General features: G+C 67.0%; 50 protein-coding genes and 1 tRNA gene. 26 read left to right on the top strand and 25 right to left on the bottom strand.

Annotation, left to right across the window (positions count from 1 at the left end):
- The first annotated feature begins 455 nt into the window (after positions 1–455).
- The 9 genes from BLP83_RS15505 to BLP83_RS15465 all read left to right on the top strand — a co-directional run bounded on the left by BLP83_RS15505 (position 456) and on the right by BLP83_RS15465 (position 10,000).
- Positions 456–1,178, top strand: coding sequence for an HAD family hydrolase (locus BLP83_RS15505; RefSeq protein WP_091244841.1), 723 nt, complete (start codon positions 456–458; stop codon positions 1,176–1,178).
- Between the two features lie 86 nt (positions 1,179–1,264).
- Entirely contained in the window at positions 1,265–2,020 is a 756-nt protein-coding gene (locus tag BLP83_RS15500) for a zinc-ribbon and DUF3426 domain-containing protein (RefSeq protein WP_091244838.1), read from the top strand.
- A gap of 209 nt (positions 2,021–2,229) precedes the next feature.
- Positions 2,230–3,246, top strand: a complete 1,017-nt coding sequence (locus BLP83_RS15495; protein WP_091244836.1) for a GGDEF domain-containing protein — start codon at positions 2,230–2,232, stop codon at positions 3,244–3,246.
- 348 nt (positions 3,247–3,594) lie between these two features.
- Entirely contained in the window at positions 3,595–5,136 is a 1,542-nt protein-coding gene (locus BLP83_RS15490; protein ID WP_091244833.1) for a 2-isopropylmalate synthase, read from the top strand.
- Between the two features lie 292 nt (positions 5,137–5,428).
- A complete protein-coding gene (leuC, locus tag BLP83_RS15485) occupies positions 5,429–6,844 on the top strand; it encodes a 3-isopropylmalate dehydratase large subunit (RefSeq protein WP_091244830.1) in 1,416 nt (471 codons plus the stop codon).
- On the top strand, positions 6,844–7,452 hold the full coding sequence (gene leuD / locus BLP83_RS15480) for a 3-isopropylmalate dehydratase small subunit (protein WP_091244828.1): 609 nt from the start codon (positions 6,844–6,846) through the stop codon (positions 7,450–7,452). Before leuC ends, leuD begins: the two co-directional genes overlap by 1 nt.
- The gene (gene leuB / locus BLP83_RS15475; RefSeq protein ID WP_091244825.1) at positions 7,442–8,530 is read left to right on the top strand and encodes a 3-isopropylmalate dehydrogenase; all 1,089 of its coding nucleotides are present in this window, start codon (positions 7,442–7,444) and stop codon (positions 8,528–8,530) included. The genes leuD and leuB overlap by 11 nt, the downstream gene beginning before the upstream one ends.
- 290 nt (positions 8,531–8,820) lie before the next feature.
- On the top strand, positions 8,821–9,417 hold the full coding sequence (locus tag BLP83_RS15470) for a DUF998 domain-containing protein (RefSeq protein WP_091244823.1): 597 nt from the start codon (positions 8,821–8,823) through the stop codon (positions 9,415–9,417).
- A 178-nt stretch (positions 9,418–9,595) separates the two neighbouring features.
- The gene (locus BLP83_RS15465; RefSeq protein WP_091244818.1) at positions 9,596–10,000 is read left to right on the top strand and encodes a hypothetical protein; all 405 of its coding nucleotides are present in this window, start codon (positions 9,596–9,598) and stop codon (positions 9,998–10,000) included.
- Between the two features lie 80 nt (positions 10,001–10,080).
- Here BLP83_RS15465 and BLP83_RS15460 read toward each other — a convergent pair whose 3' ends face one another.
- Both BLP83_RS15460 and BLP83_RS15455 read right to left on the bottom strand, forming a co-directional pair.
- A complete protein-coding gene (locus BLP83_RS15460) occupies positions 10,081–11,445 on the bottom strand; it encodes an AMP-binding protein (protein WP_091244815.1) in 1,365 nt (454 codons plus the stop codon).
- 317 nt (positions 11,446–11,762) lie between these two features.
- A complete protein-coding gene (locus tag BLP83_RS15455) occupies positions 11,763–13,025 on the bottom strand; it encodes a 6-phosphofructokinase (protein ID WP_091244812.1) in 1,263 nt (420 codons plus the stop codon).
- A 154-nt stretch (positions 13,026–13,179) separates the two neighbouring features.
- On the opposite strand from BLP83_RS15455, the gene BLP83_RS15450 reads away from it, so the two are divergent.
- From BLP83_RS15450 to mpl, 3 genes are all read left to right on the top strand, one after another.
- Complete coding sequence (locus tag BLP83_RS15450) at positions 13,180–13,761, top strand: adenylate kinase (RefSeq protein ID WP_091244810.1); 582 nt, start codon at positions 13,180–13,182, stop codon at positions 13,759–13,761.
- A 79-nt stretch (positions 13,762–13,840) separates the two neighbouring features.
- The gene (locus BLP83_RS15445; RefSeq protein ID WP_091244806.1) at positions 13,841–14,377 is read left to right on the top strand and encodes a hypothetical protein; all 537 of its coding nucleotides are present in this window, start codon (positions 13,841–13,843) and stop codon (positions 14,375–14,377) included.
- Positions 14,374–15,732: a UDP-N-acetylmuramate:L-alanyl-gamma-D-glutamyl-meso-diaminopimelate ligase gene (gene mpl, locus BLP83_RS15440; RefSeq protein WP_091244803.1), complete on the top strand. Its 1,359-nt coding sequence runs from the start codon at positions 14,374–14,376 to the stop codon at positions 15,730–15,732. The genes BLP83_RS15445 and mpl overlap by 4 nt, the downstream gene beginning before the upstream one ends.
- Before the next feature lie 42 nt (positions 15,733–15,774).
- Here the strand turns inward: mpl and BLP83_RS15435 are convergent, their stop codons facing one another.
- From BLP83_RS15435 to BLP83_RS15415, 5 genes are all read right to left on the bottom strand, one after another.
- Positions 15,775–16,881 (bottom strand): flavin monoamine oxidase family protein, encoded by a 1,107-nt coding sequence (locus BLP83_RS15435; RefSeq protein WP_091244800.1) that lies wholly within the window; start codon positions 16,879–16,881, stop codon positions 15,775–15,777.
- Positions 16,878–17,561: a cupin domain-containing protein gene (locus BLP83_RS15430; protein WP_091244974.1), complete on the bottom strand. Its 684-nt coding sequence runs from the start codon at positions 17,559–17,561 to the stop codon at positions 16,878–16,880. The genes BLP83_RS15435 and BLP83_RS15430 overlap by 4 nt, the downstream gene beginning before the upstream one ends.
- A gap of 156 nt (positions 17,562–17,717) precedes the next feature.
- The gene (locus BLP83_RS15425) at positions 17,718–18,407 is read right to left on the bottom strand and encodes an ABC transporter ATP-binding protein (RefSeq protein WP_091244796.1); all 690 of its coding nucleotides are present in this window, start codon (positions 18,405–18,407) and stop codon (positions 17,718–17,720) included.
- 5 nt (positions 18,408–18,412) lie between these two features.
- Positions 18,413–19,651, bottom strand: a complete 1,239-nt coding sequence (locus BLP83_RS15420) for an efflux RND transporter periplasmic adaptor subunit (RefSeq protein WP_091244792.1) — start codon at positions 19,649–19,651, stop codon at positions 18,413–18,415.
- A gap of 103 nt (positions 19,652–19,754) precedes the next feature.
- Positions 19,755–21,137, bottom strand: coding sequence for a leucyl aminopeptidase family protein (locus BLP83_RS15415; protein ID WP_091244789.1), 1,383 nt, complete (start codon positions 21,135–21,137; stop codon positions 19,755–19,757).
- A gap of 142 nt (positions 21,138–21,279) precedes the next feature.
- Between BLP83_RS15415 and BLP83_RS15410 the strand changes: the two genes are divergently transcribed.
- The 3 genes from BLP83_RS15410 (at position 21,280) to BLP83_RS15400 (ending at position 25,521) form a co-directional block, all read left to right on the top strand.
- Positions 21,280–23,196, top strand: coding sequence for an acyl CoA:acetate/3-ketoacid CoA transferase (locus tag BLP83_RS15410; RefSeq protein WP_091244785.1), 1,917 nt, complete (start codon positions 21,280–21,282; stop codon positions 23,194–23,196).
- A 57-nt stretch (positions 23,197–23,253) separates the two neighbouring features.
- A complete protein-coding gene (locus BLP83_RS15405; protein ID WP_091244781.1) occupies positions 23,254–24,345 on the top strand; it encodes a TraB/GumN family protein in 1,092 nt (363 codons plus the stop codon).
- Positions 24,346–24,432: 87 nt separating this feature from the next.
- Positions 24,433–25,521 carry a TraB/GumN family protein gene (locus BLP83_RS15400; RefSeq protein ID WP_091244775.1) on the top strand — a complete coding sequence of 363 codons (1,089 nt, stop codon included), beginning with the start codon at positions 24,433–24,435 and terminating at the stop codon, positions 25,519–25,521.
- A gap of 21 nt (positions 25,522–25,542) precedes the next feature.
- Here BLP83_RS15400 and BLP83_RS15395 read toward each other — a convergent pair whose 3' ends face one another.
- Positions 25,543–27,027, bottom strand: a complete 1,485-nt coding sequence (locus tag BLP83_RS15395; RefSeq protein WP_091244771.1) for an NADP-dependent isocitrate dehydrogenase — start codon at positions 27,025–27,027, stop codon at positions 25,543–25,545.
- Between the two features lie 30 nt (positions 27,028–27,057).
- Here BLP83_RS15395 and BLP83_RS15390 point away from each other — a divergent pair, with 30 nt between their 5' ends.
- Positions 27,058–27,432, top strand: coding sequence for a helix-turn-helix transcriptional regulator (locus BLP83_RS15390; protein WP_091244768.1), 375 nt, complete (start codon positions 27,058–27,060; stop codon positions 27,430–27,432).
- 68 nt (positions 27,433–27,500) lie between these two features.
- Here the strand turns inward: BLP83_RS15390 and typA are convergent, their stop codons facing one another.
- On the bottom strand, positions 27,501–29,345 hold the full coding sequence (gene typA / locus BLP83_RS15385; protein WP_091244764.1) for a translational GTPase TypA: 1,845 nt from the start codon (positions 29,343–29,345) through the stop codon (positions 27,501–27,503).
- Positions 29,346–29,622: 277 nt separating this feature from the next.
- Between typA and BLP83_RS15380 the strand changes: the two genes are divergently transcribed.
- Entirely contained in the window at positions 29,623–30,135 is a 513-nt protein-coding gene (locus BLP83_RS15380; protein ID WP_091244761.1) for a peptidylprolyl isomerase, read from the top strand.
- Between the two features lie 190 nt (positions 30,136–30,325).
- Here BLP83_RS15380 and BLP83_RS15375 read toward each other — a convergent pair.
- From BLP83_RS15375 to ruvC, 13 genes are all read right to left on the bottom strand, one after another.
- Positions 30,326–30,400 (bottom strand) — tRNA-Lys (locus tag BLP83_RS15375).
- Positions 30,401–30,545: 145 nt separating this feature from the next.
- Positions 30,546–31,220, bottom strand: a complete 675-nt coding sequence (gene queC / locus BLP83_RS15370) for a 7-cyano-7-deazaguanine synthase QueC (RefSeq protein ID WP_091244759.1) — start codon at positions 31,218–31,220, stop codon at positions 30,546–30,548.
- A gap of 199 nt (positions 31,221–31,419) precedes the next feature.
- Positions 31,420–32,157 (bottom strand): 7-carboxy-7-deazaguanine synthase QueE, encoded by a 738-nt coding sequence (queE, locus tag BLP83_RS15365; RefSeq protein ID WP_091244755.1) that lies wholly within the window; start codon positions 32,155–32,157, stop codon positions 31,420–31,422.
- Between the two features lie 102 nt (positions 32,158–32,259).
- On the bottom strand, positions 32,260–33,198 hold the full coding sequence (gene ybgF, locus BLP83_RS15360) for a tol-pal system protein YbgF (protein ID WP_091244753.1): 939 nt from the start codon (positions 33,196–33,198) through the stop codon (positions 32,260–32,262).
- Positions 33,198–33,707: a peptidoglycan-associated lipoprotein Pal gene (gene pal, locus BLP83_RS15355; RefSeq protein WP_091244751.1), complete on the bottom strand. Its 510-nt coding sequence runs from the start codon at positions 33,705–33,707 to the stop codon at positions 33,198–33,200. The genes ybgF and pal overlap by 1 nt, the downstream gene beginning before the upstream one ends.
- Positions 33,708–33,978: 271 nt before the next feature.
- Entirely contained in the window at positions 33,979–35,304 is a 1,326-nt protein-coding gene (gene tolB / locus BLP83_RS15350) for a Tol-Pal system beta propeller repeat protein TolB (RefSeq protein WP_091244749.1), read from the bottom strand.
- 148 nt (positions 35,305–35,452) lie between these two features.
- Entirely contained in the window at positions 35,453–36,397 is a 945-nt protein-coding gene (locus BLP83_RS15345; protein ID WP_091244746.1) for a cell envelope integrity TolA family protein, read from the bottom strand.
- A gap of 19 nt (positions 36,398–36,416) precedes the next feature.
- On the bottom strand, positions 36,417–36,836 hold the full coding sequence (gene tolR / locus BLP83_RS15340) for a protein TolR (RefSeq protein ID WP_091244744.1): 420 nt from the start codon (positions 36,834–36,836) through the stop codon (positions 36,417–36,419).
- 27 nt (positions 36,837–36,863) lie between these two features.
- A complete protein-coding gene (gene tolQ / locus BLP83_RS15335; RefSeq protein ID WP_176764227.1) occupies positions 36,864–37,550 on the bottom strand; it encodes a protein TolQ in 687 nt (228 codons plus the stop codon).
- Between the two features lie 23 nt (positions 37,551–37,573).
- Complete coding sequence (gene ybgC, locus BLP83_RS15330; protein WP_091244742.1) at positions 37,574–38,011, bottom strand: tol-pal system-associated acyl-CoA thioesterase; 438 nt, start codon at positions 38,009–38,011, stop codon at positions 37,574–37,576.
- Positions 38,011–39,039: a Holliday junction branch migration DNA helicase RuvB gene (ruvB, locus tag BLP83_RS15325; protein ID WP_091244740.1), complete on the bottom strand. Its 1,029-nt coding sequence runs from the start codon at positions 39,037–39,039 to the stop codon at positions 38,011–38,013. The genes ybgC and ruvB overlap by 1 nt, the downstream gene beginning before the upstream one ends.
- Positions 39,040–39,561: 522 nt before the next feature.
- Positions 39,562–40,164 carry a Holliday junction branch migration protein RuvA gene (gene ruvA, locus BLP83_RS15320; protein WP_091244737.1) on the bottom strand — a complete coding sequence of 201 codons (603 nt, stop codon included), beginning with the start codon at positions 40,162–40,164 and terminating at the stop codon, positions 39,562–39,564.
- Complete coding sequence (gene ruvC, locus BLP83_RS15315; protein ID WP_091244734.1) at positions 40,161–40,697, bottom strand: crossover junction endodeoxyribonuclease RuvC; 537 nt, start codon at positions 40,695–40,697, stop codon at positions 40,161–40,163. The genes ruvA and ruvC overlap by 4 nt, the downstream gene beginning before the upstream one ends.
- A 541-nt stretch (positions 40,698–41,238) precedes the next feature.
- On the opposite strand from ruvC, the gene BLP83_RS15310 reads away from it, so the two are divergent.
- Positions 41,239–42,237, top strand: coding sequence for an aldo/keto reductase (locus BLP83_RS15310; RefSeq protein ID WP_091244968.1), 999 nt, complete (start codon positions 41,239–41,241; stop codon positions 42,235–42,237).
- Positions 42,238–42,502: 265 nt separating this feature from the next.
- Here the strand turns inward: BLP83_RS15310 and BLP83_RS15305 are convergent, their stop codons facing one another.
- Positions 42,503–43,198 carry an HAD family hydrolase gene (locus BLP83_RS15305; RefSeq protein ID WP_091244732.1) on the bottom strand — a complete coding sequence of 232 codons (696 nt, stop codon included), beginning with the start codon at positions 43,196–43,198 and terminating at the stop codon, positions 42,503–42,505.
- Positions 43,199–43,489: 291 nt separating this feature from the next.
- On the bottom strand, positions 43,490–44,911 hold the full coding sequence (locus BLP83_RS15295; protein ID WP_091244726.1) for a Do family serine endopeptidase: 1,422 nt from the start codon (positions 44,909–44,911) through the stop codon (positions 43,490–43,492).
- A gap of 930 nt (positions 44,912–45,841) precedes the next feature.
- Between BLP83_RS15295 and BLP83_RS15290 the strand changes: the two genes are divergently transcribed.
- The 8 genes from BLP83_RS15290 to BLP83_RS15255 all read left to right on the top strand — a co-directional run bounded on the left by BLP83_RS15290 (position 45,842) and on the right by BLP83_RS15255 (position 56,054).
- Positions 45,842–47,989 (top strand): adenosylcobalamin-dependent ribonucleoside-diphosphate reductase, encoded by a 2,148-nt coding sequence (locus BLP83_RS15290; RefSeq protein WP_091244723.1) that lies wholly within the window; start codon positions 45,842–45,844, stop codon positions 47,987–47,989.
- Between the two features lie 562 nt (positions 47,990–48,551).
- The gene (locus BLP83_RS15285) at positions 48,552–49,190 is read left to right on the top strand and encodes a hypothetical protein (protein WP_091244720.1); all 639 of its coding nucleotides are present in this window, start codon (positions 48,552–48,554) and stop codon (positions 49,188–49,190) included.
- A gap of 436 nt (positions 49,191–49,626) precedes the next feature.
- The gene (locus BLP83_RS15280; RefSeq protein ID WP_091244719.1) at positions 49,627–50,391 is read left to right on the top strand and encodes a TSCPD domain-containing protein; all 765 of its coding nucleotides are present in this window, start codon (positions 49,627–49,629) and stop codon (positions 50,389–50,391) included.
- 20 nt (positions 50,392–50,411) lie between these two features.
- Positions 50,412–51,422 carry a hypothetical protein gene (locus BLP83_RS18415; protein ID WP_143006720.1) on the top strand — a complete coding sequence of 337 codons (1,011 nt, stop codon included), beginning with the start codon at positions 50,412–50,414 and terminating at the stop codon, positions 51,420–51,422.
- 165 nt (positions 51,423–51,587) lie between these two features.
- The gene (locus BLP83_RS15270) at positions 51,588–52,733 is read left to right on the top strand and encodes a TIR domain-containing protein (protein WP_143006719.1); all 1,146 of its coding nucleotides are present in this window, start codon (positions 51,588–51,590) and stop codon (positions 52,731–52,733) included.
- Between the two features lie 1,009 nt (positions 52,734–53,742).
- Positions 53,743–54,189 carry a Cap15 family cyclic dinucleotide receptor domain-containing protein gene (locus tag BLP83_RS15265; protein WP_143006718.1) on the top strand — a complete coding sequence of 149 codons (447 nt, stop codon included), beginning with the start codon at positions 53,743–53,745 and terminating at the stop codon, positions 54,187–54,189.
- 202 nt (positions 54,190–54,391) lie between these two features.
- Positions 54,392–54,832: a hypothetical protein gene (locus BLP83_RS15260; protein WP_143006717.1), complete on the top strand. Its 441-nt coding sequence runs from the start codon at positions 54,392–54,394 to the stop codon at positions 54,830–54,832.
- 685 nt (positions 54,833–55,517) lie between these two features.
- Positions 55,518–56,054 carry a hypothetical protein gene (locus BLP83_RS15255; RefSeq protein WP_143006716.1) on the top strand — a complete coding sequence of 179 codons (537 nt, stop codon included), beginning with the start codon at positions 55,518–55,520 and terminating at the stop codon, positions 56,052–56,054.
- A 594-nt stretch (positions 56,055–56,648) separates the two neighbouring features.
- Here the strand turns inward: BLP83_RS15255 and BLP83_RS15245 are convergent.
- Positions 56,649–56,966: integrase core domain-containing protein (locus tag BLP83_RS15245; RefSeq protein WP_143006715.1), on the bottom strand; the 318-nt coding region annotated here is incomplete at its 5' end.

The raw sequence follows: 56,966 nt of genomic DNA, 5'->3' as shown, positions 1-56,966 counted from the left end.
CTCTTGACTCCGGGCTTCCTGCCCTCCGCCCCTCCGGGGCCGCCTTCGGCGTTCGCGCCGCTCCTGCGGCGCAGTGGCCACGCAAAGAGAAGTAGGTCGGGCAGCCCGAAGGGCTGACCGAAAGCTCTTGCTCCTGGCTTCAAGCGATGGAGCGAAGAAACAAGCCTGGAGCGAGCGTTGAGCTCATCGTGGGCCAGGGCCCACCCTATGCGGCCCGGCAGTCCGCACGGCTCGCCAAATCCCTCGCAGGTCGATTGAGGCAGGCAAGAACCGAGTCGGAACGGTGATGCGGTTTGCCGGGCAGGGCTCTGCCCGGCCCTCACCCCAACCCCTCTCCCTCGGGAGAGGGGCTCACAGCGCGCACAAGCACTGGAGGCTTCGTTGAAAACTTCCTCGTCATTCGAGCGCTTGGATTTACAAGCTGCGAGCAGCGCGAACACCTACCGGGGGCTTCGTTGAAATCTTCCTCGTCATTCGAGCTTGTAGGCTTCGACGCCGACGACACGCTGTGGCACAGCGAGATCCACTTCCAACAGGCGCATGCCGAGTTCGAGCGCATCGTCGGCCAGTACGTCGATCTCGCCGATGCCGGCCTGCACCAGCGCATGCTCGACACCGAGCGGCGCAACATCAAGCTGTTCGGCTATGGCGCGAAGGGCATGTGTCTGTCGATGATCGAGACGGCCATCGCGTTGACGCAGGAGCGCGTCAGTGCGGCCGACATCCACCGCTTGCTGGACCTCGGCAAGGGCATTCTCAGCCACCCCGTCGAACTGCTACCGGACGTGCGCGACGCGGTCGAGGCGGCGGCGGAGGTGGCGCCGCTGGTGCTGATCACCAAGGGCGACCTGTTCCACCAGGAGGCCAAGATCCGCCAGTCCGGGCTGGCGGACCTGTTCCCGCGCATCGAGATCGTCTCCGAGAAGGACCCGCAGACCTATGCCCGCGTGCTCGCCGAATGCGAGGTGGCGCCCGTGCGCTTCGCCATGGTCGGCAACTCGCTGCGCTCGGACATCGAGCCGGTGCTTGCGCTCGGTGGCGCGGGCGTGCATGTGCCCTATGCCGTGACCTGGGCGCTGGAGGCCGAGCACGCCGTCGATCCTGCCCATCCGCGCCTGCGCAGCGTGCAGCGCACGGCTGATATCCCGGTCGCGTTGCGTGAGCTCGCTGCGCCCTGAGCCCAAGGCGCTCTTTTCGCGCTAGCCTCTGGCAGGCTTCCCGAATCCCGAATCCCGAATCCCGAATCCCGAATCCCGAATCCCCCATGTACACCCAATGTCCGCACTGCCTGACCGTGCACGCGCTCAACGCCGCGCAGATCGCGCTTGGCCGCGGTGAGCTGGTCTGCGGCGTCTGCGAGAAGCAGTTCAACGGGCTTGAGCGCCTGGCCGACACACCGGCGCAGGCGGCCGCCGGTTACGGTCGCGGCAGTCTGGCGCAGGCGCCGCGCGTGTTGCCGGAGGGCATGGTCGACCCACGCGAACGCTCGCCGGAAGGTGTATCCGCCAGTCCGCAGGCACCGCAGTTCGCATTGCGCCGACGGCGTGCGAAGAGCACGGCCAGCGCTCGCTGGTGGGCCGCGACCGCTCTGCTGGGCCTGCTGCTGACCGGCCAGATCGTGCTGGCCCAGCGCGCCGAGCTGGCGCAGGACCCGGTGTTGCGGCCCTGGCTCCAGCGGCTCTGCGTGGCGATTGGCTGCGATCTGCCTGCCTACGCGGAGCCGGCACGGATCAGCCTGTTGAGTCGCGATGTGAGCCCACATCCTTCGGTGCCGGATGCCCTGCTCATCAGCGCGAGCTTCCGCAACGACGCAGTGTGGCCTCAGGCTTGGCCGGTGCTTGAGATCAGCATGTCAGACCTCGATGGGCGTCTGGTCGCACTGCGTCGTTTCGCTGCTGTGGACTACCTTGGCCAAGCGCCCGAGCGCGATGTGCTCGCGCCCGGCGAATCCGTGCTGATCGAGCTGGAAGTGGTCGATCCTGGAAACCAGGCCATCGCTTTCGAGTTCAGCTTCCTGTAGCCGCCCGCGGGGCCCGGGCTTGTCCTGGGTGACGCGGCGTGGCACACATCGAGCGCAGCGCGTCAGCGCTTGTCGCGCCAGGCGCCGGCCGTTCCCGGATCGTCCCGCTTCGACCAAAGCCCATGACCTGCGGAGCAGGGGCGCGCCAAGTGCGACTGCTACACTCGGTGCGGCCCGTGATGGGCTTTGGACAGTGAGATGCCTCGCCGATGAATCCCCGCCCTCCGGAGACCGAGCTGCCTGCCATCGACGATGAGGCGGGACGCGAAGCCCGTCGGCTGTCGGCGGCCGAGCTCGCGCTGTTCGAGCGCGTAGGCGAGCGTCGAGTGGTCGCCGCTGGAGAGTTGATTTTCCGCCGCGGCGAACTTGGCCGCACCATGTTCGTGGTGGTCGAAGGCGAGGTCGCCCTTGAGTTCGGCGACGGCATGCGTGACAAGCGCATCGGCGCCAGCGAGTTCTTCGGCGAGCTCGCATTCTTCATCGGCAACCATGCCCGCCTGGCAAGCGCGGTCGCCCTCGGGCCCTGCCTGCTGGTGGCGGTGTCCAACGGTGACTTTGACGCCCTGCTCGAGCACGAGCCGGCCATGATCGCCCGTTTCATGCGCCGCAGCTTCGCCTACCTCGTGGCCAGCGAGCAGCAGCTCATCCTGAACCTCAAACGCCGCAACGAAGAACTCCTTCTGACCCTCGACTCGCTGCGCCAGACCCGCACGCGTCTCAACAACGCCGAGACGCTCGTGCAGACGGACGAGCTGACGGGCCTGCGCAATCGCCGCGGCCTCTACGCCCATCTGGACGATATCGAGCACCTGCCGCGGCCGGGCGCACTAGGCCTGCTGCTCGTGGATCTGGACAACTTCAAGACCATCAACGACAGCTTCGGGCACATCATCGGCGACCGCGTGCTCGAAGCCGTGGCCGGCCAGCTGCGCCGCATCGCCGGCGAGTCCGACGTGCCCGCGCGCCTGGGCGGCGACGAGTTCGCCCTGTTGGTGCGGGTTGAGCGCCCCGAAGAGGTCGAGCTGCGCGCCCGCACCCTGGTCGACAGCGTGCGCCTGCTGGCACTGCCGGAACCGCTGCATGCCACCACGCTGACGATCAGCGTCGGCGCCGTGGTCTGCGACCCCGATGCCGGCTGGTCGGTCTGGTACAGCCAAGCGGATCGTCTGCTGTACCGTGCCAAGGCCGAGGGCGGCGACGATTTCCGCTTCCAGGGCGCCGAATGAGGCGCTCAGCCGGTGCCGGGAGCTCGGCTTAGACCATCGCCGCATGCCCTTCGGGCCGGGCTTGACAATTTCGCCGCAGCGCATCAAGACTGCGGCCCATGCCCTCGAAGCCGAGCCCTAGCAGCCTGAACCACGACCGCCTCCCGGCGGCGTCGCTGCTTCTTATCGGCCTTCTTCTTCGACCGCACAGGTGCGGACTCGAACTCTAGGGCGCGTGTAGCAGGCTGAAACCCGAGAATCCGAGAACCCCGCACCGGGAAACCGAGGCGGGGTTTTTCTTTGCCTGCGGTTTGCCAAGCCCCTCGAACGACACCCGACCCTTCGAACTTGAAACCCGCTGGAGCCACCATGAGCCATCGCATCCGCATCTTCGACACCACCCTGCGCGACGGCGAACAGTCGCCAGGCGCCAGCATGGGCCCCGCGCAGAAGAAGGTGATGGCTCGCGCGCTCGCGGAGCTCGGCGTCGACATCATCGAGACCGGCTTCCCGGCGAGCTCGCAGGCCGACCGTGAGTCCGCCGACGCGATTGCGCGGGAGATCGGCCAGCACGTCACGCTGGCTACGCTCTCGCGCTGCGCCGAGGCCGACATCGAGGCCTGCGCGCGCGCCATGGAGAAGGCCCACAAGCCCCGCATCCATGTGTTCATCTCGACGAGCCCGCTGCACCGCAAGTTCAAGCTCGGCCTGAGCGAGCAGCAGGTGATCGATCGCGCCGAAAGCGCGGTGACCTATGCGCGGCGCTACTTCGACGACGTCGAGTTTTCCGCGGAGGACGCGATCCGCACCGAGTTCGAGGTGCTGGTCAAAGCCTTCGGTGCGGCCGCCCGCGCGGGAGCGACCACGCTCAACGTGCCCGACACCGTCGGCTACACCACGCCCGAGGAGATCCGCAGCCTTTTCGAACGCCTGCGCGCGGCGGTGCCCGGCGATCATCTGATCTGGAGCGCGCACTGCCACAACGACCTCGGCCTGGCCGTGGCCAACTCACTGGCGGCCATCGAGGGCGGCGCGCGCCAGGTCGAGTGCACCGTGAACGGGATCGGCGAACGCGCCGGCAACTGTGCAGTGGAAGAACTGGTGATGGCTCTGCGCGTACGCCAAGGCTTCTACAACGCCGATACCGGCATCCGCAGTGAACGACTGGTGCCGACCTCGCGCCTGCTGCAGCGCCTGACCGGGATGATGGTCCAGCGCAACAAGGCCATCGTCGGCGTCAACGCCTTTGCACACGAGGCCGGCATCCACCAGCACGGCATGCTCAAGAACCGCGAGACCTACGAAATCATGCGGCCCGAGGACGTGGGCTGGCCGAAGTCCGAACTGGTGCTGGGTCGCCACAGCGGCCGCGCGGCCCTGAGCGAGCGCCTGCGCGCGCTGGGCTTTGTATTCGAAGACGATGAGTTCGAGCACGTCTTCGCCAACTTCAAGGCGCTGACCGAAACCCAGCGCGTGGTCGGCGACCGTGACCTGGAGCAGCTGATTCTGGGCGCCACCGCCAGCGCCGGACAGGGCTATCGACTGGCTTCGATGCGCATCTCGGATGCCGGCGGACAGGCGCGCGCCGAGGTCGAACTGTCGGACCCTGAAGGCAACCATGTGGCCGAGAGTGCCGACAGCGACGGCCCGGTCGCGGCCCTGTTCGCGGCCATGGCTGCGGCGACCGGCATTGAGCTGAAGCTGGAGAGTTACCAGGTGCACAGCATCGGCATGGGCGCCCAGGCCCGCGGCGAGGCCAGCCTCTCGGTCAGCTACGAGGACGAGGAATACACCGGCGTCGGCGTCAGCCGCGACATCATCGAGGCCAGCGCACTGGCCTGGCTGGACGTCGCCAACCGTTTGCTGCGCAAGCGTGAGATCGCGCCTACCGCTGCGACGGCATCGGCTTGATCGAGGCTGAGCTTTTAGCCCCTCTCCCCTGGTGGGAGAGGGGTTGGGGAGAGGGGGCAATGCTCGCCGCAAGCTTCCTACCCCTATCCCCCAGCCCACCTTCGCTTCGCTCGGGCTCCGGACAGCGTCGGCTGCCACCGGCAGCCGACAAACGCTCTCCTCCGCTTCCCTCAAGGGGAGAGGGGAGCTGAGCTGGCTCCGATCGAGTAATCGCAGCGTGCTCTTTCGAATCCCGAATCCCGAATCCCGAATCCCGAATCCCGAATCCCCAACAACGAATCCCGGCCCTCCAATGCCCCGCACCCTCTTCGAAAAACTCTGGGACGCCCACGTCGTCGTCCCTGAAACCGAGTCCGCGCCCGCGGTGCTCTACATCGACCTGCATCTGCTGCATGAGGTCACCACCCCGCAGGCCTTCTCCGAGCTGGAGTCACGCGGCCTGTCGCCGCGCTGCCCCGAGCGCTGCATGGCGACCCTGGACCACAGCACGCCAACCTTGCCGGCCGATGCGAACGGTCGATTGCCCTATGCGACTGCGGCCTCTGAAAAACAGGTCGACCAGCTGCGCGCGAACTGCGCGCGCCACGGCATCGAACTGTTCGACATGGGCGACGCCCGCCGCGGCATCGTGCATGTGGTCGCGCCCGAGCTGGGCCTGACCCGGCCGGGTATGACCATCGTCTGCGGTGACAGCCACACCAGCACGCACGGCGCCTTCGGCGCGATGGCGTTTGGCATCGGCACCAGCGAGGTCGGCCACGTGCTGGCGACGCAGTGCCTGCTGCAGCGCAAGCCCAAGACCATGGCGATCGAGGTCGAGGGCGAGCTGGCGCCAGGCGTCAGCGCCAAGGACGTGATCCTGCACGTGATCGGCGTCATCGGCGTCAACGGCGGCACCGGCTACGCGCTGGAGTACCGCGGCTCGGCGATCCGCGCGATGGACATGGAAGCGCGCATGACCCTGTGCAACATGTCGATCGAGGCCGGCGCGCGCTGCGGCATGGTCGCGCCCGATGCCACGACCTTCGAATGGCTGCGTCGCGCTGCGCGCGCGCCCAAGGGCGCGGCCTTCGAGGCGGCGATGATCGAATGGTCGAAGTTCGTGAGTGACACCGACGCCCAGTTCGACCGCGTGGTCCGCATCGATGCCGCCGACATCCGCCCGACCCTGACCTGGGGCACCCATCCGGGTACCGCGATCGCAGTCGATGCCGTGGTGCCGGAGCCGGCTGACGCAAGCGCCCGCAAGGGGCTCGACTACATGGGCTTCGAGGCGGGCTTCGGTCTGGTCGGTCAGCCGGTCGACGTGGTCTTCGTCGGCAGCTGCACCAACGGACGCCTCGCCGATCTGCGCGATGTCGCGAAGATCCTGCGCGGCCGGCGCGTGCATCCGCGCGTGCGCATGCTGGTGGTGGCGGGCTCCGAGAAGGTCAAGCGCGAAGCCGAGGCCGAAGGCATCGACGCGATCGTGCGCGCCGCCGGCGCCGAGTGGCGCGAGCCCGGCTGCTCGATGTGCATCGCCATGAACGGCGACATCGTCGCGCCTGGCCAGCTCGCGGTCAGCACCAGCAACCGCAACTTCGAGGGCCGGCAAGGGCAGGGCGCGCGCACCGTGCTGGCCTCGCCGCTGTCGGCCGCGGCCGCTGCGGTCGCCGGGCGCATCGCCGATCCGCGCGAATTCCTCACCGCCACCGCCGAGGTCGCCTGATGAGCTCCATCACCCACATCCGCAGCCGCGCCGTGGTGCTGCGCGGCGAGAACATCGATACCGACCAGATCATTCCGGCGCGGTTTCTTTCCACCACCACCCGCGCGGGCCTCGGCCAGCACGCTTTCAGCGACTGGCGCAAGGATCCCGACTTCGCCTTCAACCAGCCAGCGAACGCCGGGCGGCAGATCCTGATCGCCGGTCGCAACTTCGGCTGCGGCAGCTCGCGCGAGCACGCGCCCTGGGCGCTGTCCGACCTGGGCCTGAAGGCCGTCGTCAGCAGCCAGATCGCCGACATCTTCCGCAACAACGCGCTCAAGAACGGGCTGGTCCCGATCGTGTTGGAGGAAGCGATCGTGCAGCACCTGATGCAGCAGGCGGACGGCGAGTTCGCCATCGACATCGCCGCCTGCACGCTGACCACCCCGCAGGGACAGGTGCACCGCTTCCCGCTGGATGCCTTCGCGCGCACCTGTCTGCTGGAGGGCGTGGACGAGCTCGGCTACCTGCTCGCCCGCGAGGCCGCGATCAGCGCCTTCGAATCCGCCCGCACTCGCGATTTCTCCCTGCCCACGCCTGCCACAGAGGACGCTGTCCATGCGCGCTGAGATCGTTCTGCTGCCGGGCGACGGCATTGGCCCCGAAGTGACTGCCGCCGCGGTCGAGGTGTTGAAGCGCGTCGCCACGCGCCACGGCCACGACTTCCACTTCAGCACGCACCTGATTGGCGGTGCCGCCATTGACGCCACGGGCGAACCGCTGCCTCCAGCGACGCTCGCCGCCTGCCGCAAGGCGGATGCGATCCTGCTGGGCGCGGTGGGTGGACCGAAGTGGTCGGATCCGAAAGCCAAGGTGCGACCCGAACAGGGCCTGCTGGCGATCCGCCAGGCGCTGGGCCTGTACGCCAACCTGCGGCCGGTGACCCCGCATCCGGCGGTGCTCGACCGCGCGCCGATCAAGCCGCATCTCTTGAGCGGCGTCGACCTCCTGGTGGTGCGCGAACTGACCGGTGGCATCTACTTCGGCGAGCGCACCCGCAGCGAGCACGGGGCTTCCGACCTCTGCGTCTACTCGGTCGCCGAGATCGAGCGGGTGATCCGCCGCGCCTTCGGCTTCGCCCGCGCGCGCCGTGGCTACCTGGTCAGCGTCGACAAGGCCAACGTGCTGGAGACCTCGCGGCTGTGGCGCGAAGTCGCCACGCGGATCGGTGCGGAGGAGTTCCCCGACGTGCGCCTTGAGCACCAGCTGGTCGACTCCATGGCCATGCACCTGATCGCGCGTCCGCGCGAGTACGACGTCATCGTCACCGAGAACATGTTCGGCGACATCCTCACCGACGAGGCCTCGATGCTGGCCGGCTCGCTGGGCCTGCTGCCCAGTGCTTCGCTGGGCGAAGGCCGTCGCGGCATCTATGAGCCGATCCACGGCAGCGCGCCCGACATCGCCGGCCGCGGCATCGCCAACCCGATCGCGACGATCCTGAGTGCGGCGATGCTGCTGCGGCATTCGCTGGGCCTGGAAGACGAAGCCCGCGAAATCGAACGGGCGGTCAGCGAAACGTTGGATGCGAAGGTGTTCAGCGCCGACATTGCCGGCGGCGAGCGCGCCCACTCGACGCAGGAAGTCGCCCACGCCGTGCTGGAGCGCCTGCCCGAGCGGCATCCGGCAGTGGCGATGCGTGATTGAGCTTGAGCGGGTAGTCGGGAATAGGAAATCGGGATTCGCAGTTGATTCTGGCGGGCGAGCATCGCGAGCTTGGGCTTGCGACCATGCGCATCGGATAGGGCGGGCCCTGGCCCACCGTGAGCTCCACGCCTGCCCCGGTCAGTAGTGGTGCTTGCGGGGCGTGGCTCGAAAGACCGCACGAACGGCCAGTCAGGCCGCGCGTACCATGAGCTGCGCGCCGTTGGAGCGGGTCAGCCCGTGCCCCGAGCCTTGGCCTCACGCCACCCGCTTCCCTCTTCTTCGCTCTGTCCATGACCCGAACCCTCGCCCTGCTCGGCCCGTTCGTCTTTCTGTTCACTGCCATGACCGTGCAGGCCCTGCATCCGGGCTACGACTGGGTGCAGGCGCCGCTGTCTTTCTATCTGTCCGGGCCGCACGGCCTCTGGCTGCAGACGGCCTATGCCTTCCTCGCCGCGGCGATCTCGGCGCAGGCCTGGCTGAGCTGGCGTGGTGAACGTTCCGGCGCCCTGAACACGGTGGCCCTGCTGCTGTTCTTCGGCGGTGCGATCGCGCTGGTGGTCACCGCCGTCTTTCCCGGCGGCTCGCCGGCCGGTGCCGTGCCACCGCTCGAGCATCGGCTGCACGTGTTGAGCGCGCTGCTGGCCTTCGGTCTGACCGGGATGGGGCTACTGCTGCGCGGCGCCCTCGACTGGGCGCGCGGCGAGCGTCTGTTCCTGCCGCTGGCGCTGCTCGCCGTCGGCTGCCTGCTGCTGCATGTGTTCGTTCGCGATTTGCCGCGTGGGGTCAGCCAGAAGTTGACGATCCTCCTGTACCTGCTGTGGCTCGGGCTGCATGGATGGAGGGTGCCGCGTGCTTCCGTATCTGTCCCGGTGCGAGCCGCTGATTGAGCGGTGCCGGGTGGCACGGTGACCCCGCACTGCCGCGGACGCATTCGGCACGCGCCCAAGGCCCGCAGCGATGGGGCGCGGAAACACCAGGCGTCCTGCCTTGTGGCCTCTTCACTGTTTGGCCACACTTGCGAAGACCGCTGCCTGCGGCACGTCCCATGACCACGGAGTTCGACCCATGCACTTTTCGCGTCGCTATCTGCTGATCCTGCTGCCTTTGCTTCTGCTGCTGATGGGGGCGCGTCAGGCGCCGCTGACCGACCCCGACCCGATCGCCGTCCCCGCCGGACTGGAGCTCAAGACCATCGAGCGCGAGATCAAGCGCGCGCTGATCGGCCGTGGTTGGACAGTCACCGCCGAGTCTGCGGGCCAGATCGATTCCACCCTGAACGTGCGCGCCCATACCGCTCGCGTGCGCATCACCTACGATGCGCAGCGCGTGGCGCTGGCCTATGTCTCCAGCGACAATCTGGCCTACGAGGAAAAGCGCGGCGAGCGCTACATCCACAAGAACTATGCGAGCTGGGTGAACAACGTCCTCACCGATCTTTCCCGCGGCCTGCAGATGGCGGCGATCGAGTAGTCGGTCGGACACGTCTGGAAGGATCGCGAGCCCGGCCTTGGGTGGTCGGGCTCGCTTCGTCTCTGCAGCTCGCCTGCGGCTCAGGGACCGCGCAGCGCCTCCAGCAGGGCGGCCCGCGGCAGCTTGCCGGTGGCGTTGCGGGGCAGGGCGGCGACGCGCTTCAAGGGCCGCGGCAGGTAGACCGGGTCGACCACGTCGCGCAGCGCCGCGAGTACGGCAGCCTCGTCGAGATCGGGTGCAACCACGAGTGCGGCCACGCGCTGCACCGGCCCCGCGCTGTCGGGCAGGAAGACCACGCCGTCGTGCACGCCGGGAATGGCCAGCAGCCGACGCGTGAGCTCGCCCAGTGAGGCGCGCTTGCCGGCAATCTCCAGCAGGTCCGCGGCGCGGCCGGCCAGGCGGAAGCGGCCCTGCGGGAGGAGTTCGATCAGATCCTGCAGCAAGACGGGCGCTGCCAGCCAGTCGGCGGAGATCTGAGCGCCGTCGGGGCGCGGCTGGATGTCGACGTCCGCGTAGGTGGTCCAGGCGTCCTCGCGGGCGGTCTGCCGATGGGCGATGACGCAGGTCTCGGTGCTGCCGTAGAACTCGAGCACGCGGCCACCGCTGGCCGCCTCCGCCGCGGCAGCGAGGTCAACGGGCAGGGGCGCCGTAGCGCTGACGATGGCTGCAATGGGAGGCAGCGAGAGGCCTGATTCAATCAACGCGCGCAGGTGCACCGGCGTGGTCACCAGCACCCGGGGCGTTTCCAGTTCGTTCAAGGCGCGCACGATATCGGCCGGAAAGAAGGGCCGCGCCGGATGGATCGGAAAACCGCCCAGCAGCGGCAGCAGCACCGAGGTTTCCATGCCGTACATGTGCTGGGCGGGCACGGTGGCCAGGATCTGCGCCTCGGCGCCCGCGACTTGACGCAGCAGCGCGGCGTTCAAGGCCGTGCTGCGGCCGAAGCTGCCCCAGCGCTTGGGCTGGGCCTTGGGCGGGCCGGAGCTGCCCGAGGTGAAGCCGATCACGGCCAGGCTTTCTGCCGGCAGCTGCGGCAGCTCGATCGGTCCCGGCCATTCGTGTAATTGAGCCGGCAGGTCGGTGTAGCGCGGTGGCCGGCGTTCCAGCGCACAGCCGTTCAAGCCGTCATCGCCGATGCAGTGCGCTTCGGGGTAGCGCTCCAGCATTTCCAGGATCACGCTCGGCGCGCGCGAGGGCGGCAGCAGTGTCGGCTGGCCGCGCAGCAGGGCGGCGGTCAGGGTCAGGATGAAGCGATAGCGGTCTTCACACAGGTTGAGGCAATGGCTGCCGGCCGGCAGCCCCTCGGCCAGCGCGCGGGCCTGGCGCAGGAAACGCTCCAGCGAGACGGGAGCCGCGTCGCCCACGGCGAAGCGGCGGTCGAGCGGCCCGCAGGCGAGTGGAAGCAAGGCGTTGGCAAGGCTGGGATCGCTGGGAACGGCCGACATGCAGTGAAGAACGCGTTACGAGGCCGCCAAGGCTCCCTGAAAACGCGAGGGGACTCAAGAGAGCCGGGATTGGGGATTCGGGATTCGGGATTCGAAAGGGCAAAGGCCGAAGCCGCGCCCTGCGCCGCCGCCGTCCGTCATGGCAGGAGTCGGATCTGGATTCCAAGGGTCCTTAACGACGACGGGCTGCGCAAGGCAGCCCGTCGAGCAAAACCCGGTGACCCGGTCAGGTCAGAGCGCGCCTTCGAATCCAGCGACGCTCTTGCGAATCCCGAATCCCGAATCCCGAATCCCGAATCCCGAATCCCCAATCCCAGCTACTTATCAGCAATCGAATACGCCGGCAGCTTCTTCGGCACCCGCACGTTCTTCAGGGTGACGTAGCGCGGCAGGCCGTCCTTGCCGAACGGCGGGAAGGCCTCGCCCTGGATCAGCGGGGCCAGATACTTGCGGCAGGCCTCGGTGATGCCGTAGCCGTCGCGGCGGATGAAGTTCTTCGGCATCTTCTTTTCGTGGTTGGCGACCTTGGCCAGCGGTGCCGGCTCGATCTTCCAGCGATAGGGCGCGTCGCTCAGGCGCTTGATGACGGGCATCACCGCGTTCTTGCCGGCCAGCGCGTATTCGACCGCGGCGCGACCGACGGCCTGGGCCTGCTCCCAGTCGGTCTTGGACGCCAGATGGCGCGCCGAACGCTGCAGGTAGTCGGGCACCGCCCAGTGATACTTGTAGCCGAGCTTGTCCTTCACCAGCGCGGCGATGGTGGGCCCCACACCGCCCAGCTGGCTGTGGCCGAAGGCGTCCTTGCCGCCGGCTTCGGCGACGAAGCGGCCGTCCGGATGGCTGAGGCCCTCGCTGACCACCACCGTGCAGTAGCCGATCTTCTCGACCGTGGCTTTCACCTTGGCCAGGAACTTCGCTTCGTCAAACGCGATTTCCGGGAACAGGATGATCTGCGGCGGATCGTTCTCCTCGCGCTGGGCGAGGCCGGCGGCGGCGGCGATCCAGCCGGCGTGGCGGCCCATCACCTCCATCACGAAGACCTTGGTCGAGCTCTCGGCCATCGAGATGACATCGAGGCTGGCTTCCATCACCGAGACGGCCGTGTACTTGGCCACCGAGCCGAAGCCCGGGCAGCAGTCGGTGACCGCGAGGTCGTTGTCGACCGTCTTCGGCACGCCGATGCAGGTCATCGGGTAATCGAAGGTCTTGGCGATCTGCGACAGCTTGTGTGCGGTATCCGCGCTGTCGTTGCCGCCGTTGTAGAGGAAGTAACGGATGTCATGCGCGCGGAACACGTCGATCAGGCGCTCGTACTGCGCGCGGTTTTCCTCCAGCCCCTTGAGCTTGAAGCGGCAGCTGCCGAAGGCGCCGCCGGGCGTGTGGGCGAGGTCGCGCAGGGCGGCTGCGGATTCCTTGCTGGTGTCGATCAGGTCCTCGCGCAGGGCGCCGATGATGCCGTTCTTCGCGGCCAGCACCTTGACCTTGTGCTTGCGTGCGGTCTCGATGACGGCGGCGGCAGTGGCGTTGATGACCGACGTCACGCCACCGGACTGTGCGTACAGCAGTTTTCCCTGGCTCATGCGGGTAAGGGCTCCGACCAAAGTGTTGAATTGACTCTACCCGGGGCAGCGGTTACGTTGCCGGCGACCGCGCGAACCGGGGCCTTCGAGGCCCGCAAGTCTAGCCGCCCCGACCCCGCCGCGCCCCAAGTTTTCCACCACTTCCGGATCTCCCATGCGACTCGTACTTCTCGGTGCGCCCGGCTCGGGCAAGGGCACGCAGGCCACGCGCCTCAAGGAACAGCTGGGCGTGCCGCACATCTCCACCGGCGATCTGCTGCGCGCCGCCGTCGCCGCCGGCACTCCGTTGGGCCTGCAGGCCAAGGCGGTGATGGAGCGCGGCGAGCTGGTCTCGGACGAGATCGTGCTGGGCATGCTGGAGGAGCGCTTCAGCCAGCCCGACATCGCCCGCGGCTTCATTCTCGATGGCTACCCGCGCAACCTCGCCCAGGCCAGCGCGCTGGACGCCCTGCTGCATCGCCTCAACCTGCCCGTCGACGTCGCCGTGCAGCTGGATGTCAGCACCGAGCTGCTGGTCCAGCGCATCGCCGGCCGTGCGCAGGCGGAAGGGCGCGCCGACGACACCCCCGAAGCGGTGGCCAACCGCCTGCGCGTGTACTCCGACCAGACCGCGCCGGTCATCAACTACTACCGCGAGCGCGGCCGCCTGGTCTGCGTCTACGGCGTGGGCGCGATGGAGGAAGTCTCCGAGCGCATCCTCGCCGCGATCCGCGGTGCCACCGCCGACGAGGCCTGATCCCGCTGCACGCGGTCGGCACGAAGACGCATCTGCCGCGTGATCGCGGCGGGCGCGTCGGAGGCATGAGGTTCCCGGCGTGAATTCCCTGCTCGCGCGTCTCGTCGCCATCGCCCTGCTGCGCGGCGGTCCGCAGGACCTGCCCTTCGATGCGCGCCTGCTGACGCGCCTGCTGGTCGCGTGGGCGCTGCTTCAGCTGTTCGCCCAGTACGTCCTGTTCGAGGGCCGGGGCGGCCTGCTGCAGTTGCCGGTGGCGCTGGCCTTCCTGCTGCTGCCCATCCATGGCCTGCTGCGGCTGCGCGGCAGGCCCGAGCGTTTCCTGCAGACCGCCACCGCCTTCGTCGGCTGCAGCCTGCTGTTCGGCCTCGCCGTGCTGCTGGTGATGCTGGGCGCCGATCCCGCACCCGCTGCGGGCGAGCCTGCGCCTCAGCCCTCGACGCTGCAGGCTCTGCTGGGGCTGGTCTGGCTGCTCCTCACCGCCTGGAAGCTGGCCGTCGACGCGCATATTTGGCGGCAGGCGCTGGAATTCCCGCCGCCGCTGGCGATCGCCACCAGCCTCACCCTGTTCCTCGCCGAGATCGCCGTGCTGAGCCGTCTCGCCGGAGCCACTGAATGAAACTGCACATCCTCGGCATCTGCGGCACCTTCATGGGCGGCGTTGCTGCACTCGCGCGCGAGCTCGGCCATGCGGTCGAAGGCTCGGACCAGAACGTCTACCCGCCGATGAGCACCCAGCTCGAAGCCTTGGGTATCGCGCTCGCCAGCGGTTACCGGCCTGAACATATCGGCGCGGACGTCGACCAGGTGGTGGTCGGCAATGCGCTCTCCCGCGGCAACCCGGCGGTCGAGGCCGTGCTCGATGCCGGTCGCGACTACCGCTCCGGCGCGCAGTGGCTGGCCGAGCAGGTGCTGCGCGGTCGCCGCGTGCTGGCGGTGGCAGGCACCCACGGCAAGACGACCACCAGTTCGCTGCTGGCCTATCTGCTCGACTGCGCGGGTGCCGAGCCCGGGTTTCTGATCGGCGGCGTCCCCGAGAACTTCGGCGTGTCCGCGCGGATCGGCGCGAGCCCGGCCTTCGTCGTCGAGGCCGATGAATACGACACGGCGTTCTTCGACAAGCGCTCGAAGTTCGTGCACTACCGGCCCGAGATCGCGATCCTCAACAACCTCGAATACGACCACGCCGACATCTTTCCCGACCTCGCCGCGATCCAGCGCCAGTTCCACCATCTGGTGCGTACGGTGCCCGGGCGCGGCCGGCTGATCGTCAACGCCGAGGACGCAGCACTCGCCGAAGTGCTGTCGATGGGCTGCTGGACGCCGGTGACGCGCTTCGGCATCGACGTCGCGACCGACTGGCAGGCGCGCCTCCTGAAGCCCGACGGCAGCGCCTTCGTCGTGCTGCACGGTGGTGAGTCGGTGGGCGAGGTGCGCTGGAACCTGCTCGGTCGGCACAACGTGATGAACGCGCTGGCGGCGCTGGCGGCGGTCGAGGCCTACGGCTTCGACGTGCGCCCGCTGCTGCCCACGCTGGGCGGCTTCGTGTCGGTCAAGCGGCGCATGCAGAGACTCGGCAGCCCGCAGGACATCTGCGTCTACGACGATTTCGCCCATCACCCCACGGCGATCCGCACCACGCTGGCCGGTCTGCGCGCCCAGGTCGGCAGCGCCCGCATCCTGGTCGCCATTGAACCGCGCAGCAATTCAATGCGCTTGGGCGCGCACGCCGCCGAGCTCGCGCCCTCGCTTGGCGATGCCGACGCCGTGGTCTTCCTGCGTCGGCCGGAGCTGCCCTGGGATGCGGCGTCCGTGGTGGGCGCCCTGCGCGGTGACGGCCATGCGGTGCCAACCGTCGATGCCCTGCTTGATCAGCTCGCCGCGCTCGCGCGGCCGGGCGACCACGTCGTGTTCATGTCGAACGGCGGCTTCGAGGGCGCGCCGCGGCGGATGGTGGAGCGGCTGGGGGCTTGAGACCTGCCGCGTGTGTGGGGGGCTTGGCCCGGGCGCAGCGTGTCAAGGTGCCTGCGCAAGCAGCATCGACACGGCCGTTTCCGCGGCCTCGACTGCACCGGCCAGGTAGCCGGGAAACGACACTGACCACTCGCTGCCGATGCCGATGAGTCGCGAGGCCCAGGGAAGACCCCGAGCCATGCTCTCGGGCGCTTCGGCGTGATGCGCAGCGCCGTCGAGATCGGCCGCATCGGCGGTCAGCGGGTCGGCGGCCCAGTCTTTGAAGAACTCGGCGACGGGTCGGGCCGCAGGCTCGCCGAACAGCCGAGTCAGCTGGCCGCGGCAAGCGGCGCGCAGCGCGGCCTCCGGCGCCTCGCGGCGCGCGCGCGCGGGAACCCCGAGAAAGCCGAACAGGGCGGCATCGCCGCCGGGCAGGCTGGCGTCGTGGATCTCGGCCATCGGCCCGAGGGCGCTCTGCGCCGTGCCGCAGAGCCCTTGTTCGCGCCAGAACGGCGCGTCGAACACCGCGATGTATTTGGCATGGGGCGCCATCCAGGTCGGGGTGGCGCGCCAGCTGGCAAGCAGGCCTGCCGGCAGGGCCGGTTTGAAGTCGATGCAGCGCGCGGCGAGTCGCGGCGGCAGGGCCAACAGCGCGTGCTCCGCACGCCACGCATCCACGCCACCGTCGGCCCATTCGACCGCGAGTTCGAGCGCTGGATCCTGCGCTTCGATGCGCCGCACGCGCGCGCCGAGGTGCAGGCGCGCGGGGTCGATGCGTTCTCGCAGGGCATCGACGAGCGCCGCCATGCCGCCGGCGAGGCGCATCGAGCCCGCCATGCCGATCGATCCGGCATAGCGCTGTGCGGGGCGACCGGGTGCGCGTTCAACCAGCACATCACCGGCATGGTGCTGTTCGAACACGGGCACGCCGAGGGGGCGTACCAGTGCGGCGAGGTCGGGCTGATGCGCAGGCCAGAACCAGGTCGGACCGAGATCGACGCGGCTCGCGGCGGGCGCATCCTCTCGACTGTGCAGTGACAGGATCCGGCCACCGACGCGCTCGCGGGCTTCCAGCACCACGTAATCCTCGATCCCCGCCCGCTGCAGCCGCCAGGCGGCGTAAAGACCCGCCAAGCCGGCGCCGACGATCACCACGCGGGCGCGGTTCATGCTTCGTGTGCGCCTGTTTCATACGCGTGCTGCGGGCCGCCGAGCGCGCCGAGCTTGAGGTACAGGCACGCGCCCTCGCCGTCAGTCACCGGCTCAGCGTGTTCGCCGGCGGGCAGGCGCAGCCAGCTGCCGGCGGCGAGCACGCGACCCTGCCACTGCAGGCGGCCTTCGAGCACCAGCATCTCGGCTCCTTCGACGGCGCCGTCCAGCACCCTCTGCCCGGGTGCCAGGCGCAGCAGGCAGACCTGCTCGAAGACGTCGCCGTAGAGCGGGCAGACGGTGCCCTGCGCCTGCCAGCGCTGTGGGTCGCGCGTGTCGACGCGCACCTCGGCGCTCTGCGTAGGATGCATCTGCCACAGCTTCACGAAGATCCGCGCGCCTTCGACGCTGTAGGGGCGATGCGCCGAGCCCGGCGGATTGCGCAGGTAGGTGCCCGCAGGGAAGTCCTCGCCGTCGGCCGAGAAAACGCCCTCCAGCACCAGGATCTCCTCGCCGCCCGGGTGCGCGTGTGGCGCGAACTGCGAGCGCGGCGCATAGCGCACCAGGCTGGTGGCGCGCGCCTTCTCCTCGCCGATGCGGTCGAGCATGACCCGTTCGACGCCGGCCTGCGGCGACGGGATCCAGCGCTGCTCTTCGACGGCGACGCAGGCGGGGACTTGGAAATCGGCGTGGATGCGCACGGTGGGACCCTCGGAAATCACGACGCGGCGGGGCGCATCGCTGCGAGCTTGGTGCGCGCAGGGAACCCGCCGATGCCTTGGAAACGCTGGCCGCGGCGAGCCGGCGCTGGCGGCTCCCGCCAGGCTGCACGCGGTGACCGGCCTGCAAGCGCGCGGCTACTCGCCGCTGACCAGCGTGCCCTTGTCGAGGTGCACGGTGCGTCGTGCGTACTCGGCGGCCTTGGGATCGTGGGTGACCATGATGATGGTCTTGCCGAATTCGCTGTTGAGCCGCTGCAGCAGGCGCAGCACCTCGTCGGCGGTCTTGCGGTCGAGATCGCCCGTGGGCTCGTCGCAGATCAGCAGCCGCGGATCGGAAACCAGGGCGCGGGCAATCGCCACGCGCTGCTGCTGGCCGCCGGACAGCTCGTTCGGCTTGTGCCCGCCGCGGTCGGACAGCCCCACCAGCTGCAGGGCGATACGCGCGCGTCTGGTGCGTTCGGCCGCGCCGAAGTCGGTCAGCAGCAGGGGCAGCTCGACGTTCTTCTGTGCTGAGAGCACCGGCATCAGGTTGTAGCTCTGGAAGATGAAGCCGACCGTGCTCGCCCGCCACGCCGCGAGCTCGTCCGCCGTGTAGTCCTCGATGCGTTCGCCGCCGACGCGGAGCACGCCCGAGCTCGGCGAATCGATGCCGCCGATGAGATTCAGCAGGGTCGTCTTGCCCGAGCCGGACGGACCCATGAGCGCGACGAAGTCGCCTTCTGCGATGTCGAGGTTGATGCCATGCAGCACCTCGACCCGTTGGCTGCCGCGCACATAGGCCTTGGTGAGCTGGCGGATCTGGACCAGCGGGGTGGAGGTGGCCACGGGCGTCAGCGGCTCGTCTTCGGGGTCACGCGGACGCCGTCCTGCAGGTTTTCGGGCGGCGACAGCACCAGGGTTTCGCCGCCGCTTAAGCCCGCCAGCACGCGACGCTCGCCGTTGGCGGTCTCGCCCAGCTGCAGTTCGACCCGGCGCACGGTGTTGTCCGCGCCCAGCACGAAGGCATGGCCGGCAGTGCCTTCGCCCGCGACTACCGCGCGCTCCGGTACCAGCGCGCCGCTGGGCGGTGCCGCGTTCGGGTCGGGGCGCTTCTCCAGGAAGCTCACGCGCACGCCCATGTCGGGCACGATCCGCGCATCGCGGCTGTCGAGCGCGATGCGCACCTTGACCGTGGCCTTGCTGCGGTCGGCGGCGGGCACGATGGCGATGACGCTGCCGGGGATCTTCCAGTCGGGGTAGGCGTTCAGCACGGCGTCGACCGGCATGCCGGGCTGCACGCGACCGATGTAGGCCTCGTTGACGTCGACGTTCACCTCCAGCGAATCCATGTCGACCACGGTGCCGATGCCGGTGCGGGTGAAGCCGCCGCCGGCCGACAGCGGCGAGACCATCTCGCCGGGCTGGGCGGCCTTGGCGATGATGACGCCGCTGAACGGTGCCCGCACTTCGGTGTTGGCGAGGTTGAGTTCAGCCACCGCGACCTGTTCGGCGGCGACTTCGGTCGCGCGCTGCAGCGAGGCCAGGCGCGCGGCGCGCGCATCGCGATCGCTTTGTGCCTGCTCCAGCGCGGCGTCCGAGGTGAGCTTGCGGGCGGCCAGTTCCTGCTGGCGCTTGAGCGTGCTTTCGGCCAGCGCCAGCAGCGAACGCGCCTCGGCGAGCTGCGACTGGCTGGACGCCAGCTGGGCACGCGCCAGCTCGAGCTGGGCGGCGGCATCGATCGGATCGAGCCGCGCCATGAGTTCGCCTTCGGTCACGCGCTGGCCTTCCTCGATCAGCACCTCCAGCACGCGGCCGGTGACCTTGGACGAGACCGTGGCAATGCGACGGGCGGTGACGAAGCCCGAGGCATCCAGCAGCGAGGTCGGTCCGGCTTCGGCGGCGCTGCGGGCGCTGCCGGTCTCGACCTCGATCGGGCGCATCGCGCGCAGGGCGAAGAAGCCGATCACGAGTGCGACCAGCACCAGCAGCCAGAGCGGCAGGCGGCGCTTGCGCTTGCCTCGCCCACCTTCACCGCGCGGAATGCGCAGGGCTTCCAGCAGGGCATCGGAGCGTTGGGCGTCCTGGCTCATGGGGTGGGTCCGTTAGGGAAAGAGTTGGGGGTTCGGAGCGGCCAGTGTGAGGCATCGGTCCAGCGGCGCGCAGGCTGCGCCGCAGGCCGCCAAGCCGATGTGTTCAACGCCGGTAGCGCTGCTCCAGGAAGGCCCAAGCCGCGCGCAGGCCCTGCGCCTCGCCGCCGGCCGGGCGCCCGGGGCGGTCGCTGTCGTTCCAGCTGTAGACGTCGACGTGGGTCCAGGCCTGCTCGGCGGCGACGAAGCGGTCGAGGTAGAGCGCTGCCGTGATGCAGCCGGCCATGCGCGAAGGCCCGGCATTGGCGAAATCAGCGATGCCCGACTTGAGATAGCTCATGTAGGGCCGCCACAGCGGCATGCGCCAGAGCGGATCGCTCTGCGCCTCGCCGGCGGCGAGGTAGTCGTTGGCGATGTCGTCGCGGTTGGCGAACAGCGCCGGCAGGTCCGGACCGAGCGCGATGCGGGCGGCACCCGTCAGCGTGGCGAAGTCCATGATCAGGTCGGGCTTGCCCTCGCCGGCATAGGTCAGGGCATCGCAGAGGACCACCCGGCCTTCGGCATCGGTGTTGTCGATCTCGACCGACAGGCCGGCACGCGTGCCGATCACCTCGCCCGGCCGATAGGCATCGGCGGCGACCGCGTTTTCGACCGCCGGGATCAGCAGCTGCAGGCGCACCGGCAGCTGCTGCGCCATCACCAGCTGAGCCAGCGCCAGCGCATGCGCGGCACCGCCCATGTCCTTCTTCATGTTGCGCATGCCGTCGGCGGGCTTCATGTCGAGGCCGCCGGTGTCGAAGCACACGCCCTTGCCGACGATGGCCAGGCGCGGATGGCTGGCGTCGCCCCAGTTCAGCTCGATCAGGCGCGGCGCGCGATGGCTGGCGCGGCCGACCGCGTGGATGGCCGGGAAACGCTCGCTGATCAGGGCTTCGCCGACGATGCTGTTGAACTGCGCGCCGTGCGCCTGGGCGAGCGTACGCGCGGCCTGTTCCAGCTGTTCGGGGCCCATCTGTTCGGTCGGGGTATTGATCAGGTCACGCGTCAGCAGGCTGGCGCGCAGCAGGGCGACCGCCTTGGCCAACGCCGGATCTTCAAGATCGACGGCCAGCCGTGCGGCAGCGCGCGCTGGTTTGCGGTAGCGGCTGAACTGGTACGCGCCCAAGCCCCAGCCAACCACGGCCGCCCCACGCTCGATCTGCAGGCCGCGTGCGTCGAGGGTATAGGTGCCCTCGGGCAGGGTCAGCGGCAGGCCGGCCAGCGCCCAGGGGTCGTCGTCGCGCACTACGCCAACCAGCACCGCCGCCAGGCCGCCATGGCCCTCGGGCAAGGTCAGGTGGCTGCCCGGAACGCCGCGAAAGCCGTGAGCCTGCGCCCAGCGCCGCGCCGGTTCCCCCAACGTGTCGAGCAGGGTATCCAGACTGGATTCGGTACACAGGATCAGGGGGCAGGCATGGGCGGCCTCGGCCGCGGTGCTGAAACCGTTCATTCGGGCCTCCGCTACAGGTCAGCGCGCAATGCTAGCAGGCCGCCGTCGGCGGACCGTGTGCGGGTTTCCCGAAGGTCCGATACGTCTGCCGGGCGACTTTGCCTATGCTGGTCGACGTCATCACGTCTTTCGCGAGAGCCGCATGCAGCGCAGGGCCAAGGGCAAGATCGTCAGCGCCGCCGAAGCGGTCGCCCTGATCCACGACGGCGACACCGTTGCTACCGGCGGCTTCGTCGGCATTGGTTTTGCCGAGAACCTGGCGATCGCGCTGCAGCGGCGTTTTCGTGAGACCGCCGCGCCGCGTGACCTCACCCTCGTCTACGCGGCGGGACAAGGCGATGGTCGCCAGCGCGGTTTGAACCATCTGGCTGAACCCGGCCTGCTGCGTGCGGTGATCGGTGGCCATTGGGGGCTGGTCCCCGCGCTGCAGAAGCTCGCCCTCGACGGCGCCATCGAGGCCTGGAATCTGCCGCAGGGGGTGATCTCGCACCTGTTCCGCGACATCGCCGCTGGCCGGCCGGGGCATCTGACCCGGGTGGGTCTCGGTACGTTCGTCGATCCACGACAGGGGGGCGGCCGAATCAACGAGCGCAGCACGAGCGAGCGCGTGCGTCTCTTGCCGATCGAGGGTGAGGAGTACCTGTTCTATCCGGCCTTCCCGATCGATGTCGCGCTGCTCCGCGGCACCACGGCCGATCCCGAGGGCAACATCACGTTCGAGCGCGAGGCGCTGACGCTGGAGAGCCTGTCGATCGCGATGGCGGCGCGCAATTCCGGCGGCGTGGTGATCGTGCAGGTCGAGCGCATCGCCGAGAGCCACAGCCTGAACCCGCGGCAGGTGAAGATTCCCGGCGTGCTGGTCGACTGCGTGGTGCTGGCCGAGCGTCCTGAGCTGCATCCGCAGACCTTCGCCGAGGCTTACAGCCCGGCCTTCGCCGGCGAGATCCGGGTTCCGCTGGAGCGCATCGCGCCGCTGCCGCCCGGCGCGCGCAAGGTCATCGCCCGTCGCGCGGCGCTGGAGCTGCCGCCGAATGCCGTGGTCAATCTCGGTATCGGCATGCCCGAGGGCGTGGCCGCAGTCGCGGCCGAGGAGGGCGTGCTCGACCTGATCACGCTGACTGCCGAGCCCGGCGTGATCGGCGGCATGCCCGCTTCGGGGCTCAATTTCGGCGCGGCAGTCAACGCACAGGCGATCATCGACCAGCCCTACCAGTTCGACTTCTATGACGGTGGCGGGCTGGACGTCGCGGTACTGGGTCTGGCCCAGGCCGATGCCGAGGGCAACGTCAACGTCAGCCGCTTCGGCTCGCGTCTGGCGGGCGCGGGCGGCTTCATCAACATCAGCCAGTCGGCGCGCAGGCTGGTCTTCGTGGGCAGCTTCCTGAGCCCGGCGGGCGAGGGCCGGCCCAGTGCCCGCAAGTTCGTGCGGGCGGTGGAGCAGGTCACCTTCAGCGCCGCGCAGGCCTGCCGCAGAGGCCAGCAGGTGCTCTACGTCACCGAGCGCTGCGTGTTCGAGCTGGGCGAGCGCGGCCTGCGCCTGATCGAGCTCGCGCCGGGGCTGGACCTGCAGTGCGACGTGCTGGCGCAGATGGACTTCGTGCCGGACATCGCCGAGCCGCTGGGGCTGATGGACGAAGCCCTGTTCGGTGAGGCCGCACTCGGCCTGCGGCAGCGACTCCTGGCCCTGCCTCTGCCGGCGCGGCTGCAGCTGGATGCGGGGCGCGACCTGCTGTTCATCAACTTCGAGCACTACCGCATCGCCCGGCCCGAGGACATCGATGCCGTCGAGCATGCGGTGACCGCCCTGCTGCAGCCCCATGGGCGGCGCGTGAGTGCGGTGGTCAACTACGATCACTTCGCGATCGCGCCCGAGCTTGAGAGCGCCTGGGCCGACATGGTCGGGCGGCTGGAGGCGCTCTGGTACGGCGATGTGCGCCGCTACAGCACCTCGGCCTTCCTGCGCGCCAAGCTCGGGCAGGCACTCAAGCAGCGCGGGCTGGCGCCGCACATCTATGTCAGCGAAGCCGAGGCCTTGAGCCATCTGGGTGAGGGGCAGTGAAGCTCGCGCCCGCGTGCTTCACATCCGCAGGCAACACGCGCGGGATAGGCTTGCGGCATGTTGCCTTGGCCCACTCCCACCCACGCCGCGCGTGCTGCACTGTTCGCCCTGCTCTTGGCCGGCGGGGTCGGCGTGTTTGCGCAGGAGGTGCCGCCGACGCCCGCGCCCGAGCCTGAGCCCGCGCGTGAGCTGGAGACCGTTGAAGTCATCGCCGAAGTCACCGGCCCCGGTCTGTGGGAGCTGCGCCGCGATGGCCGCGTGGTCTGGGTCCTGGGGGTCCAGTCGCCCCTGCCGAAGCGCTTCCGCTGGGAGTCACCGGAGCTCGACGCCCGACTGGCCGAGTCCAGCCTGCTGATCGCGCCGCCCGGTTTCGATCTGAAGGGTGTCAACCGCTTCAACGCGGTGTTCCTGCTGCCGAGCCTGATCCGCGCGCGCCGTGACCCGGAAGGCCTGAGCCTGGCCCAGCGCGTGCCGCCCGAGCAGCACGCGCGCTGGCTGGTGCTCAAGGACAAGTACTTTCCGCGCAAGCGCGGCACCGAGAAGTGGCGGCCGCTGATCGCTGCGCTCGAGCTCTACAGCGAAGCCATGGAAGACGTGGGCCTGAGCTATCGCCGCCAAGTCTGGGATGCGGTCGAGCGCAAGGCGCGGCGGCAGCGCATCGAGATCCTTCGGCCCGAGCTGGTGATCGAGGCCGGCCGGCCGCGCGAGCTGATCCGCAGCTTCGCCGACAACACGCTGGATGATCTTGAGTGCTTCGAGCGCACGCTGGATCGGCTGGAGGCCGACCTCGCCGACATGGCCGAGCGCGCCGAAGCCTGGGCGGTGGGCGATGTCGCCGCCCTGCGCGAGCTGCCCTTCCGCGATCAGGCCCAGGCCTGCCGCGATGCGTTTCTCAAGGCGCAGTTCGCCGAAGACCGGGGCCTGGATGAGATTCCGCAGCGCCTGCGCGCGCTGTGGATTGAATCGGTGGAGTCAGCGCTCGCATCGAATGCGAGCAGCGTGGCCGTTCTCGATATCGCCCTGCTGCTCGACCCCGAGCTCGGCATGTTCGAGGCCCTGCGCGCGCGCGGCATCGAGGTGGTGGAGCCCGATGCCGGGGTGGCGCTGGAGGATGCGCCTGCGGCTGAACTGTCGGCAACCTTGCGCTGATGTGTCGGCGCGCTTAGCGAGGCCCTAACACGCGGCACGATGCCCTGCACGTAGAGTGCGCCGCCTTCACTGACGCGAGCGCTCTGCATGCCAAGCCCCTTCGCCCTTGCCCGTGTCCTGCTGCTCGGTGCCTTCGCGCTCGCCCTGAGGCCCGTTGCTGCGCAGACCGAGCCCACCGAGGCGTCGGCGGCCGAGGCGACGACGATGGCGACGGTCGAAGTGATCGCCCGCGTCAGCGGGCCGGGTCTTTGGGAAGTGCGCAATGGCGAGAACGTGCTGTGGATCCTCGGCACGCAGTCGCCGCTGCCGCGCCGCTTCGAGTGGGTCTCCGACGAAGTCGATGCGCGGCTGGCCGAATCGAGCCTGCTGATCGCGCCGCCGAGCGTCGCCTTCGGCGCCGGCATTGGTCGCTTCCGCGCCCTGACCCTGCTGCCCAGCCTGCTGCGCGCCCGCCGCAATCCGGATGAGCGAAGCCTCGAAGCGGTGGTCGGTCCGGACCTGTACGCACGCTGGCAGCCGCTGAAGCGGCGCTATCTCGGGCGCAATCGCAAGGTCGAAACCTGGCGGCCGCTGTTTGCGGCGATCAAACTCTGGGAGGAGGCGATCGAAGATGCGCGCATGACCGGCTCGGGCCCGGTGTGGCGCGCGGTCTCGAAGTCGGCGAAGAAGCTCAAGCTGGCGGTCGAGACGCCGCAGGTCGCGGTCTCGATCGCCGACCCCAGGGACAGCATCCGCAGCTTCGCGCAGAGTCCGCTCGACGATCTCGAATGCTTCAGCCGCACGCTTGAACGCCTGGAAAGCGACATCGAAGCCATGCGCGAGCGCGCTGAAGCCTGGGCCGTCGGCGACCTTGAAAGCCTGCGCGCGCTGCCCTTCAGCGACCAGAACCGGTCCTGCCAGGACGCCTTCCTCTCGGCCAGCATCGGCGAGCAGAACCGTATCGCCGATGTGCCCGAGCGCCTTCGCGAAGCTTGGCTGGCCTCGGTCGACAAGGCGCTGGCCGAGCATCGCTCCAGCGTGGCGGTGATTTCGATCGCCAGCCTGTTGGACCCTGAGAGCGGGCTGATGCGCGCGCTCCGGGAGCGTGGCTATGCCGTGCGCGCCCCGGACGGTGGCGAAGATCGGGGCCCGGAGGCTGCGGCGCAGGCCCCAACCGAGCTTGGGGCTCTGCGCTGAATGCAGTCGCCTTGGCTGCGCTTACTCGCCCTGCGCCAGTGAGTAGCCGCGCTGCTCGCCGAAGCTGTACAAGTTTTCGGTCTTGACCGGCTCCAGTCCCGACTCGATGAGACGGGACAGCAATGCGGGGACAGCGCGCGCATCGCTGCCGCGGAAACGCAGGCGCCAGTGGTCGCTGCACCAGGTGTCGGGGTGGCCCTGTGGCCACACGCGCACCCCGCGGTTGGTGATCAGGCTGAGCTTGAATTCCCCGGCCAAGGGCTCGGCGCGTTGCGCCAGGGCGTCGGCGGCACGTCCGGCTACGTCCCAGTGCATGAACACATCGACGCCGTCGAATCGCTTGGCGGCCGTCTCGGTCACCAGGCTGAGCGTGCGCGGCGCCTCCGTTCGATGGGCGGGCGCGTCCGGGTAGCGGACCGGGGCCAGCTGTACGGGTTCAAGCCCCAGTCGGGCGACCACGGCACGACCGAAAGCGCGCGTTCCCACGCGCTCGCGACTCAGGCCGTCCTGCCACAGGTCGGCGGTGTGCACGCCGTCCTCCAGCGTGCGCAGCCAGGCGTTGTGCAGGACCTCGGCGGCGCGGCTGCGGCCGATGTGCTGCAGCATCATCACCGCGGCAAGGATCAGCCCCGACGGATTGGCGATATCCCGACCCGCGATGTCGGGGGCCGAGCCGTGCACTGCCTCGAACATCGCGGCACGGGCGCCCAGGTTGGCTGACGGCGCCAGCCCGATGGAACCCGCCACCTCCGCGGCGACGTCGGAAAGAATGTCGCCGTACAGATTGGGCGTGACGACCACATCGTAGTCCTGCGGGCGGCTCGCCATGCGCGCGGTACCGATGTCGATGATTTGGTGCTGGCTGCGGATGTCCGGATACTCCGCGGCGATCTCATCGAAGACCTGGTGGAACAGGCCGTCGGTGAGCTTCATGATGTTGTCCTTGCTCATGCACGTTACGCTGCGGCGGCCGTTGGCACGGGCGTACTCGAAGGCGTGGCGGACGATGCGCTCGCAGCCCGGACGGGTGATCAGTTTCAGGCACTGCACTACCTCCTGGGTCTGGCGGTGCTCGATACCGGCGTAGGTGTCCTCCTCGTTCTCGCGGACGATGACGACATCCATGCCGGGCTGCAGGCTGCGCACGAAGGGCGCATAGGACACGCAGGGCCGCACGTTCGCGTACAGTCCGAGCGTCTTGCGCAGGGTGACGTTCACGCTCTTGTAGCCGCCGCCCTGCGGCGTGGTGATCGGCCCCTTCAGCAGCACCCGATGCTGGTCGATGGCCTCAAACACCTCGGGGCCGAGCCCCGCGGCGTGGCCGGACTGGTAGGCCGACAGGCCGACGGTCAGCGGCTGGAAGTTGAGCGAAGGGTCAACTGCGCGGAGCACGTCCAGCGTGGCGGCCATGATCTCTGGGCCGATGCCGTCGCCTTCCGCCACGGCGACGGTCAGAGGAGCGTTGAGGGCGGCGGCGGACGGTTCGAAGCGGGGCAGGGCAGACATGTGTGCTCTCCGATACATGAAATACAGTTCATGAAAAAGATTGCAGAACAAGACGTGAAAGAGGCGTCAAAGACATCGCCTGCCGAGGACCCGATCCGGCCGACTGCAGCCACGGCTGCGCCAGCGCCGACCTGGACCTTCCTGAGCAATCACACGCATGTGCTGGTCGCGCTGGCGGCGGAGCCCGACCTCACCCTGCGGGATCTCGCGCAGCGGGTCGGAATCACCGAGCGCGGCGTCATCCGCATCGTCGAGGAGCTGGAACAGGCGGGCGTACTGAGCCGCGAGCGCGAAGGGCGCCGCAATCGCTATCGTCTGAATCTGGACGTGGCGCTTCGGCATCCGCTGGAGCGTCACTGCCGGATTGGAGAGCTGATCAGCCTGATCCTGCGGCGCGTCCCCTGAGGACGGCAACAACGCAGAAGGCCCCGCGATGCGGGGCCTTCTGTGGGGTTTGAAACCTGAGCGATGTATCAGTCGCCGCGGCGCGAGGCCTGCTTGCGCTCGTTTTCAGTACGGAACTTCTTGCGCAGGCGGATCTGCTGCGGGGTGACCTCGACGAGCTCGTCGTCGTCGATGAACTCCAGCGCCTGCTCCAGCGAGAACTTGATCGCCGGGATCAGGCCTTCGTCATGGTCCTTGCCGGCCGCGCGGAAGTTGGTCAGCTGCTTGCCGCGCAGGGCATTGACCGTGAGGTCGTTGTCCTTGGAGTGGATGCCGACGATCTGGCCTTCGTAGATCTCCTCGCCCGGCTCGATCAGCAGACGGCCGCGCTCCTGCATGGCGATCTGCGCATAGGCCGGCGAGCTGCCGGTGGCATTCGAGATCAGCACGCCGTTCTGGCGCTGCCCGATCGCGCCTTCCGTCTTCGGACCGTAGTGGTCGAACACATGGAACAGCAGGCCGGTGCCGGCGGTCAGCGTACGGAACTCGGTCTGGAAGCCGATCAGGCCGCGCGCCGGGATCATGAAGTCGAGGCGCACCCGGCCCTTGCCGTCGGGCTCCATGTTCTGCAGCAGGGCGCGACGCTCACCCAGGCGCGCCATCACGCCGCCCTGGTACTGCTCTTCGAGGTCGACGACGAGGCTTTCGATCGGCTCCATGATCTGGCCGTCGACTTCCTTCAGGATCACTTCCGGACGCGACACCGCGAGCTCGTAGCCCTCGCGGCGCATGGTCTCGATCAGGATCGACAGATGCAGCTCGCCGCGGCCGGAGACCTTGAACTTGTCGGCGTCGGAGGTGTCCTCGACCTTCAGCGCGACGTTGTGCTGGGTCTCGCGGATAAGGCGGTCGCGAAGCTGGCGGCTGGTCAGGAACTTGCCGCCCGAACGCTCCTTGACGCCGGCAAACGGCGAGTCGTTGACCTGGAAGGTCATGCTGATGGTCGGCTCGTCGACGGTCAGCACCGGCAGCTGCTCGACGCCGCTGGGGTCGCAGATGGTCTCCGAGATGCCGAGGCCTTCGACGCCCGAGATCGCGATGATGTCGCCGGCCTGCGCCTCCTTGACCTCGTGCCGCTGCAGGCCGTGGAAGCCCAGCACCTGCAGCACCTTGCCGCTGCGCGTCTTGCCTTCGCGGTCGATCACGGTGACCGGCATGTTGGTGCGGATCTTGCCGCGCTGGATGCGGCCGACGCCGATGATGCCGACATAGCTGTTGTAGTCGAGGCTGGTGATGCGCATCTGGAAGGGTCCTTCCAGGTCGACCGGCGGCGGCGGCACGTGCTTGATGATCGCTTCGAACAGCGGCGTCATGTCGCCGGAGCGGACGTCCTCGGTCATGCCGGCGTAGCCGTTCAGTCCGCTGGCGTAGACCACCGGAAAGTCCAGCTGTTCGTCGGTGGCGCCCAGACGGTCGAACAGGTCGAAGGTCTGGTTCAGGACCCAGTCCGGACGCGCGCCGGGGCGATCGACCTTGTTGATCACCACGATCGGCTTGAAGCCCATCGCAAAGGCCTTCTGGGTGACGAAGCGGGTCTGCGGCATCGGCCCGTCCATGGCGTCGACCAGGATCAGCACCGAGTCGACCATCGACAGCACGCGCTCGACCTCGCCGCCGAAGTCGGCGTGGCCCGGGGTGTCGACGATGTTGATGCGGAATTCCTCACCGGCCGGCGAGGTCCAGCGGATCGCCGTGTTCTTGGAGAGGATGGTGATGCCGCGCTCCTTCTCCAGATCGTTCGAGTCCATCACGCGCTCGGCGACTTTCTCGCGCTCGCCGAAAGTACCGGACTGCTTGAGCAGCTGGTCGACGAGGGTGGTCTTGCCGTGGTCGACGTGGGCGACGATGGCGATGTTGCGCAGGTTCTGGATCATGGGGCACGGCCTGAAGCGAGCCACGCAAGCGTCGCGGATCGCGGATGGAAGAAGTGTTGGGGCAGGTTTCGCGCGCACTGCTGCTGCTGGCGCTCGGCCAGGGCAAACGGTTGTGGGGGGACAACGCGCGCTCGCGAGAAACGGAACCTGCCGCCCGCGGCCAGTCATCACTGGCGCTTGACGCGGCGCGGCATTATACCGGCCCGCGCCCGACAAGCCAGTTGCAGTGCGGGTGGATGGCTTATCCTTGGCGGCTGTCATTCATCGGGGAGCCCCCATGTCCGAGCTGATCGCCCACTTCGCCACCGCCAAAGGCCCCATCCGCGTGAAGCTGCACGCCGAGGCCTGCCCGGTCACCGTCGCCAACTTCGTGAACCTCGTGCAGCGCGGGTTCTACAACGGCCTGAATTTCCACCGGGTGATCGCCGACTTCATGATCCAGGGCGGCTGCCCCGAGGGCAGCGGTCGCGGCGGCCCCGGCTACCGCTTCGAGGACGAGTGCACACCCAGCCTGCGCCACGAGCGCGGCGTGCTGTCGATGGCCAATGCCGGCCCCGGCACCAACGGCAGCCAGTTCTTCATCACCCACGTGCCCTGCGGCTGGCTGGACGGCAAGCACACCGTGTTCGGCAAAGTGATCGACGCGGCCGACCAGAAGGTGGTCGACGCCATCGCCGGCGGCGACCGCATCGACAGCGTGACCATCGAGGGTGATGCTTCGGCCCTGCTCGCCTCGCAGGCCAAGCGCGTGGCCGAGTGGAACGCCATCCTGGACGCCCGTCGCCCCTGAGGCGCGGTCTGCTTCAAGAGAGAGAAGCCAAGCCCCGGCGCGCCCAGCGCGCCGGGGTTTCGTCTTTCAGGACGCACGAAAGAAGCAGGCGGTTCGCCCCGGGGGCTGTGGCAGTTCGGGAGCAGAAGCGAGTGTCCGCGCGCCAGACCGACCGGCGCGGCAGCGGTCCCTGCGGCACCCGAGAGAGGAATGGTGGGTCGTGAAGGATTCGAACCTTCGACCTACGGATTAAAAGTCCGCAGCTCTACCGCTGAGCTAACGACCCGGGGTATTCCCTTCAGAAACGGCACGCGACTTGGGCAGCGAGGCCCATGAGTCGATCCCTTGCGGCGTGGCCTGCAAAGGGCCGCGCAGTGTAGTCAGGGGGCGGCGCAGGCACAAGTTTGCGCTGCTCGGGCCGGGGCTGCCATTCATCCAAGGTAGCGCGTGGGGTCGGCGACGCCGGCGGCTTCGAAGCCGGCCGCGCGCAGTCGGCAGGCATCGCAATGGCCGCAGGCGCGGCCTTTGGCGTCGGCGCGGTAGCAGGACACGGTCTCGCTGAAGTCGACGCCCAGCTCGATGCCGCGGCGGACGATATCGGCCTTGCTGAGGTCGATCAGCGGGGCATGCACCCGCAGGCGGCGGCCTTCGACGCCGGCCTTGGTGGCGAGGTTGCCGAGGCGTTCGAAGGCTTCGATGAATTCAGGGCGGCAGTCGGGATAGCCGGAGTAGTCGACGGCGTTGACGCCGCAGAAGATGTCCTGCGCGCCGAGCACCTCGGCCCAGCCCAGCGCCACGCTGAGCATGATGGTGTTGCGCGCCGGCACGTAGGTGACCGGAATGCCCTCGCCGCCGTGCTCGGGCACTTCGATGTCATCGGTCAGCGCCGAACCGCCGATGCTGCGCAGGTCGATGTTGACCACCTTGTGCGCGGCTGCGCCCAGCGCCTCCGCCAGTCGCGCCGCGGCCGCCAGCTCGGAGGTGTGGCGCTGGCCATAGGCCACGCTCAGGGCATAAGCCTCGTAGCCTTGGGCGCGGGCGATCGCCAGCACGGTGGCGGAGTCCATGCCGCCGGAGAGGAGCACTACGGCTCGCGCTGGATTCATGGATGTTCAGCTCCTGTCATCGGGGCGATCGCAGATCGGAAAATCAAGGAATGGCGCAGCCATTGCCGTGGGCAAGTGTTGACGCCTAGCGGTGCCGCGTACTGCTCGATGTCGTTGCGTGCGGTCGCGAGGGAGAGAGTGAGCGGCCGGAACCCGGCGCTTGCGAATCCCGAATCCCCAATCCCGCGCGCGAAGCGCGTCAGCGCCCCTGCGCCTCGCCCCACAGCTGCTTGTGCAGCTGCATCTGGAAGCGTATCGGCAGTTTCTCGGCCAGCAGCCAGTCGGCGAGTTCGGCCGCTTGTACCTGCCCGAAGCTGGGGGAGACCAGCACCTCGCAGCGCTCGTGCAGGCGGTGCTCGCGCGTGACCTGCATGGCCCAGTCAAAGTCGGCGCGGTCGCAGACCACGAACTTGATCTGGTCGGAGGGCTGCAGGTGGTCGAGGTTCTGCCAGCGGTTCTTGGCCAGCTCGCCCGAACCCGGGGTCTTGAGATCGATCACGCGCTGCACGCGCAGGTCGACCGGGGCGATGTCGATGGCGCCGGAGGTTTCGAGCGAGACGCTGTAGCCGGCGTCACAGAGACGCTCGAGGAGCAACAGGCAGCGCTTTTGCGCCAGCGGCTCGCCGCCGGTCACGCAGACGTGGTGTGCGCCATGGCGGGCCACCTCGGCGAGGATGTCCTCGATTTCCCACCACTCACCGCCGTGGAAGGCGTAGGCGGTATCGCAGTAACCGCAGCGCAGCGGGCAGCCGGTCAGGCGCACGAACACCGTCGGCCAGCCCACGCTGCGCGACTCGCCCTGTAGCGAGAGGAAGATCTCGGTGAGGCGGAGGCGGTCGCTCTGGGCGATGGGATTCGGGATTGGGGATTCGGGATTCACAGCGCTGTCGCTCGCACGACTGGGTGGCGGATTCGTGGCTCGGCGTTCCGTGCTCATCGGGCCCCGAATGAAAGGGCCTCGGCGAGTTGGGGGTAGCGATTCCTAGAGCGATAGTGGAAGCGGGCGAATCCCGAATCCCCAATCCCAAGACCGCCGGCGCTACCGGCGATCTTCCAGCCGCATCGCCCGCAGCCTGCCTTGGGCCAAACGTGCGACGGTGGTGTCAGGGTATTGCTGCATCACCCGGTTCAGCGTGGCCTCGGCCTCGTTCCACTGGCGCAGCTCGTACTGGCAGTAGCCGAGCTTGAGGAGGCCATCAGGCGCCTTGGTGCTGTTCGGGAACTTGCGCAGCAGGGTCTGGAAGGCTTCCAGCGCGATCTCGTAGTTCTGCGTGACGTAGTAGGACTCGCCAAGCCAGTACTGCGCGTTCGGCGCGTACTCGCCGTCCGGGTACATCTGCAGGAAGCTGTTGAAGCGGCGCGCGGCTTCGGCATAGCGGCCTTCCTTCAACTCGTCGAAGGCGGCGTCGTAGGTGCGACGCTCGTCCTCTGGATTGCCGCGCACGCTTTCGATCGCGGCCGGCGCGGTGTCGCTGCCGCCCAGCGCAGCGGTGCCCACGAGGCCCTCGACTGGCGCGCGCACTTCGGGTTCTTCGAAGGTTGTCGTCCCAGTCGCCGCCGATTCTGCCCGCGAAGGCTCGCCACCGAGGCTGATCTCATCGACGGGTGCCGGAGCACCGGCGCCCGCGCCGGTCGCCGGGTTGGAAGCCATGGCGCCAGCGCCACCGCCCTCAAGACGGCCAATGCGGCTGTCGAGGTCGAGGTACTGGTCGCGATTGCGTTTGCTCAGGGCTTCGATCTCGAAGGCCTGTTGTTCGACCAGTCCGCGGAGCGAGGCGATTTCCGCCTGCAGCTCGCTGATCTGGTTCAGAAGCTGGATGTTGGCCTGGGCCTGGTCACCCCCGGACTGCTGCTGCTCCAGCCGCGCGACGCGATCGGCGAGCGAGAGGCGGGAACCTTGGGCGGCCACCGGAGTGGCAACGGCGACCCAGAGGGTCGCCGTTGCCAGGCAGCCTGCGAGGAGGCTGTACGCGCGCATCAGCGGGCGGTGTAGACGATCTCGACGCGACGGTTCTGGCCCCAGCAACCTTCGGTCGAATCGGTGCAGGTCGGACGCTCTTCGCCGTAGCTGACCACGGTCAGCTGGCTGGCGGAACCGCCGTTCGACAGCAGGGCGCCATTGACGGCGTTGCCGCGGCGCTCGCCGAGGCCCATGTTGTACTCGCGCGAGCCGCGCTCGTCGGCATGACCTTCAAGGGTGATGCGGGCCGACGGGCGGTCGGTCAGGTACTTGGCGTGGCAGGCCAGGATCGACGCGAACTCGGACTTGATGTCCGACTTGTCGAAATCGAAGTAGACGACGCGCTTGACCAGGCAGGGATCGCGGTCGAGGTCTTCGGGGCTGTACTTGCCGTCATCGACGACGGGCTGCTGGACGACGGGCTGCGGCTCGGGCTGCGGCTCGGGCTTCACTTCTTCTTTCTTGGCGCAGGCGGCCAGGGCGGCCACAGTAGCGGCGGCGATCAGCAGGCGGTTCATGGTGTTCATGGAGCAGGGTCCTTGGGGTTGCGATCGGGTGCAGTCTTATGGGGTGTAACGATTGGAGTGAGCCCATCCTCGAGCGGGTCCCCCGGATCACACGCTTTCCAGCGCTTGGATCCGAGTGCAGGCCGTTGCCATCGCCCTGAGGCGCGGCCTGCCTGTTCCCGCCGTCCTATGACCTCGCGGCCTTCGGACCTTGCCCCACGACGTCCTGTCATGAGGGCGGCGCAGGCCTTTCGGGCCACGCCGTTTTGCTGCGCGCCGGGACCTTGCGGCCTCAGCGCTGCCGATAGGGCGACCAGGCGGGCTCCCGGACGTCACCCTCGGCTAGAACAAGGCGCTGCCGCACGCGTGCATCCGCCGACACGGCGTACAGCACACCGCGGCGGCCCTCGCGGGCGGCGTAGAGAAGCATGCTTCCGTTCGGGGCAAAGCTCGGCGACTCGTCCAGATTGCCGACCGACACCAGATTCTGGACGCCGGGGTTGCCCACGGTGCGGTCCAAAACCGCAATACGATAAACATTTCCCTGACCCTGCGCCATCGCCAACTTCTTGCCTTCGCAGCAGACGCTGGGACGGGCGTTGTACTCGCCGAGGAAGGTGATGCGACGGGCATCGCCGCCGCTGGCGGGCACTTCATAGATCTGCGGCTTGCCGGAGCGGTCGGACGTGAAAAACAGCGAGTTGCCGTCGGGCGCCCAAGTGGGCTCGGTGTCGATGCCCCAGTGGCGGGTGAGCTGGGTGAGCTGCTTGCTGCCGAGGTCCATCACGTAGATCTCGGGGTTGCCGCTGCGCGACAGGGTCAGCGCCAGCTTGCTGCCGTCCGGCGAGAAGCTGGGCGCGCCGTTGATGCCCCGGTAGCTGGCCACCAGCTCGCGCTGGCCGGTGCCGATGTCCTGGATGTAGATCGAGGAGTTGCCGCGCTCGAAGCTGACATAGGCGATGCGGCGGCCGTCGGGGCTCCAGGCCGGCGACAGCAGCGGCTCGCGCGAGCGCACCACCGGCTGAGGATTGAAGCCGTCGGCGTCGGCGACCATCAGCGCGTACTGCATGTCGCGGCCGAGGCCGACAGCGGTGACGTAGGCGATGCGGGTCCAGAAGGCGCCGCGCACACCGAGGATGCGCTCGTAGATCTGGTCGGAAATCTGGTGGGCAACGTCACGCAGGCTGCCGCTGCGGCCGATCATGGCCAGGCCCAGCATGCGCTCCTGCTTGGCAACATCCAGGAGTTCAAACTCGACGCGGTAGCCGCCGTCGCTGCCGTCCAGCACGCGACCGACCACCAGGAAGTCCTGCTTCAGCAGGCGCCAGGTGGCGTAGTTGACGTCGGCGGAGCGGATGGGCTTCTCGATGACGTCCCGCTCGGACAGCGCGCGGAAGGAGCCGCTGCGGTTCAGATTGGAGCGGATCACCGCGCCGATGTCGGTCTCGGGCGTGGCGCCGGTGCCGAGGTACTCGAAGGGCACCACCGCGATCGGCAGCGCCGCCGCATTGCCATCGACGATGTCGATTTCCAGCCGCTGTGCCTGTGCGGAGGACGCGGCCAACAGGGCGCAGACGGCGATCAGCAGGGCAGCGATGCGGGACAGCGTCGGGGTCATGTCGGGCCTGGAGTGCGATGGGCGCAACCGTGGGCCAGCGGGCCTCGAGAGGCGGCTGGAACCGGGAGTTAGCGTGAAGCGCGAACATTACACGAGGGGCAGCGGCGAAGCTGAACGGCAGCTCGCGGAGGCGCCAGAAATCACGGTTTCAGCCGTCGAAGCGGAAGGTGAAGCGCACTTGGCGGGTGAACACCGACTGGAAGCCCTCATATGGCAACGGGTTCGCCTTCATCACCGCAGCCTCGATCGAGCGGCGAGTCAGCTCGTCGGCATTGCAGGGCGAGGTCACGCTGGCGCTGATCACTTCGCCGCCAGGAATTTGGACGATGTCCACCGTGCAGCGGATGCCTGCCTGGGCAGTTTCGGGGCGCAGCCAGTTGCGCTGGACGCTCTGCTGGATCGCCACTTGATAGCGCCCCAGCAGGCTGTCATCGGTGCCGCGGTTGCCCACCTCCGAAGCGTTCTGCGTCGCCGGCTGCTCGCGATCCGCATTGCCCGGGCGGTTCTGCGTGTTCTGCTGATTGCGCAGATCCTGCAGCTGCTTGAGCTTCTCTTCCTCGATCCGGCGCTGGCGCTCGGCGGCCTCGCGCTGCTGGCGGATCTTGTCGAGCTCAGCCTGCTGCTCGCGCTCCTGCTGTTCGCGCAGGCGCTGCAGGCGCTGGGCCTCCTCCTGCGCCTGCTGCTCCAGCAGCACCTGCTCCTGGCGGCGCTTCTCGCGCTGCTCCTGTTCCAGCCGCTCGGCTTCGGCCAGCGCATTGCGTGCGGCCTTCTCGGCGTCTTCGGTGTCGGGCGTGGGCACGGGCGCCTGCGGTGCGGCCTGCGGCGGCGCTTCCGCCGTCTGCGGCGCGCGTTCGGGAGTGGGTTGCGGCGGCGGTGCGGTCTCGCGTTCGGCTTGGCGGGCGGGGCGCGGCGGCGTCGGCGCGGACGGCTGCGCGCCGCCCATCACCAGGGTGGCGGTGATCGGTTCGCCGCGCACCGAGGGCGACTGGGCCGGCTTCTGCCACAGCATGCCCACGAACAGCAGGCCGAACAGGGCCAAGTGCAGGCCGATCGCCAGCACCAGTGAGACCAGCTTGTCCTCGCGGGTTTCCATTGCGCTCGTGGCGGCCTTCTCAGTTCGCCTCGGGCTTGCTCATCAGCCCGACCTTGGAGACGCCGGCCTGCTGCAGCAGCACCATGCCCTGGTAGACGGTGCCGTAGTCGGTGCGGCGATCGCCGGCCACCATCACCTGCACCTCGGGGTTGTTGCGCACGAAGGCGCTGACCTTGGCGACCAGGCTCTCGGCATCGATCTCCTCCGCCGCCGCACCCTGCAGGGTGAGGAAGAAGCGACCGTCGGAAGTGACTTCCACGATCACCGGGTCCTTCTGGGTCTCGACCGGGCGGGCGTTGGATTCGGGCAGCTCGATCTCCACGCCCAGGTTCAACAGCGGTGCGGTGACCATGAAGATGATCAGCAGCACGAGCATCACGTCGATATAGGGGACGACGTTGATCTCGTTCTTCAGCTTGCGCTTGGTGCGCTTGCGCATGGCGATGCTCGCTCGGGTTCCGTGCCGTCAGTCGTCGACGTGGGCGTGACGCTGCAGGATGGTCGAGAACTCTTCGGCGAAGGTCTCGTAGCGCGTGTGGATGCGCTCGACGCGGGTGGCGTAGCGGTTGTAGGCCCAGACCGCCGGGATCGCCGCGAACAGGCCCATGGCGGTGGCGATCAGGGCCTCGGCGATGCCCGGCGCCACGGTGGCGATGGTGGCTTCCTTGACGTCGGCGAGGCCGATGAAGCTGATCATGATGCCCCAGACGGTGCCGAACAGGCCGACGTAGGGGCTGATCGAGCCGACGTTGGCGAGGTATTCGAGGTTGTGCTCGAGTGCGTCCATCTCGCGCGAGAGCGCCGTGCGCATGGCGCGCTGCGCGCCCTCGAGCTGGGTGCGGTTGTCCATGCCCTTCTTCTGGCGCAGGCGCGCGAACTCGCGGAAGCCGGCCTCGAAGATCGCCGACAGGCCGGTGGCGCGCTCGTCCTGGTTGCCCAGCTCGCGCATCAGCGCGCTCATGTCGGTGCCCGACCAGAAGCGCTCCTCGAAGGCATCGGCGCCCTTGAAGGCGCGATCGAGCACGCGCTTCTTCATCAGGATGATCACCCACGACGAGATCGAACCCAGCACGAGCAGCAGCATGACGAGCTGCACCGGCAGGCTGGCGTGCAGGATCAGGTCCAGCACGTTGATGTTTTGCGAGATGGGCATGGTGGCCGTGTGCTCCGTAGCCTTCAGAACAGGGAATGGATTTCTACGTCGGTGAACAGGTCGTCGGGCAGCGGCTGCGGGCGGAACGTGCTGGCCACAAGGCAGACCGCACGCACTTCTGCGCGCAGCACCAGCTCGTCGCCGCGCCAGATACCCTGCTCGAAGACCAGGCTGGCGCCGCGCCGCGACTTCATCGAGGTGCGCACCGTGAGTTCATCGTCGAGCCTCGCCGCGCGAAGGAAATCGAGCTGCATGGCGCGGATCGCGAACAGCAGGTCGCGGTCCGTCGCGAGCGCCTGCTGGTGGATGCCCAGCGCGCGCAGCCACTCGCTGCGGCCGCGCTCCAGGAATCGCACATAGCTGGCGTGGTAGACCACCCCGCCGGCGTCGGTATCTTCCCAGTAAACGCGTACCGGCCAGCTGAATTCGCGTTGAATGTTGCCGCTGCTGGACGTGTGCATCACTGGCCCGAGAACAGGTCGGGCGGTGGGCCACCCTGCGGTTTCAGCCCCAGCATCTTCCAGGTGCGGCTGGTCGCCATGCGGCCGCGCGCCGTGCGCACCAGGTAGCCCTGCTGGATCAGATAGGGCTCGACCACATCCTCGATGGTGCCGCGGTCCTCGCTGAGCGCGGCGGCCAGCGACTCCACGCCGACGGGGCCGCCGTCGAAGCTCTCGACGATGGTTTTCAGCAGGCGGCGGTCGAGATCGTCGAAACCCTCGGCATCGACCTTGACCATGGCCATGGCCGCCTGCGCGGCTTCGAGCGTGATCACGCCGCCGGCGCGCACTTCAGCGAAATCGCGGGCGCGACGCAGCAGGCGGTTGGCGATACGCGGCGTTCCACGCGAGCGGCGCGCGATCTCGGCGGCACCCTCGGGCGCGCACTGGATGTTGAGGATGCGCGCCGAGCGTCGCACGATCGCGGTGAGCTCTTCCGGCGTGTAGAACTCCAGTCGCTGGACGATGCCGAAGCGGTCGCGCAGCGGACTGGTGAGCAGTCCTGCGCGGGTGGTGGCGCCGATCAGGGTGAAGGGTGGCAGGTCGAGCTTGATCGAACGCGCCGCCGGACCCTCGCCGATCATGATGTCGATCTGGTAGTCCTCCATCGCCGGATAGAGGATCTCCTCGACCACCGGCGACAGCCGATGGATCTCATCGATGAACAGCACGTCATGCGGCTGCAGGTTGGTCAGCAGGGCCGCAAGATCACCCGCCCGTTCGATCACCGGCCCCGAGGTCTGGCGCAGGCTGACGCCGAGCTCATTGGCGATGACGTGGCTGAGCGTGGTCTTGCCCAGCCCCGGCGGGCCGAAGATCAGCACGTGATCCATCGCCTCGCCGCGCTTTTTCGCGGCCTCGATGTAGATCTTCATCTGCTCGCGCACCGGCGCCTGTCCGAGATAGTCGTCGAGCACGCGCGGGCGGATCGACGCCTCGAGCCGGGCTTCGTCGAGGGATTCCTCGGGGGAGACGATTCTGTCGGTCACTGCTGGGCCGGGATTGGGGATTGGGGATTGGGGATTCGCAGCCGGCGGGGTGCAGGCCGCTGGGGGTCCCTTACGCAACGCGGCAGTTTACGGGGTTGGGGGAACAACGGCGCGCTGCTCCGCCGGCTTGTTGGTCGAGGCCGACTGCGAGAGGCTCTGTGCTCTTGCCCCTCTCCCTGTGGGCGAGGGGTTGGGGTGAGGGCTGGGTGTCCTCAACAGCTGCGTCGAGACGCCCATAAGGATGTCTGATCCGAGGTGTGGAGCTTTTGCTCCGCCCGGACCCTCTCCCCAACCCCGACCTTCGCTTCGCTCGGGCTCATCGGCCCGTCGGCTGCCACCGGCAGCCCACAAGCGGGCCGCCTCGCGCCACCGGGAGAGGGGCTCAAGCTCCAGCGTCAGTCTCAGCTCCAGGCCCAACTGCTCAGCTTCAGCCACTGCAGTCCGGAGCCTCCGCTCTCACCCCGCCGCAGCGGCGGGTCCCCGCAAACGAATCCCGAATCCCCAATCCCGAATCCCGGGCCCTCAAGTCCGCAAAGCGGACTTGAGGGCCTTGCGAATGATCGCCTCCGCCGTATCGCCGTCCTCGTGCGCCTTCTCGGCCATGCGCTGGGCTTCCACGCCCTTGTACCCGAGCTGCTGCAGGGCCACGATCGCTTCGCTCAGCGGGTCGGTGGGCACGCCTGCACCGGGGGCGGGCACGAAGCTCAAGCCGCTGCCGCCCATGTTCGAGGCCTTGTCGCGCAGCTCGACCAGCATGCGTTCGGCGGTCTTCTTGCCGATGCCGGGAATGCGCGTGAGCGCGGTGACGTCACCGGCCTGCAGCAGGCGCGCGAACTCGTCCACCGAAACGCCCGACAGCACGGCAAGCGCGATCTTGGCGCCGATGCCGGTGACCTTCTGCAGCTCGCGGAACAGCCGGCGCTCGGCGTCCTTCAGGAAGCCGTAGAGGGCGACCGAATCCTCCTTCTGCGCGTAGTGGGTGAACAGGCTGACCTCGCGGCCAATCTCGGGCAGGTCGTAGAAGGTGCTCATCGGCGCCTCCAGCTCGTAGCCGACGCCGTGCACGTCGACCACGATCTGTGGAGGGGCCTTGTGGATCAGGGTGCCGCGCAAGCGACCGATCATCGTCTGCTGCCTCGACGTCGAATGAGTTGGGAAGCGGCCACGCCGGTGCGGGCGGCCAGGGTTCGGGTGTGCGCATGGGTGATCGCCACCGCCAGCGCGTCGGCGGCATCGGCCTGCAGTTTGCCGTCGATGCCCAGCAGCACGCCGACCATGTGCTGCACCTGGGCCTTGTCGGCGGCACCGCGGCCGACCACGGCGCCCTTGATCTGCATGGGCGAGTACTCGTGCACGCCGATATCGCGCGCCACCACCGCGCAGATCGCCGCACCGCGCGCCTGGCCGAGCTTGAGCGCCGAGTCCGGATTGCGCGACAGGAACACCCGCTCGATCGCGACCTCGTTCGGCGCGAAGCGATCGATCAGCCCCCACAGCCCGTCGAGGATGCCGCGCAGGCGCTTCGGAAACTCGTCCTCCAGGCCGACGTTCAGGGCCTCGTGATGCACATGCACGCAGCGGCCGGTACCGTCGGCGTCGACGATGCCAACACCGGTGCGCACCGAGCCGGGGTCGATACCGAGGATGCGGGTGCTCATGGCGCGGCCTCGGTGGCTGCGCCGGGATTCGGGATTTGCGATTCGGGATTCGGAACTCGCAACTCGCCGACGCCGGGAACGCGCAGGCCTCGCGCCCCGCCAGGAAACACGCGCCTCGCGCTGCCTTCATTTCCGTCGCCCCCGCGAAGCCGGGGGCCCAGATCGCCCCGCCCCGGTCGCTGCAGTACTGGATCCCCGCCTGCGCGGGGATGACAAGCGAGTGGGACGCGCTGGCTTCGCGCTCCGCCAGGAAACACGCCCCTCGCGCTGCCTCCATTCCCGTCGCCCCCCCGAAGGCGGGGGCCCAGTTCGACTCGCCCCGGTCGCTCCAGCACTGGATCCCCGCCTGCGCGGGGATGACGATGTACGGCTCTGGACGTCGCTGTGAGAAGGCTGGTGCCCGTCACTTGGGAACTCGCATGCGGCAAGGCTGCCGAGTATATCGACGCCTGAAGGCCTCTCCGGCTTTCTCGGCCTTTCCGCACTGGCGACATCGGCGCCTGCCGCGCATCGTGCCGTCATCCCTTCCATGGAGTCCGCCATGTCGACCCATCCGCTTCCCCGTCGCCGCCTCGCCGAAGGTCTCGAAGTCACCGCGCTCGGCTTCGGCGCGATGGGCATGTCCGATTTCTACGGCCCGTCCGATCACGCGAGCAATCTCGCGGTGCTGCATCGGGTGCTGGACCTTGGCGTGAGCTTCATCGACACGGCCGACATGTACGGCTGCGGCGCCAACGAGCGTTTGCTGTCCAAGGTGTTGAAGACCCGCCGCGACGAGGTGGTGCTGGCGACCAAGTTCGGCAACGTGCGCGCGCCGGATGGCCGCGTGGTCGGTATCTGCGGGCGGCCCGAGTATGTGTACGTGGCCTGCGAGGCGAGCCTGGCGCGGCTGGGCGTCGACTGCATCGATCTCTACTACCAGCACCGCGTCGATCCCGACGTGCCGATCGAGGACACTGTCGGCGCCATGCAGCGTCTGGTCGAGGCCGGCAAGGTGCGGCATCTGGGCCTGTCCGAGGCCAGCGCCGAGACCCTGCGGCGCGCCTCCAAGGTGGCGAAGATCGCGGCCCTGCAGACCGAGTATTCGCTGTGGTCGCGCGACGTCGAATCGGACGTGCTGCCGACTTGCCGCGAGCTGGGCATCGGCTTCGTGCCCTACAGCCCGCTGGGCCGGGGCTTTCTGACCGGCGCCATCGCCAGCGCCGAGCAGCTCGATGCCACGGATCGCCGTCGCGCACACCCGCGCTTCCGCGCCGACAACGCCGCGCGCAATCAGGCCCTGGTCGAGCAGGTGCGCGCCTGGGCGATCGAGCTCGGCTGCACACCGGCGCAACTGGCGCTGGCCTGGCTGCTGGCGCAGGGCGAGGACATCGTGCCGATTCCCGGTACGCGCTCGGTGACGCGGCTGGAGGAGAACCTCGGCGCGCTGAAGGTTGCGCTGTCTTCGGCTTGGGTCGAGCGCATCCGCGCGGCGCTCGAGACCGTCGAGATCAGCGGCGGGCGCTACCCGCCGGAGGGGATGGCCCTGGTGAACCGTTGAGGGTCCGCGCTGAAGGTGTTGCGTTCGATCTCCCGCGGGGATGAGAGGCGCGTCGGTGCGCTCCCGAAAGGAGTCACACAGCCTCGCGAGTTTGCCCCTCTCCCCCACTCCTCTCCCTCAAGGGGAGAGGGGAGAGAAGCTTGGCCCCGGCACTGGACCCAGTCATGCCTGCGCCGTCAAGGCGTGCCGGGGCGCCAAGTGGGCGATGCGGCAGAAAGGAGGGAACGAAGCATCCGCATCTCCGGAGTGACCCGCGCGGCCGCGCTCACGCCGCCGACGCGCGCTCCAGCCAGTGCACCAGCTCATCCAGGCTGCGCACTTCGAGGTCGGGCTTTTCAGCGTGTTCCCAGGTCTCGTCGCGGCGGTTGATCCACACCGCGCGCAGGCCGGCGCGGCGGGCGCCGAGCACGTCCATGTGCGGATCGTCGCCGACGTGCAGCACTTGGTGCGGGGCCAGACCCAAGCGCGCACAGGCGGCGTGGAAGATGCACGGCGAAGGCTTGGCCACGCCGTGCTCGCGCGCGCCCAGCGAAAACTGGAAATGCGCCGACAGGCCGATCCGATGGATGCAGGCGTTGCCATTGGTCAGCGCCGCCAGCGGCAGACGCGCCGACAGGCGTTCGAGCGCGGGCAGGCTGTCGGCGTAGAGCTCGACGCGATTGCGCGCGGCGTAGAACACCTCGAAGGCTTCCTCGGCGCGGGCCGGGTCTTCGCCGCCTTCGCTGAGCGCGATGCGCAGCGAGATCATCCGCTGCTCGCAGAAGTCGTGGGCGAGGTGCGGGTGGTCTTCGTAGACCTGCGCCCGCAGCGCGCGCATGCGCTCGATCGGATAGGCCCGCGCGGTGCCCGGCGCGTGCTGCTGCAGCCAGGCCTGCAGCTCGCGCTCGGCGGCTTCGATGGCCGGCCACACCGGCCACAGGGTGTCGTCGAGGTCGAGCGTGATGGCGCGGATAGCGTTCAAGCGGTGGGTTCGCGACGTGTCGGAGACGGCATGGTAGCCCTCACGCCGTGCAGGCGAACGTGAGGAACCGCTGCATCGGGTGGGCTCTGGTCCAGCATGGGCTTGGCCCTTGCGCCGGTGGAGGACCGATGCCGGATGAGGACCGAGCGAAGCGAGCCGCGGGCGTGCCGCTCATGGTGGGCCGGGGCCCACCCTATGCTCATCCCGATCCCGATCCCGATCCCGATCCCGATCCCGATCCCGATCCCGATCCCGATCCCGATCCCGAATCCCGAATCCCGAATCCCGCGCCTACTCCATCACCACCACGCCGCTGCGCCGCCCGCGCACCACGCTCAGCACGAGCTGCTGCGGCTGTGCTTCGATGACTTCGCCGAAGGTGTCGAGGCTGTCGATGCGGATGCGATTGATCCCGGTGACGAGGTCGCCGGCGGCCAGGCCATTGCGCTCGGCGCGGCTGCCGGCCGCCACCCGTTCGACCTGGATGCCGGCCACGCCCTGCTGCCGCAGGCGCTCGGACAGCGCCGCGAATTCGGCGCCGTCCAGTCGAGGATCGAGCGCGCTTCCCAGCAGCTGGCTCAGGCGGGCTTTCAGGCGCAGCTCGATGCGCTGGCTGCGGCCTGCACGCAGGTATTCCAGCGTCACCGGCTCGCCTACCGGCAGCAGGCCCTCGCGATTGTGCAGGGTCTGCGGGCTGTCGACCGGCTGCTGGGCGATGGCGGTGATCACATCGCCCGGCTGCAGGCCGGCCTCGGCTGCCGGCGAGCCCGGCCGCACGCGAGTCACCACCGCCCCACGCGCGCCTTCCACATCCAGCATCGCCGCGAGCTGCGGGGTGATGGCCTGGGTCTCGATGCCCAGGCTGCCGCGCTGCACGCGGCCGGTGTCGAGCAGCTGACGCATGATCTCGTTGGCCAGCTCGGCGGGAATCGCGAAGCCGATGCCGACGTTGCCGCCCGAGGGGCTGAAGATCGCGGTGTTGATGCCGACCAGTTCGCCGCGCAGGTTGACCAGGGCGCCGCCCGAGTTGCCCGGGTTGATGCTGGCGTCGGTCTGGATGAAGTTCTGGTAGGCCAGGCCCTGCAGGCCGGAGCGGCCCAGCGCCGAGACGATGCCCGAGGTCACCGTCTGACCCAGGCCGAAGGGGTTGCCCACGGCCACCACGAAATCGCCGACGCGCAGTGCTTCGCCGCGCGCCAAGGGCAGCTCGGCGAGATCGTCCGCGGGAATACGCAGCACGCCGACGTCGGTGTCCGGGTCCGAGCCGACGAACTCGGCGGTGACCGTGCGGCCGTCGGCGAGCGTCACGCTGATGTCGTCGGCACCTTCGATCACGTGGTTGTTGGTCAGCACCAGGCCTTCGCGGGCGTTGACGATCACGCCCGAGCCCAGCGACTGCTGCACCCGCTCCTGCGGCACCATGGGCAGGCCGAAGAAATGGCGGAAGAAGGGATCCTCGGCCATCGGGTTGCGCACCCGCACCACGGTCTTGCTGTGGATGTTGACGACCGCGGGCGTGACCTGCTCCAGCATCGGCGCCAGCGAGGGCAGGGGCTGGCCATCGACCACCGCCGGCAGGGCGGCATGCGCCGGGCGCAGCAGATGGCTGGCGACGGCGAACAGGCCGATCGCGGCCAGGGTCAATAGAGCGCCAAGCGCAGCGCTGCGCAGGCGAAAGCTGATGACGGTGGTGCGCGCAGGGGCGTGCGGCATGGCGAATCTCCTGGGGCCGGAGCTTGAGAACGAAGGCCGACGCAGACCCGACGGGGCCGCGCAGGTTCCAGCGCAGGCGGTGCAGGTCTGCGCCCTATTCGGATCACGGCAAGGTGGGGGCGCGAGCCCGCGCTTCAAACCCGCGGCGGGTATCCATCACGGAAGCAGGGCGCAGGGTGAGCCGCGCGTCGATCCTTCCGATACGCGCCATGCAAAGCCGGCCGCGTGCTTGTGAACCGGGGCGAGGGTGAAGCTCACGGTGGGCCAGGACCCACCTTATGGGCCTCGATGGGGTGGGCCCCGGCCCACGGTGGCCTCCACACCCGCCCCGTGGCGCGTGTTCTACATGCCCCCTTCACGCAGCGCGCAGGGCTCCACGCAGCTGCCGATCCGCGCAAATCCCGCGCACTCAAGGGCTTCAGAAATCGCGCGCTCGATCAAGCGGTTTTCCACAGTTTTTTGCGTTGACACCCGGGGTGCCCGGGCGTAGCGTACGAGGCCGTTGTCCACTAGATCTTGTGGTCTCGCCCCACGCGAAACCCTACAGATTGGGGTCGCTGCCCGGGCGAGACACAACGCCAAGCCGGCGTGAAGCGGATCTTGCGGCCAACGCGCAGGCAGGCGGGGGCAGGGCGAATTCGGCGGCAGAGCAAGCGGTACAACGGGAGACCCGAAGCAGCAGGCACTGGCCGGGGGGCGGTGGTCGGCGGCGACGGAAGACGAGGGTCCCATCGAGGGCCCGTCGCACAACAAGAACCCATCAGTCGAGGCGCAGGGCAGCCCGAAATCGCCCGGACCCCAGCACGTATCGCGACCGGAGCGCGTCTTGCGCCCCCTTCCGACCGTGCCGGGCGCTGTGCGTTCAGCGCAGCCGCGGTCCGGATCGACCAAGGTCCTGCTGCCACGGCCACAAGAAAGAGGCGAAATTGGATGAGCAGCGTTCGGCTTGAAGCGGTGCGTAACGAGGCCAAAGTGATCGAACTCCAGCCCGCGTCCTGGGACATCTGGGACAAGAAGTACCGGCTCAAGACCAAGAAGGGCGAGCCCGTCGATGCGACCATCGACGACACCTACAAGCGCGTCGCACGCGCCCTGGCCGACGCCGAACCGACGGTCGAAAAGCAGAAGTACTGGTACGAGCGCTTCCTGTGGGCGCTGCGCCGCGGTGCGATCCCCGCCGGCCGCATCACCTCGAATGCCGGCGCGCTGGAGCACAAGCCCGCCACCAGCACGATCAACTGCACCGTGTCGGGCACCATCCCCGATTCGATGGACGGCATCCTGGAGAAAGTCCACGAAGCCGGGCTGACGCTCAAGGCCGGCTGCGGCATCGGCTACGAGTTCAGCACCCTGCGCCCCAAGGGCGCCTTCGTCGCGGGTGCCGGCGCCTACACCTCGGGCCCGATGTCCTTCATGGATATCTACGACAAGATGTGCTTCACCGTCAGCAGCGCCGGCGGCCGCCGCGGCGCGCAGATGGGCACCTTCGACGTGTCCCATCCCGACGTGAAGGACTTCATCAAGGCCAAGCGCGAAGACGGCCGCCTGCGCCAGTTCAACCTGTCCCTGCTGATCACCGACGAGTTCATGCAGGCCGTGCAGGCCGACGCCGAGTGGCCGCTGGTGTTCCCGGTCAACAAGAAGGAAGTCGACGAGATCGACCTCGGCAACGCCGAGCAGGTGGTCTGGCGCGACTGGCCGGCCAGCGAGACCTACATCACCCGCGACGACGGACTGGTGGCCTGCAAGATCTACGGCCACGTCCGCGCGCGGCACCTGTGGGACATGATCATGGTCTCGACGTATGACTACGCCGAGCCGGGTTTCATCCTGATCGACCGCGTCAACGAGATGAACAACAACTGGTGGTGCGAAAACATCCGCGCCACCAACCCCTGCGGCGAGCAGCCGCTGCCGCCCTACGGCGCCTGCCTGCTGGGCTCGATCAACCTCACCACCTTCGTGCGCGATCCCTTCACCGACAAGGCGCGCTTCGACTGGGAGGAATACAAGGAAGTCGTGCGCGTGTTCACCCGCATGCTCGACAACGTTGTAGAGGTGAACGGCCTGCCGCTGCCGCAGCAGCGCGCCGAGATCCTGCGCAAGCGCCGCCACGGCATGGGCTTCCTCGGCCTGGGCAGCACCGTGACCATGCTGCGCATGCCCTACGGCGGCAAGGAGAGCTGCGAGTTCACCGAGGCCGTGGCCCGCGAGATGGCGGTGGCCGGCTGGGAAGTCGCGCTGTCGCTGGCCGAAGAAAAGGGCCCCGCGCCGATCATGGACGAGGACTTCACCGTCAGCGCCGAGATGCTGCGCAAGCGCCCGGAAATGGCGAAGGACGGCTGGAAGATCGGCGACACCATCAAGGGCCGCGAGCTGCACGCCAAGTACAGCCGCTACATGCAGAAGATCGCCACGGTGGCGCCGGAGCTCGTCGCCAAGCTGGCGGAGAAGGGCGGCCGCTTCACCCACCACAGCTCGATCGCGCCGACCGGCACCATCAGCCTGAGCCTGGCCAACAATGCCAGCAACGGCATCGAGCCCAGCTTCGCCCACCACTACAGCCGCAACGTCATCCGCGAAGGCAAGAAGTCGAAGGAAAAGGTCGAGGTCTACAGCTACGAGCTGCTGGCCTACCGCAGCCTGGTCAACCCCGACGCCATGCCGTATGCGCAGGACGAGAAGGCCAAGCTGCCCGACTACTTCATCGCCGCCGATGACATCACGCCCAAGGCGCATGTCGACATCCAGGCCGCCGCGCAGATCTGGGTGGACAGCTCGATCAGCAAGACGGCGAACGTCCCCACGGACTACCCCTACGAGGACTTCAAGGACATCTACCGCTACGCCCACGAGAAAGGCCTGAAGGGCTGCACCACCTTCCGCTTCAACCCCGCCGCCTTCCAGGGCGTGCTGGTGAAGGAGGCCGACCTCGAAAACACCACCTACCGCTTCGAGCTGGAAGACGGCAGCGTGGTGGAAGTGAAGGGCAACGAGCAGATCGAATACGACGGCGAACTGCACACCGCCGCCAACCTCTTCGACGCACTCAAGGAGGGCTACTACGGCAAGTTCTGAGTGAGGCGCGAGCGACGCGCGGGCAAACCCCGCGCGTGGGGTGGACCTCGGCCCACCAAGGCCCCAAACCCGCCCCACGCACCCGCATAGGGTGGGCCCTGGCCCACCAAGGCCTCGACGCTCGCCTCACCCAACCCAAAGCACCGGCCGCATCGCGGTCGCATTCACCGCACCGCGCGCACTGCGCTGCGCTGCATCTGTCGCATCGCGCTCGCGGCGCTGCACCGCTCCGCCGCATCGCATAGGGTGGGCCCTGGCCCACCGTGAGCGCGACGCCGGCCCGGGTCATTCAACTCGCCGAACCCTCGCATCACACCTCTCTCTCTCGTGGGGAAAGGTGCGGCAACCGCAACACCCAGGGCTTGATCCCAAGCCCGGCGCAGGCCAAGGATCGGCCTGCGGCGAAGGGCGCACCCCTTCGCGCATGCCCGGCCTGTGTCGCCGGGCAAGTGCAAGCCACCGGCGCAGGACGCACCGGCGGCGGTCAATGTTCTCGATACCACTGCCCCACGCGGGGCAGGCCCGAAGCTAGAACGTCCCGATACGACGTGAGGAGTGGCAGATGAGCAATGGCAATGGGGTAACCGCGACCCTGAGCGAGGCGGTGGAAGCCGTCACCGAGAAAGCCCAGGAACTCGCCCACGACGCCAAAGAGGCCGTGGTCGCCGCCGAACAGGCCGTGGCCAAGCGCGCCGCCAAGGTGAAGAAGCAGGCCGAAGGCCAGTACAAGAAGGCCAAGAAGGCCGTCGACAAGAAGGTCGGCGAAGCCAAGAAGGCCGTCTCCGGCGCGGTGAAGACCGCCAAGAAGAAAGCCGCCGCCGCCAAGAAGGCCGTCGACAAGAAAGTCGGCGAAGCCAAGAAGGCCGTCGCCGGCGCGGTGAAGACCGCCAAGAAGAAGGTCGCCGCCGCCAAGAAGGCCGTGGCCAAGAAGGCGGCACCGGCGAAGAAGGCCGCCGCCAAGAAGGCCACGGCGGTCAAGAAGACCGTCGCCAAGAAAGCCGCACCCGCCAAGAAGGCCGCCACCAAGAAGGTCGCCGCGGTGAAGAAGGCTGTGGCCAAGAAGGCCGCACCGGTGAAGAAGGCGGCGGCCAAGAAGGCCCCTGCCAAGGCCGCCGCAAAGAAAGCCCCAGCGAAAAAAGCGGCCGCCAAGAAAGCCGCCCCTGCCAAGAAAGCCGCAGCCAAGAAAGCGGCCAAGAAGTAAGACCGGAGGGAACACCCGCCGCCGCCTGACCGGCGGCGGGTGAACCCCCACCGCCCAAGCCCCGGCGCAGACCGCCGACGGCCGACAGAACAACCGCCCAGGCGCGAAGCACAGGCCCAAGCCCGCCCCGCGACAGGCAACGCATCAAGCCCCTCTCCCATCAGGAGAGGGGTGGGGGTGAGGGGCGAAGCCCAACACCCACCAAACCCGCGACACCCAAGCTTCAAGCCCCTCTCCCCTGGAGGGAGAGGGGTGGGGGAGAGGGGGCAAAACCCCGCCTCACCCACCCAATTCGCGACACCCAAGCTTCAAGCCCCTCTCCCCTGGAGGGAGAGGGGTGGGGGAGAGGGGGCAAACCCCACCTCACCCTACCCACCCCAAACACCCACACCCCGCAGGCGCCCAGCGCCGCACCACCCGACCCGAAGGAGCCCCCGTGGCCGTCAAAATCACCAAAAAAATCAAGGGCTACTCTGTCCTCAAGCCCGAAGACAAGGCCGCCGCTCCCGCCCCTGCCGCAGCCGCGCCCGCCCCGGCCGAAGCCCCCGTGCGCCAAAGCGCCGAAGTCATCCAGATGCACGAGCAGATCGAGCGCCCCGAAGTGCTGGTCGGCTCCACCTACAAGATCAAATCGCCCCTGTTCGAGCACGCCCTGTACGTCACCATCAACGACATCGTGCTGAACCAGGGCACCGCCCACGAATCGCGCCGTCCCTTCGAGATCTTCATCAACTCGAAGAACATGGACCACTTCCAGTGGGTCGTGGCCATCACCCGCATCATGAGCGCCGTGTTCCGCAAGGGCGGCGACGTCACCTTCCTGGTCGAAGAGCTGAAGGCCGTGTTCGACCCGCGCGGCGGCTACTTCAAAGCCGGCGGCGTGTACATGCCCAGCATCGTCGCCGAGATCGGCGCCGTGGTCGAAGACCACATGAAGACGATCGGCCTGATCGTCGACCCCGAGCTGGACGAACACCAGCGCGCCCTGATTGCTGAGAAGCGCGCCGCCTTCGAGGCCCAGTCAAAAAAAAACGTTGAGGTAAGCCCGGCGGCTGAGGGCGCGGCGAGTGCGGAAGCGAAGAGCGACGTCGCCAGCTTCCCGCCCGGCGCGACCCTCTGCCACAAGTGCAACACCCAGGCGATGGTGGTGATGGATGGGTGTCAGACTTGCTTGAATTGTGGGTATTCGAAGTGTGGGTGAAACCACGGGGGCAAGCATAGGTGTTGATTCGTTTTCCAGAGCGACTTTCGACACAAGCTGCACTGGGGTTTGCCGCAAAACTCAGAGAGGTTCCTGACGGGGAAGATTGCGACATTGACTTCTCAGGATTGCGTTGGATCGAGCCCCTATCAGCTCTCATTGCTTCGAGCGAGATATCTCGACAAAAGAGCCTGAGGAGATTTAATGCGCTGCGAGTCCGAAGCGTCCCAGTAGGCAGCTACGCGAATAACTTCGGTTTCTTTCAGTCTTTTTTGGGGAGCAGTCCGCGGCTGGGGAAGGTTGGCGAAGGAAGCGGTTCCTATGCGCCGATCAAGGTGTTTCTCGCAGAAGACGTCAGGCGGATGGCGGATCAGCAGGGAGTAGAGACGGGTGAAGTGATGGAGCAGCTCGCAGATGAGCTTGCTAGCATCCTTTGTCAGGGCTCCAACGAAGACGTACACGAGACTCTCACATACTCGATGCGGGAGATCATGCGAAACGTTATTGAGCATAGCCAAGCAGACCGGGTCGCCACTTGCGCGCAGTACTGGCCCGCGAGGGGTGAAGTTGAGGTTGCAGCGATGGACTGGGGAATAGGGATCGCACAAGGTCTTCGTGAGAACCCCAAGCTTAAATTCGAGTCAGACCTCGACGCGCTTCATTTGGCGTTGCTTCCGGGTGTTTCGGGGAAAGCAGAAAAAGTGAAGCGAATGCGATCGCGGAGCCCGTGGACTAACTCTGGGTACGGGCTTTACATGACCAGTTCCCTCTGTCGTCGAGGCGGTAGCTTTCTGATTGGCAGCGGATCCAGCGCGATCTCTGTCTCGGGGACGGATGTCGTCCCCATGCGATGGGGAATTCCCGGAACTGCAATCCGGTTACGAATGCAGCTCTCAAACCTCAAGCCTCTGGGGGAGCAGCTGGAGAAGTTCAGAAGCGAAGCTCATGCGCTGAAGCAAGCCCATACGGCGATCGACTTCCTTACTGCATCCATGGCCTCACGCGCACTTCTACTGTCCAGAAAGCGCTAGGGTCTACGGGTGAGGGGTCAGGTTCACTTTCTATGTCGGATGAGAGTGTGCTAAAAGAGGGTGTCGGGTTCATTTACAAGATCATGGAATTTCACTCTGAGCCCTTTTTCGGCCTAGGGCATAGAGCAATCACGACGAAGCTTTTTCAGGGGCGCGGAGGGTTCTATGAAGTCTGCAGAGGTCAAAGCGTTCTTTTCCTGCTCGTTCTCGGCCGGTGATAGGGAGGTTAACTCCTTCTTTCGAGCTATTTGTGAGGGTTTGGACATAAGCTGCGCAAATGTCGACCATGGTGGGAGTGAAGTGCCCCCTGCAATGGCCCTTCAAATGATCGAGAGTGCGGATATTGTGATCGCCGTGGCTACCATTCGAGACAAGATCGAAGGAAAGGAGTCGTTTCGAATGCCGTCCGCCGTTTCTCAGGAAATTGCTATGGCATTCGGAAAGGCTAAACCGACCTTAGTTTTTGCCGAGGATGGTGTCCAGATGGATGGGTTCTCCCCAAATTTTGGAACGTATCAGACCTTCTCCCGAAGCAAGCTCTTCTCGGCGGAATTTCTGCGCCGGGCGATCGCATCGATTCACAGTGTGAAACTGGGCGGACTGACAGATCACGAGTTGTTGTTGTCCCAAGAGACAACGGACTTCATCGCCGAGGAGGCCAGCCATCTTTTTGAGCTCAAAGCGGATGGCCAAGATTTCTATTGGTACCACGCAACGCAAAGATCGATCTTGGTTGTAAGGGACGGGTGCGAGAAACTTCCAATCTATAGATGGAGTGAATTCCCTCCGCCGTCGCTTCCAGTTAATGCTTGCCCGATGAATAGCAAGTTTGAGCTAGTGTCGTCAAGTAGGCCTCTGAATGCAGTGCTTGAACTCCAGGAAGTATCCCCGCTGGGTGTTATCGGCGAGGTGAGGTTGTCACCTCCCGCTCGTAAAGGCGACCGACTTACCTATGATATGGAGTTCTCCGGTAGGTACTTGGCGCCTGTGAAGCAATCCGATGTTGGCTCGAGTAGAGGTACCGAAGTTTTTGGTAGGAACTTTCTCTGCTATGAAGGGATTGTTCCGGTTAACCGAGCGCGCGAGATCGAGCTGCATTTTAGGTTTCCGCGCGAATACAAAATTGACCCTGAGGATGTAGAGTTCTTCGTGGCTAGTTTTTCGCATGGGATCGACTACATCGTGGAGAGCGAGATTTCTAGGGCCGAGGTAAAGAAGAGCTGCATTGCTGGCTCGGTTTCGTTCGCCGTCTCACTAAAGAGCCCGCTTCTCAGGCATGTTTACGGTGTCGCTTGGAATCCACCGAGCTGAGCGGTAAGGGGGGGTAGTTTCACTTTCCGCAGTAGCAGTAAGGGGGTCAGGTTCACTTTCTGGGTCGGATGAGCGGGTGCTGAGAGATGGCGTCGGGTTCATTTGTCAGATCATGGAAACTGACTCTGACCCCTTTTCCGATTTCTCTCGTGTTCAGTGCTTGGTGCAAACGAAAGGAGGGCTGGGGTGACTTCAATTGATTTTGGCTCACTGCCTCGGTGGGTGTTTGCGTTCGCGGCCTTAGTGATTGCGGGCTCGGTTGCGCATGGCATGTTCTTCGCGGAATGCACCACGCAGCTATTCGGGCTATCTTTCGGGAAAAGCCGCCCATGCGATCCATCCAACTCCGAACTGGTCGCACGTGTCGATTCCTTAGAGAAAAATAACGCATCTCTTCGATCAATGGTCGATGCCCTCGGGACTAGGGATCGAGGTGCGGTACAGCTTGAGATTACGAATCAAGGCGGGGGAGACAGGAACGGTTGCCCTGTCGGCACCTTCGTCTCGGCGATTTCCGCCCCCGGAGGAGTGGGCGGCAAATATGCCACCGACGGAATAAACAAGATTAGCTACCAGTGTTCACCAATCGTCCCGAATTGAAGCCAAAAGGCAGTGACCGAAAGCGGTAACGGAGTCGGGTTCACTTTCTGAGGGCAGGCGATAGGCGATAAGGGGGTCAGGTTCACTTCCTTGGTCGGATCAGTGGGGTAAAGCAAAAGCTGGGGTCAGGTCTTGTTTTGCCACATGGGAAGAAGGGGTTCAGGTTCATTTTCCGGGGCGGTGAGCTGGTAACAAAAGAGGGGGTCGGGTTCTTTTGCCAGATCATGGAAACTGAATCTACCCTTTTTGTTGGCCCCTTTCCTTGGCGCCCGGTGAGCGCGTCGAGACGACCGCCAGCGTCCATTCTGTGAGTTTGTAGATCGAGTCTTGACAGGCGCTTGTATGTATCTTGCGACACCGCTGATCAAGCGGCCGTCCAAGATCAAATATTGACTAAAGGAGTCCCAGAGTGCACGCCTACGCGAAAATTGACCGGCTAGCGGGAAATAATCGCCACGCCGGGAGTCAGCCTGCCCATCCGATTCCAATCCAGAAGATTCGTGGCGATTGGAGGTGCAAGGGGCTGATGGGTATCTACGGAGGTCCGGCGAACCAGCCATGGGAGGCTGTACTGCGGATCAAGATAATTCGGAACTCCATTCAAGTAACCATGGAGTTGGGCGACGACAGAATTGCCTTCTTTAGCCAGGGCGCGACGATCGAAGTAACTTCATCCGGCGCAATTCGCCTCAAGTATCTGTACTCAAACATAGAGAACGCGGAGGCGTCGACCGACGACGCGTATTTTGGTCACTCGGACATTCTGTTTTCGCACGATCTTAAAGGCGCGGCAGGGAAGTACTTTAATGACGAGCAAAGGGGGACCTTTGGGTCGTTCGAGCTGGAGAGGCTTTAGATCGTGTAGAGACTTTCGCAAGCACGGGGTCAGGTTCACTTTGTGGTACGGATGAGCGGGTGCCAAAAGAGGAAAACGGGGTAGGAAAACGGGGTCAGGTTGAGTTTCCATGAGTGAGTAAGGTTTTCTGGTCTGTTTCACGTGCTGTTCTTGATTTCTAAGAATGGGGTCTAAGAATGGGGTCAGGTTCACTTTCCAAAGCATGAAAAGGTACTCTGCCCACCTTCTTGGTCTTGTGCTTGCCTGTAGCGGCCTTGCCTGCAATCCCAGCACAGCGGCGCCACCCTCCGTCCGAATCGAGTACGTCGATGTCGAGCGCTTCTATGCACTGTACGACGCCACCGAAGGCTGGCCAGCTGCGGACGCGCTGCAGACCTACATCGATACGGGGTCCGAGGGCCTGCAAACACTGGCCAGACGGCGCAGTGTGACTGGCGTCCGCATCGCCGAAGCTCTCGCCGATCGCCCCGAGATCTACGCCGCCGCGCGTTCGTGTGCGGCGTCGTTGCCCGCTCTGAGGTCGCGGCTCACTCAGGTGCTCGACAGGCTGATCGAGCTGTATCCCAAGGCTCGCACGCCGGCCGTGACGCTCGCCATTGGGCGTGGCCAAAAAAGGGGGTCAGGTTCACTTTCCAAGGCATGAAAAGATACTTTGATCCCCTTCTTGTTCTGAAGGCGTTCGAGAAGTGAGCACTTCGGCACCCGCGTGCAAGAATGGGGTCAGGTTCACTTTCTGGATCGGATGAGCAGGTGCCAGAAGAAGGCGTCGGGTTCATTTGCCGGATCATGGAAATTGACGCTCACTCCTTTTGCGCTCCGCTCAGCACCTCACTCTCACTCTATTTCGGATCGTTGAGGCAACGGATGGGTCCTTTGAAGATATTGGTGAGCGTTGCTTCCTTCTCATTGATTGCCTTGGTTGCTGTTGGGGTAGTGGACACAGCGGCGCCAGTGGACTTCGTGCGTAGCACGCTTTGGGTTGTGGTTGCCGGTTCGGGAGTGTCCGTATTCTTGGCAATGCTTTGGCATTGTGTAAGTACAGCGCCGCCGTCGCGAAAGTTGTTTCGCTGCACTTTGCTCTTGATCGGAGGGGTTGCTGCAGCGATTCTCTATTACTGGCTCGTCGTCAGAAAGCCCGTTTCTGCGCGAGCGCCTCAGTGAACCAAACGGTAAGGGGGTCAGGTTCACTTTCCGGGGCGGGTGAGCTGGTAACAAAAAGGAGGCGTCGGGTTCATTTTCCAGGTCATAGAAACTGACTCTTGTCGCTTTTGAACCTGCTGCGTTGGACGGTAGTTTCCGCCTTTACTTTTTCTTGCGGAGCAAGTGCCATGATCATTCGTTGTATTGGTGCATTTTCTATGGCCGTGTTGCTGGCAGGGTGCTCGCAGGCCTACAGCACGCTCGAACGCGATTTCGCCGTGGACGCGCTGGAAGCTGAGCCTTCCGTTCGAAGCACGTCCATGACCATCGGCGGCCCCAGCCACGTTGGGGCGACGAACTATGGCGGCGTGGTGGACCTGTACGTCAGCGGTGAAGGCATCGGTGTTTCCGTTTCTTTGCCTTTCCATCAGCCCATCCACATGCCTACTGAGCGCGTGTCCGGGTGCGCCATGACCTGCTTCGGCACCAACGACCGGCACGTTGAGCTACTGATCGAGTCGACGGGATCGGTGGTCTCGTTCCCAGAGGTGCCGCAGCTGCTGGATTGGTGTTGGGAGGCTAGAAAGCCGGTGTTCCCCGGCGAGGCCGAGCGCGTATGGAAGTACAACGGAGGTCGCCTGCCGTCCATGGATCACGCCGACCCGCAGTTTGCGTCGCGTGAGGCCTATGGCAGCGCGCTCATGAACAACTGCCGCGGATTCTAGGCTGGGGAAATTGATAACCGAGGTCGGGTTCATTCCCAGTGAGCCCTCAATCCGCTCTCTGGCTATCCGTGGGATTCCCCAATACCCAGGTTGGCCCGATGGCATCGGCAGGAGGGACATAGCACATGAATGGGCGGATGATCATGGCCGCGTTGGTCACGATTGGGGCTCTGTGGTCCTTGCGGGTTGTTTTGTTTTATTGCGAATCCTGCGTCGGGTCGTTGGATGTGCTGAAACACCTCGAAGCGACATGTCAGAAGTACGAACAGGTTTCAGTGCGTTTCACCGCCCTTGGCCCGCCCAGATTCGTCGATTGCGCTGACGTAGCGGCTGCGCTCGGAAGGGGCGAGTTGTTTTCAGTCATCCTGGTAGTGGATTCCAGCCGGGCACCTTCATTCGGACTGTTCCGCCACATCAAACTGTGCGAGTTCCCTGCGCGTGGCGAATTCGAGCAGGCCTCCAAGGCGGAGGCATGCGCCTTTGAATCGGACGGGCTATAACACGAACCGGCGGTGAGAGTAGAAACCACGGGTCAGGTCCAGCTTCACAGCATCGCGCCAGCCCGTGACGTGCCCCCAGCAGCCATACCACCCGTTACTGGGAAAGTCCGGGGTTGAAGGGTACTTCGTTCTTCTGGTTGTTGATCCGGTGTTGGGCTGCGAACTCAGCGGGCGGGATGCGCCCGCAGCTGCTGTGGGGTCTGACCTGGTTGTAGTCACGGCGCCACTCGGCGATGACCTGCCGGGCTTGGGCGAGCGAGCTGAACCAGTGCTCGTTTAGGCACTCGTCCCGGAACTTGCCGTTGAAGCTCTCGATGTAGCCGTTCTGCATCGGCTTGCCCGGCTCGATCAGCTGGTGGTCGACGCCGTGCTGCTGCACCCACGCGATGAAGGCACGACTGGTGAACTCCGG

This window comes from Aquimonas voraii (assembly GCF_900101825.1).
Taxonomy (GTDB): Bacteria; Pseudomonadota; Gammaproteobacteria; order Xanthomonadales; family Xanthomonadaceae; genus Aquimonas; species Aquimonas voraii.
This window is presented reverse-complemented; position numbering and strand designations above follow the sequence as displayed.

Bases quoted from the DNA above. Each gene is read 5' to 3' on its own strand.
- ruvA (WP_091244737.1), bottom strand. From the start codon at position 40,164: ATGATCGGTCGCTTGCGCGGCACCCTGATCCACAAGGCCCCTCCACAG.
- queE (WP_091244755.1), bottom strand. From the start codon at position 32,157: ATGAGCACGGAACGCCGAGCCACGAATCCGCCACCCAGTCGTGCGAGC.
- leuB (WP_091244825.1), top strand. From the start codon at position 7,442: ATGCGCGCTGAGATCGTTCTGCTGCCGGGCGACGGCATTGGCCCCGAA.
- pal (WP_091244751.1), bottom strand. From the start codon at position 33,707: ATGAACACCATGAACCGCCTGCTGATCGCCGCCGCTACTGTGGCCGCC.
- BLP83_RS15415 (WP_091244789.1), bottom strand. From the start codon at position 21,137: ATGAACGGTTTCAGCACCGCGGCCGAGGCCGCCCATGCCTGCCCCCTG.
- BLP83_RS15470 (WP_091244823.1), top strand. From the start codon at position 8,821: ATGACCCGAACCCTCGCCCTGCTCGGCCCGTTCGTCTTTCTGTTCACT.
- tolB (WP_091244749.1), bottom strand. From the start codon at position 35,304: ATGACCCCGACGCTGTCCCGCATCGCTGCCCTGCTGATCGCCGTCTGC.
- BLP83_RS15405 (WP_091244781.1), top strand. From the start codon at position 23,254: ATGTTGCCTTGGCCCACTCCCACCCACGCCGCGCGTGCTGCACTGTTC.
- BLP83_RS15500 (WP_091244838.1), top strand. From the start codon at position 1,265: ATGTACACCCAATGTCCGCACTGCCTGACCGTGCACGCGCTCAACGCC.
- BLP83_RS15490 (WP_091244833.1), top strand. From the start codon at position 3,595: ATGAGCCATCGCATCCGCATCTTCGACACCACCCTGCGCGACGGCGAA.
- BLP83_RS15435 (WP_091244800.1), bottom strand. From the start codon at position 16,881: ATGAACCGCGCCCGCGTGGTGATCGTCGGCGCCGGCTTGGCGGGTCTT.
- leuD (WP_091244828.1), top strand. From the start codon at position 6,844: ATGAGCTCCATCACCCACATCCGCAGCCGCGCCGTGGTGCTGCGCGGC.
- ybgF (WP_091244753.1), bottom strand. From the start codon at position 33,198: ATGCGCGCGTACAGCCTCCTCGCAGGCTGCCTGGCAACGGCGACCCTC.
- BLP83_RS15390 (WP_091244768.1), top strand. From the start codon at position 27,058: ATGAAAAAGATTGCAGAACAAGACGTGAAAGAGGCGTCAAAGACATCG.
- BLP83_RS15410 (WP_091244785.1), top strand. From the start codon at position 21,280: ATGCAGCGCAGGGCCAAGGGCAAGATCGTCAGCGCCGCCGAAGCGGTC.
- BLP83_RS15380 (WP_091244761.1), top strand. From the start codon at position 29,623: ATGTCCGAGCTGATCGCCCACTTCGCCACCGCCAAAGGCCCCATCCGC.
- BLP83_RS15295 (WP_091244726.1), bottom strand. From the start codon at position 44,911: ATGCCGCACGCCCCTGCGCGCACCACCGTCATCAGCTTTCGCCTGCGC.
- tolR (WP_091244744.1), bottom strand. From the start codon at position 36,836: ATGCGCAAGCGCACCAAGCGCAAGCTGAAGAACGAGATCAACGTCGTC.
- BLP83_RS15395 (WP_091244771.1), bottom strand. From the start codon at position 27,027: ATGTCTGCCCTGCCCCGCTTCGAACCGTCCGCCGCCGCCCTCAACGCT.
- BLP83_RS15460 (WP_091244815.1), bottom strand. From the start codon at position 11,445: ATGTCGGCCGTTCCCAGCGATCCCAGCCTTGCCAACGCCTTGCTTCCA.
- BLP83_RS15310 (WP_091244968.1), top strand. From the start codon at position 41,239: ATGTCGACCCATCCGCTTCCCCGTCGCCGCCTCGCCGAAGGTCTCGAA.
- typA (WP_091244764.1), bottom strand. From the start codon at position 29,345: ATGATCCAGAACCTGCGCAACATCGCCATCGTCGCCCACGTCGACCAC.
- BLP83_RS15400 (WP_091244775.1), top strand. From the start codon at position 24,433: ATGCCAAGCCCCTTCGCCCTTGCCCGTGTCCTGCTGCTCGGTGCCTTC.
- ruvC (WP_091244734.1), bottom strand. From the start codon at position 40,697: ATGAGCACCCGCATCCTCGGTATCGACCCCGGCTCGGTGCGCACCGGT.
- ybgC (WP_091244742.1), bottom strand. From the start codon at position 38,011: ATGCACACGTCCAGCAGCGGCAACATTCAACGCGAATTCAGCTGGCCG.
- tolQ (WP_176764227.1), bottom strand. From the start codon at position 37,550: ATGCCCATCTCGCAAAACATCAACGTGCTGGACCTGATCCTGCACGCC.
- BLP83_RS15420 (WP_091244792.1), bottom strand. From the start codon at position 19,651: ATGAGCCAGGACGCCCAACGCTCCGATGCCCTGCTGGAAGCCCTGCGC.
- queC (WP_091244759.1), bottom strand. From the start codon at position 31,220: ATGAATCCAGCGCGAGCCGTAGTGCTCCTCTCCGGCGGCATGGACTCC.
- BLP83_RS15290 (WP_091244723.1), top strand. From the start codon at position 45,842: ATGAGCAGCGTTCGGCTTGAAGCGGTGCGTAACGAGGCCAAAGTGATC.
- leuC (WP_091244830.1), top strand. From the start codon at position 5,429: ATGCCCCGCACCCTCTTCGAAAAACTCTGGGACGCCCACGTCGTCGTC.
- BLP83_RS15345 (WP_091244746.1), bottom strand. From the start codon at position 36,397: ATGGAAACCCGCGAGGACAAGCTGGTCTCACTGGTGCTGGCGATCGGC.
- BLP83_RS15285 (WP_091244720.1), top strand. From the start codon at position 48,552: ATGAGCAATGGCAATGGGGTAACCGCGACCCTGAGCGAGGCGGTGGAA.
- BLP83_RS15255 (WP_143006716.1), top strand. From the start codon at position 55,518: ATGATCATTCGTTGTATTGGTGCATTTTCTATGGCCGTGTTGCTGGCA.
- BLP83_RS15495 (WP_091244836.1), top strand. From the start codon at position 2,230: ATGAATCCCCGCCCTCCGGAGACCGAGCTGCCTGCCATCGACGATGAG.
- BLP83_RS15270 (WP_143006719.1), top strand. From the start codon at position 51,588: ATGAAGTCTGCAGAGGTCAAAGCGTTCTTTTCCTGCTCGTTCTCGGCC.
- BLP83_RS15450 (WP_091244810.1), top strand. From the start codon at position 13,180: ATGCGACTCGTACTTCTCGGTGCGCCCGGCTCGGGCAAGGGCACGCAG.
- BLP83_RS15465 (WP_091244818.1), top strand. From the start codon at position 9,596: ATGCACTTTTCGCGTCGCTATCTGCTGATCCTGCTGCCTTTGCTTCTG.
- mpl (WP_091244803.1), top strand. From the start codon at position 14,374: ATGAAACTGCACATCCTCGGCATCTGCGGCACCTTCATGGGCGGCGTT.
- BLP83_RS15260 (WP_143006717.1), top strand. From the start codon at position 54,392: ATGAAAAGGTACTCTGCCCACCTTCTTGGTCTTGTGCTTGCCTGTAGC.
- BLP83_RS15455 (WP_091244812.1), bottom strand. From the start codon at position 13,025: ATGAGCCAGGGAAAACTGCTGTACGCACAGTCCGGTGGCGTGACGTCG.